This is a genomic window from Bernardetia sp. MNP-M8, assembly GCF_037126285.1.
GTDB lineage: Bacteria > Bacteroidota > Bacteroidia > Cytophagales > Bernardetiaceae > Bernardetia.
Window position 1 is genome coordinate 4,318,603 of sequence record NZ_CP147012.1, and the last position, 57,671, is coordinate 4,376,273.

Sequence of the window (57,671 nt, forward strand, 5' to 3'; positions counted from 1 at the left end):
ATAAATTTTTTAAAAGAAGCTTGTTGTTTTTTGCTAAAATTAACTTGATTTTTTTGTTCTTTATTAATCCAAATTTCTGTTTCAAAATTAATAGCAGGAATATATATCTTTTTTGTTGTTATAAGTCCATACTCATTATTTTCATAAACTATTTTAGCAAAATCAAATTTATTATCCATAAATTATGTTTTTCAAAAAAATATTTAAGCCAAAAATAGAAAGAGACAAACTAGAAGCACTGAAAGAAATTGCTTATAAGTTTGATAATCAGATTTTTACAGAAAGTAATTATGACTTTCTATATAATGAACTAGAAAAATTTAATGTTTTGGCTATAAAATATATAACTCAGAATAGTTACATCTTATCTGGAATGTGTACTCTACATATAATACAGCAAAAACAAGAACTAAACAAAGATGTTTTAGAAAGAGAAGGTAAAAATAACGATTTTTTTTGTCAGTATATTTTTCAAAGTATGATAAAAGTAATTGATTTTATTCTATTGAAACATGAGATCAAAGAGTGAAATAACGTATTTCAAACTTCTTACTTCTAAAATCTAACTTCTAATTTTATTTCTAAGCCTTATAAAAAAGCCATTTAGAAACTTCTCTGTATGTTGGTTTTTTTCCGTACATCAAAATTCCTATTCTATAAATTCTTCCTACAAGCCAAGTTGTTCCTAAGAAAGTCAAGAATAAAATAATCATTGATAAAAATACTTCCCAAAGAGGTGGCTCAAATGGAATTCTGACCATCATAATAATAGGGGAAGTAAGAGGAAACATGGAAGCCCAAAAAGCAACTGTTCCGTCTGGGTCATTGACAACCAAACCTATAATTCCGATAGCTGTAATTAATGGAATAGTAAGAGGAAGCATAAATTGCTGTGTATCTGTTTGATTGTCTACAATCGAACCAACAGCACCATAAAGCGCACCATACACCAAATAACCCATTATGAAATAAAAACCAAAAGCTCCAATGATAAGAGGAAAGTTAAGTGTTTGTACAGTTTCTAAAATATTTTGAACAGCCAAATCAGTTTCTAATTGTCCTGCCATTCCTCCAGATTGTGCAATAATAGCTTGTGCTTCTTCTTGAGTCATATTATTTTCTAAGGAAAAAACCGACGAAACTACAAAAAACAGAACTAAACCGAGCACAATCCAAATTAAAAATTGTGTAAAAGCTACACAAGCCACACCAATTATTTTGCCTAACATAAGTTGAAAAGGCTTTACAGAAGAAATAATTACTTCTACAATTCGGTTTGTTTTTTCCTCCATTACACCACGCATCACTTGCGCTCCGTACAAGAAAATGAAAAAATAAATCATCACAGCACTCAAATAAGCAACAATACTAGCAACTGTCGAATCGGTACGAGTTTCTGTTGAGTAGAGAGGAGTAACTTTTAGTTGTACTTTCGTTTTAGCTTCTTTTATCAAAACAGGATTAAGTCCTAATTGAACTAATTTTTTTTCCTCTAGTTTTTTAGCAATTTCTCTTTCAATCTTTTTTTCTAATTGAATAGGAATGTTTTTATCAGCCAAAAGCAAAACACCATCTGTATTATCAGCCGTTATTCCTTTTGGAATCAGTAGTAAAGCATCAAAGTCTTTAGATTTTTCTTTTAAATTTTCTTTTGCTTCTTGAAGATTATTTTGAATAGGATAAATTAACTTGACATTCTCTATATCTGAAAGACCATCTAATAAATTTCCTTCGTCAACTACCTGAACTATAGTTTGTCCTGTGTCTAAAGATGTTAGCCAAGCAGGAATAACCATCAAAGCAACCACCAAAAAAGGAGCTAAAAGTGACATAACAATAAATGACTTTTTGCGCACTCTAGTCAAATATTCTCTTTCTATAATTATTTTTATCTTATTCATTATGTTTTATAGTTAATGCAAAGAAAGCAGGATATTGAAAATTAAAAAATTCCTTTTTTAGTAGTAAACTAAACAAAATGAAGAAATTTATATCCAATCTGTCTATCAAAGGTAAACTATTGTTGGTAAAAGAACAAAATAAAATTTCTATGAAAACGACTTTACAAACTGATTGTAGAGAAGATAATTTTCACAACTAAAAATATTAAGATTGTCCTTTTATCGGAATACAAATCTCAAAAGTAGTTTGTCCGTTTTCAGAATTTACTTTTATGCTTCCATTGTGTTGTTGGATAATTCGGTGGGTAATATCTAATCCTAGACCTGTTCCTTTTCCAATTTCTTTTGTCGTGAAAAATGGGTCAAATATTTGATTAATTATATCTTTTGGAATTCCTCCACCATTGTCTGTAATTTTTGTTAAAACAAAATCATGGTCATTTTTACTTTCTATTTTTAGTTTCCCTTCTCCATTTTCAGGCAATACATCAAGGGCATTATCTATAATATTTGTCCAAACTTGATTAATTTCACCTGCTTGTGCTTCTATTTTTGGTAAATTATCTTCAAAATTTAATTCTACATTTATATTTTTGACTTTAATTTTATGATTGAGCAAAGTCAAAGTATTTTCTATTCCTTCCACAATCGAAACTTGTGTAGCATCCGAACCTTTGTCCATGTGAGTATACGATTTGATAGACTGCACCAAATGACCAATTCTTTCCGAGGCATCTTTTATTTCTTGAATCGTTTTTTCAGTAATTAAATTATTACAAATCCAATTCAAAATAGGACTCAAATGTGCTTCTGAAACAATTTCCTCTACTCTTTCCAAATCATTTATTTCAAAATCATACTCTACAAAAGTTGGAGCAATATCGAAGGCATCTTTGACATCTCTATCTTCCATGTAATCTAACAATTCATCTTCTAAATTACTTTTTTGGAGGATAGATTTTTTAGTTTTTTGAGAAGTATTCTTATCTCTGTTTTTTAAATTATTTATTTTTTCAAATAAAAAATCATTGATTTGATCAACTTGCTCAGGATTTACTTTTATGGAAATTACATCTTTAAACTGCTCTGGTGTGTTTTGAAGATGTTTTTGTAAAGACTCGGCACTTCGTACAACTGCTGAAGCTGGGTTATTGAGTTCGTGTGCTAATCCTGCTGAAAGCTTTCCAAGCGAAACCATTTTTTCGGTCATTTGCTGATTTTTGGTAAACTCTCTCACTCGGGTTGTCATTCTTCTTACAAGTGCTTCTGTAAGTTCATAATTATTTTGGATAAGCTCTTGAAATTTTGTCTTCTCAAAACATAATAACTTTGTGGGTTCTAAAGCAATTCCATAACCTGTCGATTTTGTCATGCGAGAATACGGAAGCTGTCCTGTAATTTCGTGAGGTTCATAAATAGCAAGTTGTCGCATTTGTCCATTTTGAGCAATATAAAGACGAATTCTGCCACACAAAACGATATGCATGCAAGTTATTTCTTGATTTGGTTGAAACAAAAATTCTCCTTCTTCCAAATCTTGACATACTGATTCCTCTAAAAGCCATTCTAATTGATTTTCTGGAACTTCTTGAAAGTAGGGATTTTGTTTTAGGTATTCTAGGTTGCTCATATACTTGATGTTGTTTTTTTGAAAGTGCTACTAATTTAGTGATTTGTTGGGGATTATTCTGTATAAAAGTATAGTTATTTGGTTGTTGGTATCGCTTCGGTAAAACACCCAAAACAACATTGAATTTGAAGTTTTGGCTTTTCATGTCGATGAAAAAATAGAATTTTAATACTAAAAATGCAATGGAACACGGATTTTAATAGATTAAACGATAAAAAACAGATTTCTGAAAATAGCAATAGCACTTATTTATTACCACCAAAAAACAAAAGGCAAGATACATAAAATAGTATTTTGCCTTTCATTCATGAGTTACCATTCAACATTTATAAGTTCTTAGTGCGTATAATCTCTCATCAAGATAGCTTCTAATTTTTTCATTCCTTTTGTTGCAACTTCTTCTATAAAATGAAGATTTGGTAGCGAACGAACAGAAGGAATTTTTGGGTCAATGATATATTTAGGAGTTTGACGAGGAGCATAATCAAGAAGACCAGCAGCAGGATAAACCAAAAGAGAAGTTCCGACCACTACAAAAATATCTGCACCCATGGCTTCCATCATAGCTTGTTCCATCATCGGAACAGGTTCGCCAAACCATACAATATACGGACGCATTTGTGAGCCTTTCGGACATCTTTCGCCCATATTTAATTCCCAATTATCCATTTTAACAATATAGGATTCATCAACCGAACTTCTAGCTTTCATGAGTTCTCCATGAAGATGCAAAACGTGGGTTGAACCTGCTCGTTCATGCAAATCATCTACATTTTGAGTAATGATGGTTACATCAAAGTTTCGTTCTAATTGAGCCAAGATTTTGTGTGCTTCATTAGGTTGTGCATCTAAAAGACCTCTTCTACGCTCATTATAAAAATTTAATACTTTCTGTGGGTCTGCGTCCCAACCTTCTGGAGAAGCTACTTCTTCTACTCGGTGTCCTTCCCAAAGCCCATCAGAAGCTCTAAAGGTTGCAATTCCACTTTCTGCACTTACGCCAGCACCTGTCAAGACTACAATTTTTTTACGCATAGGTATCGATGAATAGGATTTATAAGATATATAAGATTTTAGATTGCGAAACTTCCGAAACATTTATTAAGTCAATTTATAACCTAAATTTGATGATAGTTAAATAACTTAATTTCAAATTTTGATTGAATTTCAAATGAATATAATATGTATTTTTTTATTGCATCATTTTAATAATACAAAATGCAAAGTTCTCAAAATAATTTGAAATAGTGGTATATAATTTTGAATAATTTAGTTTTATACTATAAATAATAATAGAATCAGAATAGAGATGCAATGAGTTTGAATTTCTTCTATTTTTTAAAGTTCTTTGTTCTATAACCGTATTTTAGCTATTCATGTTTTCAAATTTTAAATCTAATTATGCCTACTCCAGAACAAATTATACATTATTTTTATCGTCTATTTCGCAGTGCAGGTGTAGAAGTAGAGACGGCAAAATTCTTAAATGCGTTCATTTGCATCATTATTTTACTCATTGTAGTTTATATTTTAGATCGTATTGTTAAGCAGCTTTTTGTAAATCTGATTACAAAAATCTCTACCCGAACTAGAAATCAATTTGATAATTTTTTGGTGAAAAATAATGCTGCTGGACTTACAGCACATCTTTTTATACTTTTATTTATCGTCTATGCACTGCCTTTTGTGCTTTGGGATTTTCCTCAAACATACATTTATATAGAAAAAGCTGTCGATATATTTGGAGCGTTTGTAGTGGTTTTGTTAGTTCAGAGCGTTTTGAGAACTTTTAGTGATTATCTCAAAACGATGCCTACTTTTAGAGATAAGCCAATTCATAGTTATGTGCAAGTTTTTATGATTTTTGCTTGGTTGGCTGCTATTGTTTATATTTTTACAATTCTGACAAACAAATCTCCTTGGACATTTTTTTCTGCGTTGGGTGCGCTTTCTGCTGTAATTTTACTCATTTTTAGAGATACAATTTTGGGTTTTGTGGCAAGTATTCAAGTTACGGTTAATGATATGGTCAGAATTGGAGATTGGATAACAATGGAAAAATATGGTGCTGATGGCGATGTGATAGAAATTAGTTTAGCCACTGTAAAAGTTCAGAATTTTGATAATACTATTACAACTATTCCTACTTATTATCTGATTTCAGATTCATTCAGAAACTGGCGAGGAATGCAAAAAGCAGGTGGAAGAAGAATAAAACGTTCTATCCTTTTGAAAGTATCTAGTATTCATTATTTGAGTGAAGAAGATATAAAAGAACTCAAAAATATTGATTTGATAAAAGGCTATTTGGAAACCATGGATAGCGAAGTAAACAATTACAACAAAGAACACAACAGTAACAAAACACTTCTTTTAAATGGAAAAAACATGACAAATTTGGGTGTTTTCAGAATTTATATTGAAGAATATCTCAAACAAAATCCTCATATTAATAATGATATGCTGATGATGAGCAGACAACTAGAAGCTACTCCACAAGGTGTTCCTTTAGAAATTTATGCCTTTAGTAAGAGTAAAGAATGGTTAGAATATGAAAAAGTAGTGTCTGATATTTTTGACCATTTGTTTGCTGCTGTTCCTTATTTTAATTTACATCTTTTTGAAGCTCCTTCGAATGTTTTGGCGATTACTAGAGAGAAGAGGTAGGGATTAATTATGAATTATATTTACTTCTTCTAAGTCCAGCCTAAACGTTATTAATTTAAGCATTTTTTCAACCGTCAACGAGGCTAAAGCCGTCGTTGAGGTAAATAATTTAGTTCTCGTTGACGGCAAAGTCTCAACGACGGTTAAACAAAGAAGCAAGACTAAAACCTCCAATTCCTGCACACAAATCTGCAAATATGAAATTATTTTTTTTTGTTTTCATGGCGTGAAGATAGGAAATTAAAGAATTAAATAAACATCTATTTTTTTTGATTGAATTTACTAATATATTTATTATTTTGCATACTTATATTTATAAATTTAATTATTGAATAATAATGAATAACTACGACTTCTCAACTCTTAATGATAAAGAATTTGAAACTCTTGTAAAAGATTTGTTGAATGCCAAATTTGGGTTTGAATTACAAGATTTCAAAAAGGGAAGAGATAAAGGAATAGATTTGAGATATTCAACCTCTGAAAATGATAATTCATTAGTAGTACAAGTCAAGCATTATGTAAACTCAAAATATGCGAATCTAAAATACGGTATGATAAATACTGAACTTCCAAAAGTGAAGAAACTCAAACCAAGTAGATACATAGTGGTAACATCTTTAGAGTTATCCCCTCAAGAAAAAGATGAACTAAAAAAGGAGCTAAAACCATTTATTTTGAGTTCACAAGATATAATTGCAAGAAATGAACTCAATAGTTATTTATCTGAAAATAAAGAAATTGAAAAGAAATATTTCAAGTTGTGGTTTTCAAGTATAAACGTGTTTAATTCTATTCTAAATAATGCTGTTGAAGGTAGAACAAGATTTTTGCTAGAAAAAATAAAAAGAAAACTTCCATTTTATGTTCCTACTAAAAAAACAGATGACGCAAACAGAATATTGGAAAAGGAAAAGCTGTTACTTATAACAGGTCAGCCAGGAATTGGTAAAACTACCTTAGCAGAAATTTTGTTACTTGACAAAGCTGAAAAAGGATATAAAATATATCAAATTGAAAACGTAAGAGATGCAGAAGACGTTTTTTCTCCAAACCCTGAGCAGAAACAGCTATTTTATTTTGATGATTTTTTAGGAGCAAATTATTTAGAGATAGTAAATGCTGACAAAACAGAAACACAACTAACTAATTTTATTGATAGAGTTAGACATTCAGAAAATAAGTATTTAATACTGACAACCCGTACAGTAATTCTCAACTATGCAAATGAAAAGTATGAAAAAATAAGTCGTGCATCTTTAAAAAGAGATAAGTTTGAAATAGAATTAACAGATTACAATGATTACCAAAAAGCTCTTATTTTATACAATCATTTATATTTTAATCAAATTAGTAATGATTTGTACGAAATTATTATTCAAGAAAGATTTTATTGGAATATTATAAAACATAAAAATTATACTCCTCGCCTTATAGAATTTTTAGTAGAGAAAAGAGAAATAGAAAACTTAACACCTGTTGAATATAAAGAGATAATAATAAATAATTTAGAATACCCTAAAAAGATTTGGAAAAAATCATTCGAAAATCAAATATCTGATTTAGATAGATGTTTATTGTTTACCTTATTTAGTTTTGAAGTAGAACCAAAAGTAGAAGTATTGAGAGAAGCTTATAAAAGTAGATTAAATTTTGAGATGAAAGAATACAACCTATCTATAAGTTCTAATACTTTTGAGAAATCAATTAAAATTCTACAAAATGGGTTTATTTTGTCAAAGATTTATAGTAGAGATTCTAATTCACAACACTTTGGTTTTATTAATCCATCATTAACAGATTTTCTAATTTCATATATTGAAGAATCTTATTCAACAAAAAAAAATATAATTTCTAGTGTCCTTTACATAGAACAGTTGGCGAAATTTAACCCCAATAAGAAAATATTTATACTTGATGAAGAATTTCAGAGAATAATTTTCAATAAAATAAGAAATAATGAACTTCAAAGTATAAATAAGGATAAAGAATATCTTACTGACGACTCAAATGTTATACAATGTATAAGAATATTAATAAATTATTGTGATTCTATCGATACTGATGAAGTGCTGTTAGAGTATGTACAAAAAATTGACTTGAATTCTCACTTCTTATTTGTATATAAAGATATTATGATAATGTTAGAATATGCCAATAAAAAGTGTTTTTCTTTTTTTAAAGAAAATTTTATTCTCATAATAGAAAAAGTTCTAAAATTAATTGATGATCAGAGTGATGCTGAAGTTCTTGTTGATTTATTTTATAAATATAATGACTATGATGACTACATTTTAGATGAATCTAAACAGGAAAAAATATCTAACATGATAGAAGTAATTTTTGAAAGTGAAAAGGAAAGAACTAAAAATAAGTTAGAAGAAAGTATTTTAGATATATCAGAGATAGAAGAAGCTAATACAAAACTACAGGAATTTTTAGATGAATTACATGAATTTTTACTTCCTGATGTAGAACTTAATTTTAGCGTTGATGAATTTTACACAGAAGATTGGATGGACATAGTGGAAGAGAATAATAATTATAATGACGATTATGAAGATGACGTGTTATTCAATATTGGCAATGACATAAATCCATCTTATGATATAGATGACTTATTTGATTAATAAAAACGAACTAAAACCCCACAAAAAACTGTTTGTATAGAAATCAAAAAAACAACTAACAACTAAAACAAACAGAAATGCAAAAATCAAGACGTATAAGTATTGCAAAAGATACCGTTGAGGTAATCAAAAATGGTTTTTATATCAATCAGAAAAATGAAAAAGTAGATATTTCAGAAATTCAAGAATACGCACAGAGAAATTCAGAGCTTTTTGAAGCAAACGATAATTTTATGTTAGAAGCTCATTATGAGCCTTTAAAAAGTGTAAAAAAAAAGTATTATACTCAAAACGAATCGGTTATGGTCGTCATTGATAATCTGTTGAAGGCGAATAATGAACCTGTTTTTTGTCTAAATTTTGCTTCTGCCAAAAATATTGGAGGTGGTTTTCTGACAGGTGCACAAGCACAAGAGGAATCTATCGCACGAGTAACGGGACTTAGTGCATGTTGCTTTGAGTTTTTTGAAGAATATTATCAGTTTCATCGCAGTCGAAAAAGTATGCTTTATACTGATACGATGATTTATTCGCCTAACGTTCCGATTTTTAAAAATGATGAAGGAGAATATTTAGACAAACCACAAAAAGTAAGTATTCTGACTTCGGCTGCCGTAAACGCAGGAGTGGTAAAATGCCAAGAAAGAGATAAAATAGAGCAAATTATTCCTGTTATGTATCAGCGAACCGAAAAAGTATTGGCTATCGCTCATCGTAACGGCTACAAAAATTTAGTTTTGGGTGCGTGGGGCTGTGGTGTTTTTCAAAACGAACCTGCTGATATTGCCAAGATTTTTCACGACCTTTTGACTACAAAATTTGAAAACTGCTTCGAAGAAGTTGTCTTTGCCATCAAAACCAATCAAGAAAAAATTATTAATCCTTTTTTGAAGTATTTTCCTGAATATTAAAGTGCTTTATGAAACAATGTCAAAATAAAAAAAGCAAAATCTAAAAATAGAATTTGCTTTTTGATAAATACTTTCTTACCCAAAGTAAATTTTTACTACTACTATCAAAAAACTAGATTTTTACATTAAATTTCCCTTCTGTAATTGTTCTTGTTTCAGAGCCATTACTTCCAGTAAATTCAAATGTTCCTTTTGCTCTTCCATCTGCTACTTCTGTGATATTGACTTGTCCACTTCCCAAAATAAAGTTTGCTGTAAAAATTTTATCAGCTGTAGTTCCTTCTGACCAAACAGCAGTACTTGCTGGCGAATTAAAAGTATATGTCCCTGTTCCTTGATAATCTGCAATAACAATATTAATCTGACGAACTGAAGAAGAAGAGTTTGCTGTTCCTGCAAAAGTAAAAACACCACCCGAAATGGTTGCTTGTACAGCTAAAGTAGCTTCAAAAGCTTGTCCATCTACTTTTGCAGACATACTTCCTCCTGCTAATTCTGTTCCTTCGTTTGGATTTTCATCCTCGTCATCATCTTTACAGCCTACAAAAGCTATTGAACAAACTAAAAGAAGAATGAATAATTTGCTAAAATTAAATGCTGAAAATATTTTTTTTGTGGTTTTCATAAATTTGGTGTTTTAAGATTTTGTAAAAATTATCTTTTTTGTATAAAACTATAAAACAAATTTACAAGTCTTTTGAAACAAAGTCCATACGTAGTTTTGGGTATTTTTAAAGGTTATTACGGTTATTTTTGTATAACAGTCTTCTAGACTGTTGAATTTGATAAAATACTGTTTTTGATGTTCAGACTGGAAGTCCTTTAGGTTTGTAGTTATTATGTAAAGTTGCAAAATCAATGTTTTTTTCTTTTTTTGTAATAAAGAAAAAACGTGGCAGAAAAATAGGCGAATTATTGGAAGTCTAGGAGATAAAGGCAGAATTGTTGATGTTCTACCAGCAGCTGATATAAGAATGACACCAGCTACAACAGGTATTTTAATTACTTCCGTACAACATAATTTTTACAGAAATGTAGAAAAAGTAAGCGATGAAGAAGGCAACGAATATCCTACTGTTGAATTAGCTATCCAATATCTAACTGAAAATTTAGGACTTTCCAAAACAGAAGAAACAAGAGAATTTTCAGACGAATTCTCTTAAAAAAACAACTATTAAAAACCACTTACTTAAAAAATATTATGGGACAAATCACAACCCTATCAAACGATTCTTTACTAGATAATGTCAAAAAAGGCGTTACAGCAGCTAAATTAAAAGCTATTCATACGCTTATTGATACTGAAATTACAAATAAAACAACTGAAATTTTACGACCTGTTTCAGTTGTTGGAACTTCTACAAGTTCTATTTTGAATGTTGCTAATCCTTATCCTTCAAATACGCTTTCAAAAATAGCTATCTACAAACAAATTTATGTCAATGGAGTGGACACAGAAATAGGCTATGAGGAAAAAATACCTACAAAAATTACTAAAAATGTAGCCTTAACAAACGATAGCTACAAAATTGAAGGACTTGATGATGGAAAATATCATGTTGTATTCAATCCAGCAGCTACATTTATTCCTTATACAGTTTAATTAACCAATAAAGAATAATTAAAAAAAATACTTACTTAAAAATAATTGGAACAATGGGGGCAATAAAAATAATATCCGACCAAGTCATACTTGATAATGACAAAGAACTTATCACACCAGCAGTAGATAAGACAAGTAAATGATGTGATTGATGCACAAGTAGAAGCTGCAAATACTTCTATCACTACAATCAACGAAAGTATTAATACTTTAAATAGTGGAGTTATTCCGAATGGTGTAACAACAGGACAGTTACTAGCAAAGGCATCAAATACGGATAAAGATACAGCTTGGGTAGACCCTCCTACTGGAGGTGGAGGAGTTAGTGGCGATTTTCTACCCATAATTGGAGGAGTAATGACTGGAGATATTGACATGAGTGGTAGTTATATTTCAGGAGTAAATGGAATCTCAACGAATGATGAAACACCAGATGCCGTAGCTATTAATTTACAACAACGTCTTTTTCATTGCTTTAATGGCGTTCCTTTTGGTTATCACAGTGATTACTCTGCAAATTATACAGCAAGAAGTATTGTTGATAAAGCCTATGTAGATTCAAAAACTAAAACAGTATTTGCAGATATAGTAGCTGGAGTAATTGAAGTAGATTGTCCGTTTGCTGATTCACAAGGCATTTCTTCTAACATTGCTCATCTTGATATTTATCTCATGAATTTAGCAGGAAACCAAATTCTTTCACTTTCACATTTGAGTAAGTTTGCTTCTTTTACTCGTTCGGTAGGTCTTAATCCAATTTATACTATTACACTAGAAAATGACCAACCTCAAACTGGCACATGTCAAATTGTATTTACAGCAGCACCTTTCCTAATCATAGATGATTCTGGAGGGAATCAACCTCCACAGGGAGCAGGTTAATTTTAATTCAAATTCAAATCTTTGTGCTTTAGTATTTTATTCACTTATTTATTTCAATCAAAAAAATGACAACAACAACAACCACAACCACAACTATTACTACTGTAGTAGAAGAGTGTTGCAACGAGCAAAACAAAACAGTAATAGGCGAATGTGTAAATAATGTAATTTACTTACCATGCCCTTTCACAGATGAAAATGGAGTATGTGATACTCTTTCTATTATCTCTGTGTATAAACAAAATTATACAGCTCAAAGTCCGAACGCCATGGTCTCCATGACAGAGCAAAAAATCTGTGCAATTGAGCGTGGTGTTGGATTGAATCTTGGTTATCGCATTGAGCTAGAAAATGTAGAAGATGGAAAGTACCAAGTCGTATTTGCTTCAGCTAAATATGTACCTCATGACCCTCCTGCTGGATTTGGAGGGGCGCAACCTGTTGGTGATATAGGTTAGAACGATTAGAACTAAAAAAAGGTAATTATACAAAAAGCTATGTTTGAAAAAATGTAGCTTTTTTTATTGTGTATGTTAAGGGCATACACAAATTAAAAGTTTACTTATTACTTAACTATTTATTTCTGAATACTCTATTAAATTCGTCTTGTACCCCCCAAGTATGAATCATTTTAGCATAAACCTTCTCTGTTGTTTTGATACTACTATGACCTAAAACTTTTGAAACTACATCTAAACGAACACCACTATTTAAGAAAAAAGCTCCAGCTGTATGCTTTCCAAAATGCGAGCGTATGTATTTATCAATATTTGCCCTATACATACAAATACGTATATTTTGATTATATTTATTGTTTACGGTTGGATTAGTTTCATACCCTAGCTTATCAAGTAACTGTATAGCTTGTGGCAATAAAGGTATATAATGAGTTTCTCCTGTCTTACCTCGTTTTTGTAAAATCCATTCCCAGTTATTTTCGACAGTGTGATTTTCTTTTACATCAAAATCTTTAAGTTCTCAATAACTCAAAGAAGTATAACATTGAACTAAAAATAAATCTCTAGCTAATTCTAAATGCTGTTCTCTTTCTGAAAAGGTAAGTTTTGCAAGCCGTTCTAATTCTTCACTTGTCAGATATACATAGTCCCTTTTCTCGTGCTTAATATTTAGTTTATATTTAGCAACGGCATCCTTTTCTATCATGTCCATACTATAACCAAGTTTTACGGCTGCCTTTATTCTAGCTAAAGATTTTTCTAAATATTCGGTGGATTTTATTTTTTTACTCTCCAACATAAATGTTTTTAGCTGTTCTAACTGTTTATAGTTAAAATTTCTAGCTTCCATAAAAGGAGTTTTGATAGATTCAAGATAAGGAATAAGCCAGTTTTCTTTGAAGTCATTATAAATAGATATTGTTCCTTCTGAAACGCTTGATTTTTTCTTTTCTACAAAAAAATCATATAAATCTACCATTGAAATTTGAGGACTTTGTTTTTCTAAATAAAAGTCTGCTATTTCTTGAATATTTGATATTGTACTTCTGTATCTATTGAAAATATCTGTTAGGTCAGCTCTCAAGCTATCCAACGCATCATTAACAGGTTTAGCATTTTGTCCAGTTGCATATTTGCGCTTCCAAAACTTTTCATTGACACGTATTCCAGAAGATGCTTTTTTAGAACGCTGTCCTTGATAGGAAACATACCAGTAAATTACTGCTAATCCGTTCTTAGCCTTTTGGTCTTTTCGGAGAGAAAAAACAACATTCATAAAGCGATTTTTTTAAACATACTATTTTTGTTTTAATGGTAAATAAATGAGGCGCAAAAGTACAGTAACCTATTTTATTTAACAGTAACCCAAATAGTATATATCATACATAGATATATAAAAAATAAAAAAGGCTAGTAGAATAATCTACTAGCCTTCTTTGTCGCTTTCAACAGACATATTTAAAGACTGAAAAAACATTTAGTGATTCCTTCAGGACTCGAACCTGAAACCTACTCCTTAGAAGGGAGTTGCTCTATCCAGTTGAGCTAAGGAACCAATCTATAAAACAAAAAAATTGCTAGATTAAAAATAAATTTATACTAGATAAATTAGTTTTACGACTAACAATTTTTTATATTTTGGTCGGGATAGCAGGATTCGAACCTGCGACCTCCACTTCCCAAAAGTGGCGCGATGACCGGACTACGCTACATCCCGATTGATAATTAATAAAAATAATATTTATAGTTTATTAATTATTGTAGAGAGGAAGGGATTCGAACCCCCGGTACCCTTACGAGTACAACACCTTAGCAAGGTGCCGCTTTCGACCACTCAGCCACCTCTCTATATTTTATTCTTGCTTTTGTTTTCGTATCTGAGTGCAAAACTACAACTAAATTAGTTTAGTTCCAAATCAAATTAAAAATTTATTTAGAATAATTTAATTCATTATTAATATTGCTAGTTCAGTTAAAAACAATTGGTATTTTTATACCATTTTTCCCTTTTGGTGATGCAAAGTAAGTAACTATTTTTGACATACACAAACAAAAATTATTTTATTTCTAATAAAAAAACTTTATTTGTAATCAAAGATATTAAAAAATGGTTCTAAATTATTCGTTATCAATTTGTTAGAGATTACAATATGTTTTAATTTTTTTTCTGATTTGCTCAAATATTTTTCTAAAATCAGGCAAAGTTTAATTTAGGTTTCAAAAATAAATTTCAGTTGATTATACCTTATCATAAAATGGTTATGTATATTTGCACCTAAATAGCAATTCAAAATTAGTTTTGCATTGCATGTTTAAATTGGTCTATTCAAATGCAGGTTTAATTAAATCAATAATTCAAAGTCTCATAAAATATATATTTTATTTAATGAGAAGCTAGAATAAAATAGATACATTTTTTAAAATATATTCAAACTATTTTAATATTATAAAAAGCTTGTTTGGGATATATAATTTAAGCCTTTTTCTTTAAAAATACTCTTATGCAAAATATAAAAGACAATTCAGTAGATAATTTTTATGAATCTCCTGCTCCTCATGGTGGAACTTTTGAAGTTCCTATAAATTATGACGCTCAAAATGATGTTTATGATACATTAACTACTCCTGCTATACAAAAAGAATATTACGAAAAAGAGGGGTATCTGATTATTCGTAACCTGATTCCTGAATCACTTTGTGATGCAGCTAAAGAAGCATTTGATAAGGAAGTAAAATCATATCAAGGTTATATTTATAGACAGGCTTCTGCCAATCCAGAAAAACATAAATTGACGGATTATCAGTATATGATTAATTCTATTCTCAATATTCAATCTTTAGATAAAAATAAGTTTCCAGTTTTCAGAGAAAAAGGAATGGAAATATTGACCTGTAAAGAATTCAAATCAGCTTTAAACAATTTAATGTCTGATGATCCAAAATTAGTTCAGAGTATGTATTTTGAAGGAAACCCAGCTACTTGGGCGCATCAAGATAGTTATTACTTAGACTCTTCAGAATTGGGTCGAATGGTGGGAACTTGGATAGCTATTGAAGATATTGCACCAGGAGCAGGGCGTTTTTATGTTTATCCAAAAAGTCATTTGATTGATATGGAAAAAAATGGTGGTGATTTTGATATTGCTTTCAATCATGATAAATACAAAAAATTAGTTGTGGATATTATTCATCAATTCAAATTAGAATGTAGCGCACCTGTTTTGAGAAAAGGGGATGTTCTTTTTTGGCATGGAAAAACAATTCATGGAAGCCTTGCTACTACTCAACCCGAACATTCTCGTTCTTCTTTTACAGGACATTATATTCCTACTTCTACCGATTTTTTACAATACCAATCTCGCATCAAAAAATTGAATCTTAAAAAAGTAAACGGAATTGATGTAAACTTTCCAAAAGACCAAAATGAGAGCCTTAACCGTTTGATTTTGAATGTAGAAACTACATTTCCTACTGCTTTTCAGATGGCTAAAAAATTAGCTATCAAATTAGTTACTAAATAATTCTTTTTACATAAAAATATATTAATGTCTAAGTTTTTATAAGTGTTTTGGTTTTATCAAAACATAGTAAAATACTTAGACTTTTTGCTATTCTTAACTATTCACACATGTACATTTTAGGTCTTAATGCTTATCACGGAGATTCTTCTGCTTGTATTCTTAAAGATGGAAAATTAATCGCTGCTACTGAAGAAGAACGTATCAGACGCATTAAACACTGGGCTGGGTTTCCAACAGAGGCAATTAAATTTTGTCTGAAAGAAGCTGGTATTTCTATTGAAGATGTAGATTATATTACAATTTCTCGTAATCCTTCATCCAATTTATATAAAAAAATTATCTTTGCTGCCAGCAAAATGATTAGTTATGATGCTATAAAAAGTCGTCTTCAAAACTCAAAAAAAATAGGAGGAGTAAAACAAGAATTAGCAAAAGCATTTCAAATAAACGAAAAAAGCATAAAAGCAGAAGTCAAAAATATTGAACATCATCGCTCTCATTTGGCAAGTGCCTTTTTTCCATCAGATTTTGATGAAGCTGCTTTACTTTCTATTGATGCCTTTGGAGATTTTACTTCTACTATGACAGGAACAGGTAAAGGCAACCAAATTACTGTTCTTGACCAAGTCAATTATCCACATTCGATAGGTGAATTTTATACCACACTTACTCGTTATTTAGGTTTTCCAAAATATGGAGACGAATATAAAGTAATGGGACTTGCTCCTTATGGTGAGCCTGTTTATTTAGAACAGTTTAGAGATATAATAAAATTCAAATCCAACGGACTTTTTGAACTCAATTTAGATTATTTCAGACACGATAAAGATGGTGTTACGATGTCTTGGGAAGGTGGCGAACCTCATGTAGATACACCTATATCACCACTTTTAGAAGAAAAGTTTGGTAAAATGCGTACTAAAGATGAACCTCTTACACAGCATCATATCAATTTGGCTACTTCTATTCAACGCATTACAGAAGAAACAATTTTTCATATTCTAAATCATTTGCACAAAAAAACAGGTTTGGATAATTTGTGTGTAGCTGGTGGAGTAGCTCAAAACTCAGTAGCCAATGGAAAAATTTTGCAAAATACGCCTTTCAAAAAAGTGTATGTTCCAAGTGCAGGACATGACGCAGGAACAGCTTTGGGTTCGGCATTGTATTTTTATAATCATGAACTAAAGAAACCTAGAATAGAACCAATTTGGGATGCTTATACAGGAAGTAATTATTCGGATACAGAAATAGAGACAATTCTAAAACACGAAAAATCAACGAAAGAAATAGCAAAAGACATTCAGTATTCAGTTTTGAATGATGAGGAATTATATAAAACAGTTACAGATGCTATTCTTGACGCTGGTGTAATTGGTTGGTTTCAAGGAAGTGCAGAATTTGGACCTAGAGCGTTGGGCAATCGTTCAATTTTGGTCGACCCAAGAAGAACAGATGCAAAAGAATTATTGAACGAAAAAATAAAACGCAGAGAAAGTTTCCGTCCTTTTGCTCCTTCTATTTTAGAAGAATATGTAGAAGAATATTTTGAAGGTGCTGACAAAGTTCCATTTATGGAAAAGGTCTATCCTATCAAAAAAGAAAAACATGAGGTGATTCCTGCTGTTACTCATGTTGATGGAACAGGACGTTTACAAACTGTTAGTGCAAGCACAAATCCACGTTATCATAGACTCATTGATACTTTTAGAGAACAAACAGGTGTTCCAGTTCTTCTAAATACTTCTTTTAATGAAAATGAACCTATTGTAAATACGCCACAAGAAGCATTAGATTGTTTTTTACGTACCAAAATGGATATTCTTGTATTGGGAAATATTGTTGTGAGGAGAAAATAAATCATTCTAATACTTTACAAAATCCTTTATTAGCTATTTTTAATAGTTGATAAAGGATTTTTGTATTATAATTATTAATAAAACTTTCTTAAAACTCCTCAACTTTGAAAACTAACTTTGATTACTTTGTGTTAGCATGTTTTTTTATGTATTGATACTCTTTTTACAAAAGTTTTATACCTGTCTCCTATCACGTTTTGAAAAATAAATCCTTTATACTCTTTTTGCTGGCTGCTGCCAATTTCACTCACATCATGGACATCATGATAATTATGCCATTGAGTGATCGTCTCATGAAACTTTTTGAAATTGTTCCTCAAGAATATGCCCTTTTGGTTTCTGCTTACTCTTCTTGTGCTTTTATTGCTGGGCTTTTAGGAGCTGTTTATTTAGATAAGTTTGATAGAAGAGCAGCTTTTTTGTTTGTATACGCTTGTTTTGGAATGGCTACTTTTGCGTGTTCGTTTGTTCCTAATTTTTATTTTTTCTTGATTTTTAGAGGAATAGCAGGTTTTTTTGGTGGTGTAATTGGTGCATTGGTTTTAGCTATAGCTAGTGATTTGTTTGTAGCTGAAGAAAGAGGAAAAGCTGTAGGAATAATTATGATGGCTTTTTCGGTAGCCTCTGTTATTGGAGTTCCGACAGGTTTGTATTTAGCTATAACATTTGATTGGCATGCGCCTTTTCAGCTTTTAGGTATTTTGAGTTTTATTATTTGGATTATTTCTTTCAAATACATTCCTTCTTTACGTTCTCATATAGATGCTAAAAACAAAGCTGATTTGGGAAATGGACACAAAGAAACAAGAAAAGAAGCTCTATTAGAAATCTTAAATTCTAGAAATGCTCGTTTGGCTTTGCTTCTAACTTTTACGCTTGTGCTTGGGCAGTTTATGTTGATTCCTTTCATTACTCCCTATATGATTCGTAATATTGGTTTTTCAGAAGAACAAATCACACTTATTTATTTTATTGGAGGAGGTTTTACTATTTTTACAGCTCCTTTAGTTGGGCGTTATGTTGATCGTTTTGGCCCTAGAAAAATGTTTAATATTATCCTTCCTATTTCTTTCATTGCTGTTATTTTGCTTACTCATTTGACTGATATTCCTGTTTGGGTTGCTCTCTGTGTAACAACTTTCTTTTTTGTTTTTGGAAGTGGACGTATGGTACCTGCTCAAACGCAGCTTACTATGGCAATTCCGTCCAAACGAAGAGCCAGTTTTATGAGTTTAAATTCTTCTGTTCAACAGCTTGGTTCTGCTTTAGCGTCTATTATCGGTGGTTATATTGTTATTGAATCGGCTAGTGAGACAAAAGAATTAATTCACTACAATTGGGTCGGAATTATAGCAGTTTGTATTGGCTCAATTACTTTGATTATTTTTCCTTTGATAAAATCAGTTAAGGATTAATAAGTCAAAATTTTCTTCTTAGCCAATTATTCAAAGGTTCAGAAAAATAATTGAAGATTATTCTACCCAAAAAATAAGAAAGTAAAATTAAGAGCAACGAGTAAGGAATTAAATAATTGCTACTTAATTCAAGATATTTATAAATCTGAACACCAAAAATTACGACAAACATGTGTGTCAGATAAATTTCATAACTATAAACACCCATACTTTTGAGCCATCTAAAAGCTAAGTAATCTTTTTCTTTTCCCATTTTATGATGATTATGAAGCCAAAGTAAAAGAAAAGAAACTCCTACTGAAAGAATTGTGATATTTAGTCCTAAATCTACTAAACCTAAGTCGTAAACAATCTTTTTATAGTAAATAATAAATAGTATTAGAGATAAACCTACCAAACAAAAAATACGTAAAAGCCACTTCTGAAAGGTGATTTGGTCAGCTATAACAGCCATGAAACAGCCAAAAGTGATAGCATCGAAATAAGCAAAATAGCCTTTAGAAGCTAACTCGTTTCCTTCATAGAAATATATTCTAGCATACGGCGAAAGACACATAAAGAAAATCAAAAGAAAGAAAAGTTGCCATTTATTTCTTATAAAAAAACAAATAATAGGAAAGAGTAGGTAAAATACTTCTTCAATAGAAATAGACCATAATACGTCCCAACTCGCAGGAAGATAACCTACCTGTATTTCAAGCCAGTTGATATGAAATGTAAGTGCAGCAAATACACAACGAGCTAGAGAAGCTTTGTTAGGATTTATTACAAAACCATCTATTTGAAAAATATGAAAACAGGAAAGAATGAAGATCAATGTAAAAAGCAGAGGAATTATACGGGCAAAGCGAAAAAAATAAAATTTTTTCACATCAATTTGTGAGACTGCTCCCCATTTTGCTATTACCGATTTTGTGATCAAATATCCTGATAGAGTAAAGAAAATAACTACTCCATACATTCCATTCCAAAAAATAAGAGAAAATAGCTTTTTAGGCAAAATTTCTTTTAGAAAAGTGGTAGAATAACCAAAACGAATATTGAGATGCAAGAGAATAACAAACAAAATAGAAAATCCTCTCAAAATATCTATTCCAATATTTCTATTCTTTATAGTAATGGGATTTTTCAAATTTTATTTTTAATAATTATTAAGCATAAAAATATAATTGAGTAAAAATTTATTGAGTATTGACCTATAAAACTAAATTTAAAACTCCTCACTCAGAAACTTTACAACAGCTTTGCTTGTCTGAACAGGAGCTTCTTCCATTGGCAAATGCCCAACACGCTCGTAAATTAGCATTCTATTTTGTGGAATCAGCTCATGAAAACGGTGTGCATTACGAACAGGAATCCAACGGTCTTCACGTCCCCACATTATCAAAACAGGCATTGCCAAATTTTTGAGGTTCTTTGTATTTTCTTTGTGTTTATTATTTACAAGTAACAAAAATGCTTCTGGATTTCCATCTCTAGTAAAAAGTTCGTAGTAACGCTCTATCATTTGAGGCGTAATTTTGGACTGATTATAATATACCTCTCTTACAAACTGCTCCAAAACATTATGTTGAATAACATACTTTATTACACGTCCAAAAAATGGTGTACGAGCCATTTTGAAAGGTAAGGGAATACTTTGAGCATCCATAAAGCCTGCTGCATCTAAAAGGATTAGTTTCTGCACTTTTTTAGGATAATGAAGCGCATACTCCCAAGCGACCCAACCACCTAAAGAACTACCACCTAAGTAAAATTTCTTTATTCCTAATATCTCTAAGAAACTATTTAGATAATGTAAATGTCTTTTCATTGAATAATCATCATCAGGAACACTTCCTGTAAGGGCAAACCCAGGTAAATCCAAACGAATAATCTGATATTTTTTAGAAAGCCGTTTTGTCCATTCTTCAAAAGTATGTAGAGAAGAAAAAGCGCCATGTAGCAAAACAAGAGGTTCGCCTTTGCCCTCAATTCGATAATGAATAAGCGCACCATCAACACTCAAAAAACGTGAATGTTGGTTTGTATATTTTTGTAGAAGATTTTGGAATTCGTTCACAAAGAGCAGGTTGAAGTAAAATGAGTTGTTGTACTAAAATGAAAGTTGAATAATTTGTGTGTTTTTGGTTTTCTTATGATTTTTTGAATGTTTATTTCTCAAAAAATCTTTCCGAATAACGCAAATTTATATCAATTTTCATAATATATCTACCTAAAAAAAGTAAGCATAAGCGCATTTAAATTCACTAAAGAGGTATTTATTACATTTTATCATTGTCAAATTGCACTTTTTATTGTGTTTTATTCCTAATAACTGCTTGTTTTTTCTAAGTCTAAACCTTGCCATTGGGGAACAGTTCGGAGGTAACGATAGGAGTTAAGTCTATAATTACGACTAGTAAAAAGGCTAAAAAATTGTCCTACTACAAATAAAACTCCCCCACCATATATCATAGTTTCTCCTTTTTCCACATTCAGCAATGTAGCCACTCCTCCCAAAACGCCAAATACAATTCCTGCACCTGTTCCACTTGCATGTGCTGCTCTTGATAATCCTGCAAAATAGCTATCTTTTTCTACATGAATCATTTTAAAATCTTCTAAAGGTATTTTTGCTACTCCATTTATTGTTATAGAGTTCGAATCAATGGCTGTAATAGTAGCTGTTCGTCTAAAATTTTCATCTTTGAGTTTGAATTTTAGCTCCTCCCCTATATAAAAGCGAATACGCTTTTTTCTTCCTGGCTTGTTGAGAGTAAGATAATAATCCTTAGAATTTAGACTGACTTGAGAAAAAACTTCGTTTCCCAAAAAAAAGAAAGTAATACAGAGTGATAAAAATAATAATTTGAATTTCATGGCAATTTGTTAGATAAAAGTAGTAGAAAAAAAAAGATTTAAAAAACCATGTTCCTCTATAATTTTGAGTAGTATGGTTTATCAAATCTAAAAGAATAAAATCTATTCTTCTTCATCTTGTTTTTTATGCTTTTCTTTCAAAGAGCCTGTTTTTGCATCTTGATTTCTTATTTTTTTATCATAGAGCGTTTTATCTAAAAACTTATTTATTTGCTCAGCATCATAAGAAGTTATAATTTCGCCAAACTCATTGACATGAACATTCAACCCTTCTAATTCTGGGTTTACTTTCATTTTTTTGTCTTTTTTCTTGCTCATAATTTTATTGTGTTTGATAGAGATTTATGTAAAATGGTTGTTTTTTTTGCTGTACGAAAAAAAGCAGAACTAATGTTGCAATTTTATTTCATAATAAATCACAAAGACCATCTATAAAATAGAATAACTACATAAAAGTCAAATACGTTTCAAAAAGAGAAATAAATTTGATTATTATATTAAACGTTATCACGGTTAAATTAGTAATGTTCATTTTTCCATAGCGCAGGGTTTGCAAACCCTGCGCTATGGAAAAATAAGACTGGTTTGTTTTTCTATAACTTGCTAATTATTAGACCTGTAAACAACCGTGATAACGTTTATTTAACAACCCGAACTATACATTACCTTTTCATTTGATTTTGGTTTCTGTTCTCCTTTATATAAAATTGGATTCAAAAACTTTGGAAGACTTGGTTTTTCATCTGTTTCTAAAATCTTTTGCCATTCTTCATCATTTAATCTTGTATTTGGGTCTTTCACAAACTCATGATAACCAAAAGTTGCTCCACGAGTAAGGTATAAATAACCATCTATTTCTACAATCACAAAAATATCATTTACTTTTCCTACTCCTACATGCAAAATTCCAGCTTTTTGAGTATCCACATTATTGGTATAAATATCTGCCACAACAGCAATTGATTTGTCAGTTCCTGTTACATTTTCCCAACTATCTAAGTAGGAAAGTTGATTATCAATAATAGAAAGGGTAAACATTTCGACTGCTCCCCCTATATATTCTAACTCTCTGTATTCTTGCTCTGTCACTTTTTGTCTTGCCAATTGCTTTTCAGAAATCTTACCTAGAAATTCTATTTGCTCACGCATTTGAGTGGTTTTACCTTCAAAAGGCTTAAATAAATTGTGTTTTTGCAAAAGTTTTTTGTTCAAATCGACAAGCTCCAAAAGTCGCTTCCAAAAGACGGTATTTGGTTCTACATAAGCAACTGTATAAGGGTTTGGAGGTCCATCACCACCACATTCTGCTGCCATAGGTTGTTCGGCATACAGAATTGCATCGTGTTTGAGTTCTGCCCACGAAGCAAGGCTTGTATTGAGTGTTTTCAAATCCCACATTTCACTTTTCAAATGAGCAGGTGTACGTTTATCATACTCAAAACTTCCTAAAAGTGTATAAATCCATTTATTATAAACAGCTTCGTCCCATTCATTATAATCTTTGAGTTTGGCTTGTAAGCCTTCTAGTCTTGGCATATATTCTTTCCAGTTATTTTTTTCGTCATATACTTCCACCAAATTTTTCTGTGCTGCCTGATTTCCAAAAGCTGCAAAAACATCTAACCCTTTTGGAAAAGGACGTTTTGAAGGCTGTCCTTCTTTTATATCTACCAACCTTTGCAAGATTTCATTATCTACTAAATAGCGTTGAGGCATCAGATTGATTTTGTCAGGACAAGTTTTTTCTATTTCAGGTTTTATTTTATTTAAGTTTTTTGCTAATGTTGCTAATTTAGTTCTAAGAGTCTCTAAAGGAGCTTTTTGTGTAAGTGTTTGAGGCGATTGAATACCAATTTCGCCCAAAAGATTGACAATATTGAGAGCTGAAAGATTATCAGGTTCACCAATCAAAAAAGTAGTGGGTTCTAAAATTCCTTTATAAAGTTGAATCAATGATTTTCCTTGTGCTGATTTTTCAGTATTCAAAAAGTGAGCATTGAGAGCCATTCTACGCAAATGTTCATCTTTATCCAAACACTGGGGAACAGTCTGAATCCAAATCATAGCACGAAAATAATTTTGCAATGTTTTTTTGCGTGTATAATGTCCACGAGGTTTGAAAAGACTATATGCAAATTTTGTATCTTGATAATCTAAAAACTCTGATGTCTCATCACTTTCTGCTAGTACGTTTTCAATTTCTTGTTTGTAAAATTCTTTATGTGCTTCAATGACAGGCTTATTTTTTTGGTTTAATAAATGAAGTGCAATAGCGAAATAAGTAGAGTTCCACTCGGCTGCTTTTTTGAGTTCTGGGTCTGTTTCTGATTGTGCTAAATTATAGTTTGCCTTATACAATCCCTCACAAAGATTAGTGAGCATAGGAGCAAAATTTTCTTCTTCTAAGGTTCTCAAAACATACATAAAATACATATGAAAGAGCTGTAAATACATATCATTTGTTACAAAATGTGGGGTTTGACGATAATCATTTTCTTCATATACATGAAAAAACTGAATATTATCATTTGGAACAATTGCAAAACCATTTTGAGCTATTTTATTCAAAAACTGCTCATCTACATTTTCATATTGCCAAAGATTGATAACATTGTTAATATTAGGAACTGTTTTTCCATTTACTTCAATATAATTTTCTTGCTTTTTAGCTTCTTCCAAAACCTTTATTTTTTCTGCAAAAATACTTTCTTCAGCACTTAGTTCAAGGGGCATTACTTTATCATCATATTCTTCGGCTTCCCAACGTTTCATCATCAAGGAATCATACCACCCTTGTGCGCTAAAAAAACCACGTAAATCAGCATTCATAAATAAATAACCTTTCCTTGCTACAAGTGCATTTCTAAGCAAGCGAAGTTCTTCTAACGATTTGGTAGTCAAATCTTGGTTAAGGTCAATATTGTAATAATCACCCTTTAGAAGGTCTTTTTGATAAGAAATCGCATTATTATCTTTATATTGAGTACTATCTCTTTCTAGCTCAGGATTAGTTGATACAGAGGTAGTATCAGGAGTATTGTTTTCTTTGATGGGTTTGGTATCGCCACACGAAGAAAAAACAACCACACAAAGACTAAAGACAAAAATTTGCAGGAAAATTATATTTTTTTTCATTAGATAAATAATTTGGTCAAAATTGTTTGTAGTGAAATTGTTTAAATTAAAACGAAAAAATAGTAAAACCTTAAACAACTTCAACGATTTTATTCCAAAAGTTAGATAAAATAATTTAGAAAATGAATTTTTGAGTAGTTTTTTAACTTGAGCAAATTTACTTTTCTAGTAGATTTGAAGTCTTCAACTTTGCTTTTTTTGTAAATTACAAAATAGTTAGTTTGTCCTTACAAATTTTAAAAATCCTCCTTGTAGGTTGCATAAATGAGTTTTTGCTAATTTCATGGAATATTCTATTTCCTACAAATCTACCTACTTTTTGTCTCTTTGTCTTAAGGTATTATTTCATCTTTCGACATGGTTAGTTTGTCCAGCATCTTTCCCAACACTATGGTATTTTCCAGTTTTGATTATATTTTTATAGGCTTTCCAAAAGTCGAAACATGTAGTAAATTGTTTATAATTTTCTGAGGAAGCATTTCGTTCGTTTTTGAGAACAGTGAAACCTGTCTAGTCCTGAAATAGTGTTACAGGTTTTTAGATAAATTAAATATAGATCAGGCAGTCTTAAGATTGTCTGATTTTTCTCTTTTCAACGCATTGATTTGTAAAGAAAAAGACAAAATTTTGTCAATTCTACTAATTTTTGAATTTTATGCAACTACTCTCAATAGCCTTCAAATGACTTGAAAAGAAAAAATAGGTGTAACCACAAAGCTATATTTGTGAACCATCAAAAATATGTTTTTCTCTAAGGACTTGAGGTTTATTAGAGAGCATTTGGACGGTATCTCACTTGAATATTAAGCATAAAAAAACGCCTATTCTCAAAAAAAGAATAGGCGTTTTTTTATGCTTTTTACAGAGAAATTAATTACAAGTGTTATTGCAGTCTATATCTGAACATCTCTTCCAGTAGATAGAATTGCTGATTGGTACTTCATTACAATTTAATGAGCCAAAATTACTACTAAGTTTCTTTGCTGGATACTTTGTACAGAAACAATTCAAACACCATTTACTATCTCCTCCTGTACCAGTATAGTAAGTAGCTTCTATCTTTTCATTGTTACCATTATCTTCTGATGCAGAATTAATCCAAAGAATATTAGCTTCTTTAAACTGACTTGTTACCAACAAAGCTAATTCTAAATTAGGTTCATTTCTGTTGCCAACAGATTCAATTTCCTTGTCTGTTAAACTACCATCAGCTCGTAATTTATACAATTTTTTAATATAATTTTGAACTGTAAGATTGTCTAGCCCTCCAGCTTCAACTAGAGATTCAATTGTATAATTGTTGGGACTAACTTCATTGTTTTCTTGACATGAAGTAAAACATAAGGCGATTGCAAATACAAAAAATAACAGATTTAATTTTAACATAGTTGTAAAAGGATTGATTGGAAAATTGTGAAATCACATTAATTAGTTTATCATAAACTTAATTAATTGTACAATTATAATAAATAATTGTATAAATCACAACTATGTTTAAAAAAACTAAGATTTTTAATATAAAATTAATGCAATAGGTTATGCACACTATTTATTCAATAGATTGTTTGAAATTTATATTATGGCTTTAAAGTCAATGAAATAGCCTTTTTATAATGCAAAAATGCCTACCCTCAGAAAAAGAATAGGCGTTGTTTTATATTTCTTAATTAAAATTGTTTAAAAACTCATCAACTTTTGTCATTAAATTACGTAAATCTTCGTTATTTTCATTTATTTCTGTTCTTATGTCTTCTAAACTACTATTTTCATTTCCGTGAAAAATAGAATTTCTTTTTTGACGCAAAGTATTCCTATATTTATTATCTAAACCGTCCCAACTAATACGACTTCGTATAGATAGAAAGTTGCTAATCTCATTAACAGCATCAATAACATCTTTATAATTTTTGTGAGTACAACTTTCTATTGTAATTTTCTGCTTTTCAAGAAGTATAAAATAATAAGGAAGGCGTAATATTTCTAAGTTTTCTTCATCAAGAAGGTGTTTCCATCTTAATCTGTCATCACGTTCATCGTCATTATTGTAAAAGCTAATTATCTTTTCTTTTACAATATTTTGAAGACTATTATTTAAATCTATTCGTATTGTTTCCCAATCACTTCCCAAATTCCAAGTATTATCATTAGGATTCAATAATTTTTCTGTCAATATTAAAACTTCAATTACATTGACAATACAAATATTAATTAGATTTAATAGCTTTTTTTGTGTTGATGAATCTGTTTTACCTCCATGATAATAATTATTTCTAACAGCATATATAACTTTCAAAGCTCCCTCCATTAATTCTTTTAATCGTTTTTGTTTATATTTCCCCCCATAATTAAGGATTAATGAAAAAACTTTGAAATCCTCGTCAGTAATTGTATAATTAATTCTACTATGAGTAGTACTTTTATATGAGATGTTTTGTGTCTTTATGACTGATATAGGAGATGAAGATGTTGCTGTTGTGTTTGCATAAAAATTGTTTTCAAGCATTAAAGAGAAGTTATAATTTAATGATAGATATATTCTATAACAGCTTTCTTCTATACTACTATCACTACTAATTTGTTGCCAATTGCTTTCTAAATATGTTGGCAAATAATCTGTGATTAATCCAGAATCGGCTCTTTTAATAGGTGGATTACTAAGATTACTCTTTTTGAGAAGATTATTCAACAAAAAATAAAGTTGAACAAAACGATGATATTGCTCATTACTCTGATTAGGTACTGAACTAATTTCTTCATTTGTTTTTGCTATCCAATCAGATATTAATGTCATTTTAATGTAATTTATAGTTTGAATTATTTTTTATGATAGAAGTATATTTTCCAATTAATTGAAGTAGATTGTTTACTTCTCATAAGTATCAACAAAATCATCAATTTTGTTTATAATTCTCTCTGCTAGTATCTTGCGTTGTGATAATCCTATAATTCCGATTACTGCATTAAGTATATCATCTCTTTGAGAGGTTTTGCCCATAAATAGATAATCTTTGATTAATTAAAGTTTCTAATTTTTCTGGGTCAAGATTCTCTTCTTGAGCTAACAAATCAAATGTTTTCCCAGCTCTCCTTGGCAAGATACAAAAAATAGCTCTCGAAAACTATGGTAAAACCAAGCCTATCCTTTAGAAAAATTGTTAAAATTTATTCCGTTTCTATCATATAGCGTTTTGTTTTTTACACAGGCAAAAATGCGTTGTATAATTTTATTTCGTAAGGCATTAATAACACTCATTTTATTCTTGCCTTCTGCTACTTTTCTTAGGTAATACTCTCTCATCTCCCCCTCTACTTTCATAGCAGATAAAGCGCACATGTGCAAGGCTGTTTTGAGGGTTTTATTAGCCATTTTTGATACTCTTGCCCTGCCTTTAAATTTCCCAGAAGAGTTTTCAAAAGGCACAACACCACAATAAGAAGCGAGTTGTTTGGCAGTATCAAATTTGGTAAAACCATCAGTAGCTACCAGTAACTGAATCGCTGTTACTTTTCCAACACCTACTACAGAAGTGGTGAGCCGATAGAGTTCTTTCAATTCAGCATCCTCTTGAATAATTTGATGCATCTGCTTTTCTATTTCTTCTATGCGAAGGCTAAAGTGTTCCAACGTTGTTTTAGAGCTTTCCTCTAGAAGCTGCTGAATAGACGCTTTGCTAAATTGGCTCTGCTCACCAACGTAAGTTTCTAGCTCCTGTCTGTGAGTAACTAGCTTTTTTCGTAGTGTCTGCAAGGTTTTTAGGGTTTCTAGTTCTTGAGTAGGAGGAATATATAAGTTCGCTTTGTCTTGAAAACGAAAGGCATAAGCTCCGATATTTTCAGCATCAGCTTTGTCATTTTTAAGCTTTTTGACACCCATAGAACGTTTAATTTGAATGGCATTTTCTACCCAAATGGCACAATTAAATTCCATCAAAGCAATGACAAGCCAGTTGATATACATTCCTGTATGTTCCATACAAAACAAACTTTTCTCTAGCTCATAAAGGTCTTGAAAAGAAAAAAGATAGGTCTGTATTGCGTTCAAATTGTTCTCAATGCGTTTATGATTTACTACTTCTCCTTCTTGAAGAATAGCAATATCTAAATGTTCTTTGCTCACATCAATGCCTATAAAATTTTGGTAAGTTTGCATAAATAAGTTAATTTAGAGTTACCTAATTTAAAAAGTGATTCATCGTATTCAATCAGACTTAAAACCTTATCTAATGAGTTTATTTTTAGGTCAATAAAAATACTCCGAAAACTATTTGAGTTTGAGATTGAATAAAGGTAGGAAGAGGCTGTTTCGAGAGATAGATTTTTATAGTCTGGCTCGGCTATAGGTTCTCTTCCTACTAGATGAATTCTTAAATACAAGATAAGAAATTACATCTATTTTATCTACTACAAACCTAAAGGCTTGGCTTTGCCCAGCCGTGTATTTGTGTTTTTATCGGACTACTATTTTCAGAAAAAGCGAAGAAAAGTGTTACTCTTATCTTTATTTTCAGTTTGCGACTAACTAACAATAGACATACACTAACAATGTACGAACTTCCTTACTTATAAGCTACACTATGGAATCAAAAAATATTTCTAAGGCTTTTTACAAATTGTGAAAAAGTGTAACCAAAAAAAAACCCTGTTTAGATTATCTAAACAGGGTTTTGAGCGTATTAAAAAATACTGAAATTGTGAACCCGACAGGAGTCAAACCTGTAACCTCTACAGCCGTAATGTAGTGCTCTATTCAATTGAGCTACGAGTCCATTTTTTTTAACTAATTCGTTTACTTAAAAACGAATGCAATTACAATTTGTTATATTTTTTTTATCAATCTGTAACTATTTACAAAACTACTCAAAATAATAAATAGTTCCAAAATAATTTTATGTAGTTGTTGATGTTTCCACCAACAACTAAACATAAACTTGTGAACCCGACAGGAGTCAAACCTGTAACCTCTACAGCCGTAATGTAGTGCTCTATTCAATTGAGCTACGAGTCCAGTACAAATTAATAACATTCTTTTGTTGTTATTGCGAGTGCAAAGGTAAGAATGTTTTTCTAAAATACAAACTAATTTTAGAGATTTATTTGATAAAATAGTGCAAAAAAAGAATATACAAGTTTGAAAAAGAAGTTTGTTATTCTATAACACTTTTATAATCAAATGTTTAAGTCGTTTTGCTTTATAAAATTGACTTTGTTTTTTTTTCTAAAACTTTCAACTCTAGCTATTTTTTACTTCATAAACTAAACCAAATTTTCTGAGTATTTTTAAAACTAAGAGCAAAATTATCAATATATAAAGTCAAGCAACAACTTTTAGATGAGTATTTAGTAAAAAAGCTAAATAACTCAACTGTACAGGAATATACATACTGAAAATACAAACTCATGAAACAACAATCACAGAACGTGTTGTAATTACAAAATGATTTTCATAACATAAAAACGACTTTTTTATTGCAGAAAAATGGATTTGTTAAAAATTATTAATTAAAATAAAAAAACATCTCCAATATAACAGAGTATATGTTCTTGCAAGTAGACAGTATTTTTAATAATTTTTCCAAAAATCACATACTTTTATTACCCACCAAGTTTTTGAAGCCACATTTACAACAAACGAGTTGAGTAGTAATCATTAGGAGAGTTTAGAAAAACGTGAAAATAAAAAATAAAACAAGAATAATAAATCACTCATTCAAATTATACACCCAAAATGAATATCTTTTTAGTGAAAAAAGTGTAGATGATTTATTTTTTCCAATACATATCAGTTTCAGATTTTATTGGAATAACTCCATTAGAAACATTTGCTATTTATGATGTTATGAAAAATCCTGAAAATGAAAATGATTTTGTTCGTTTTGTAAGGCATTTAGAATAATATTTTTCTGTCTTAGCTATGGAGACGAAAAAATATTGATTTATCTTTGAATAAGAAGCAAAAAATGGCTATCCATCAAAAAAATGAATAGCCTTTTTTGTATTAAAATTTGATTGCTACTTATATAGACTCTTTTTTACTCTTTAACGATACGTTTACTGATAGTTTTTTCATTATTCGAAATTTGCAATAAATAGATTCCATTCGAATAATTATTCATATCAATCATTCCTTCCAAAAATGCACCTTCTTTTTCTTGTTGTATTTCCCAAACAATTCTACCCAAAGCATCTATAAGTTGAAGTTTATAACTTTCTTGAGTAGCTGTTTTTAGACTGTACGATACTGTTTCAGAAGCAGGATTTGGATAAACAACTAATTGATTTTGCTCAGAAAAAGCAGTTATTGATGGTTTTTTGAATAGCAAAACAAAACGTTTTACATCATTTCCTTTTTCAGCTAAAAATTCATATTCTTTTTCTTCTTTTAGATTGTGCAACGTTTCGGTTAAAGAATCATACAAATATAACTCACTCAAAGAATGAAAATACTTAATTTCTCTAATACCAATGATGTGTTTTCCTGCTTCTACTACATTTATGGCTAAAGGAATTTGTAGAGTTTCATCAAACGCATCTAGTCCATTGATGGCAAAAACTTTATTTTCAGTATTATAAGAATATAAAGTAGCAAAATTACTATTTTGCTTATAGATTTTGAGCGCATCGTATTTGGAATCAAAATTTTGAGTTGCTCCTTCTATAAAATAAATAGCTGTTTCATCTGTTTTATTATCTTTAGTAATGCCTAATTTGATTAATCCTTCTTTTAAGCCTTGTGTTTGAGAAGTTTTGAAGAAACGAGTATCTTGATAAGTAGTCGGACGGTCTTCATTTTTCAATTCCAATGTTCCTGTGGGTGCAGTAGCTTGTACAAAAAATCCTTGTGCTGCTGCAATATCTTTTGTTCCTCCATTTATACCTACACCTGTTCCAGCTACATAATAGGCAAAAGTACCATTGTACTGACTGGTAGGAATGTCCAAATAAATTGTATTTGCAAGATTATTATTTCCTGTATTGTCAGCTATTACTTTTTCCCAATCTAAAGGAGAAGGATAAGGATTTCCTACTAAATTATAACCTTGTTGAGGCAAACTTCCACCACTATTTGTAAGATTAATAGTATAAATACCATTATTAAGATTTCCATTAAATTTTAGAGTTTGCTCAGTAGCAATATTAGCTTGATAGCCTTTTCCAACTTCTAACAAATCAGTAGCAGTAGAGGTAGGAACACGATAATTAGAGATAAACTCATCATAAAACGCACTCGTTGATGCACCTGCATTGGTTTCATCATAGATAAAAAAAGTAGGATATGGACGAGTATAAGCAGGTTCGGCAGCCGTATTATAGTTTATATTCAAAATCAAATCCATATAAGGAGCAAATTGATTAATAGCTGCATTAGAGAAAGGAGAAGAAAATAAATGATAGGCTTTTCCATCAAAACCAATTCCCCCAGAAGCAGGAATGGTAGAAGGAGTAGGCAAGTATCTTTCCATAATCACATTTCCTTGAATAGTATTATCATCAGCATCATTTATAACCATGGCTGTTCCTGTGACTGTTGAGCGAAGCGCAAATTCTGTACTTCCATCAATTATCATTTCACTAGTAGCTTCTAAATGAACAAGTTCTAAAACAGACATTTTTCCTGTAATAGTAAGTCTATTTCCATTATTTACTTTGATTTGGTCAATTTCTATTTGATTGTAAGAAGTTGCATCAGAAGTAAGAAACAAGGTTTTATCAATTACTACATCTTCATCATAGCGACGATTAGTAAGAATTTTGAGTACATCGTTGGGATTTGCAGCATCAACAGCAGCTTGAATAGAACTAAAAACAGTAGTTTGATTTACATTCAATACATCATCAGAACAAGATATAGGCGCAGTAAAAAGTCCATTTTCTGTTAAATTACAACTTGCTACTGTTGAAAAAGAAGCAGTTACATCAACTACATTTCCATTAGCATCTAAATTGGTAAGGGTAACGGTTTGAGGACTTGAAGTAATCGGAAAATTTTGTCCATTGACTACCAAAAACCCTGTTGAAGGCGCATCGGTATAAGTAACGATTATTTCTTGAGTATATTTATTAGTTGTAATATCACAAGTGGTTTGAGTGGCTGTTGTAATAGCAGAAATAATGCAAGAAGTAGGGACAGTTGTGGTACAATCGATTCCTGTTCCATTGTCCCAACCTACTGCTGAGGCACAAACAGCTGTTTGAAGGTTTGGAGTGAAAATGATGGTATAATCGTGAGGTGAACCTCCTGTTCCGATTTGTGTCATACGAGTTCGGTCTATTTTTAATGGACTAAACCACGAATCTGCCCGAACAACTAAATTATTATCTCCATTCAAATACATGTCGTTTACTACTAAAGTATTGGCATTTCCACTACTCAAAACAGATTTTATATATGTTCCATTATTCAAAATACCTTCTCCTGTTGTTGTATTTATTTTAAAAATAATGGATACTTTTGCCCCTCCTCCTTGTCCATAGCTTGTTAGCCAGCCTGCTGTGGTAAAGCGAGTATAATTAAGTCCAGGTTGTGTTCCTGTCGCTGAAAAAACAGCATATAAATCTGTTCCTGACCAAAAAAGTCCATAGCCTTTTCCGTCGTCATTAGTTGTTTCATAATCTTCTCTACACCAATCCAAAATACCACTTGTATATTTAAGCAAGATAGGGTTTTGATTATTTGCACTTACTTGACGATAACCAATATAATAAGAAGAACCTCCAAAAGTAAGTGTAGCACCTCCAGCAGCAATAGCTTGTGCTTCTGTCATACCACAATTTAGAAGTACACCATTCTCAATATCAGCAGGAAGAGGAGGATCTTCAAACTCTACTGCCCCAATATCACATTGTCCTACTCGTGCAACTCCTCGCTGGTCAGTAGAAGTACATCCTGCACCTGTATCAATAGCTGGACTTGTAGGTTGTAACATCATAGTAGGAGAAATTCCTCCATTATCAGCAATGGCTTCCAATAAAGGGTTTGCAATCGTAACAGAATTAGATACATTATAATCATTGGCATTATTAGTAAACTTATTAGGAAACTGAATATTATTTCCCAAATCATTCATAGCATTAGAAGAATGTTGTTGGATATTCCACGTATTTCCTCCGTTTGCAGCAGTATTCTGATAAAAAATATTATTCTTGATTTTTGTATAAGTAGGTGCTAATAAAGCTCCCCCTACCCAGCCTGCGTGATTATTAGCAAACGTACAGTTGGTAATTCTCAAATCTCTAGCTGCACTCATTTGATAAAAAGCAACTGCTCCACCATTAGCAGAAGTTCCTCCAGTTAGAGTAGTTAGCAATGCCTTATTATTATAAAAAGTACAATTTATGATTTCTGTATCTACAAAATCAGCACGAATAGCTCCTCCAGTAGCAGCAGCACGGTTATTAGAAAAAGTGCAATTTTTGACTGTAAAACCTCTGTTGAGAGAATTATTCATGTGTTCTAATGCACCACCTCCACCACCAGTATCTGCACCCATACTATTGGGAAGTCTTCTAGCTTCATTATTATTAAAATAACAATCTTCTACTGTTACTTTATCTGTCTCATCAGCATACAAATGCAAAGCTCCTCCATCGGATTGAGCTATATTATCTTCAAAAATACATCTTCTTATTTCTATATCTCCATTGTCTATATTAGCTGCATTACTTGCTCTATCTGTATAAATACAGCCTCCAAATCCTCTCAAAAATGGATTTGGATTTCCATTATCATAAAAAGCATCTTCGGTAGTATTTCCTCTAAAAATGCAATCTTCCACTGTAAGAGAAGAATTCAAGCCATTAATGGCAGCTCCATTTATGCCTTTATTATTTGTAAAAGTACAATTTCTTATTATGTGTGCTTTAGGACCCCACAACATAACCGTCGAACCTCTTTCATTATTAAGCGCAACAGAAGTATTTTGGTCAAAAGTACAGTTGAGTATCGTAGAAGTTCCTTCAAAATGATTAAAGATTGCACTTCCACCTTGGTCTGCACGATTAGTAGAAAAATGACAATCTTCAACTCTCAAAATACCTTGATGTGTAGTTCGAATTGCCCCTCCATATTCTACTGTTCGCCCATTTATGAAGCGTAAATTTTTTATAGTTAGTGAAGTAGGATTAATAGAGGTAGAGTTTAATCTTAAAATACGAACGCTATTATTTCCACTTAAAGTAAGGTTTGGAGCATTTGAACCATCAATAATTAGATTTTTTCCTATCGGAATTTCTAAAGTAGAAGCAAGTGTTATGGTCTGACCTGCTAAGGCAGCATCAAAAGTGATGGTTTCGCCAGAATTAGCACACGAAATAGCCTCTCTTAGAGAACCTGTCCCCAAATCGGCATTTGTACTTACTACAGTAGAACACAAAACACGAGTAGCTTGTGTAGTAGTAGAAATAAAAAAGACGAACAACATAAATAAAATTGAAATATAGTTTTTCATAGAGATGTAGGGAAGGTTTGAAAAATTAGATGAGCTAATAAACATTAATGAAGTTAATTATATTTTTTATTAAATTCAAATTTAGATTCTTTAAATTATCTATTATTTTTTATTTTAAAAAAAACTCTATTATAGCCTTATTTATGAATTTTAAGACGTATAATTCTTAACTAACCCTTGAATAAAATACGTATAATAAATGGATAATTTAAAATAAAAACAATGAATAATTATATTTTAATCAAAGAAAGAATAATGGTCTTCTTCCTTTTTATTGTGTAGTTAGCCATGAGGATACTTCACTACGACTACAAAACACTCCTTTGACTTATTTATTTAGGGATTTGTTAAAAAAATTAGGCAGAGAGGAAAATCTAAAAAACTTAGGGTAACTCAAGTTTGAAAGTAAAATAGAGCTAAGGAACAATTACGAATTAAGATTTTAAATTATCAATAATTTAGAGTTTGTAAAAAGAGTGCTTTAATTAATTTTTATTCCTAATCAAGAAAAAAACGGCTATCCATAAAAAAATGAATAGCCGTTTTGTATTAAAGTTGAATTTAACTGATAACTGTTTACTGCTGACTGATAACTGAAATACCTTTTTTCCAGTCTTTAAATTCAGAAGTATAATAGAGATAAGCCGAAGAGGCTGCTCCTTCATATTCTCCTGCCAAATCTGCCTTCAAATCAAGATGAATAACTTTTTTCTCGTTTGGAGTCATCTGACGGTAATAAAAAATGACACTATGCTCACGAATTTCATAAAAATCAACTTTGTTTTTTTCTATGAGTTCTTTGAGTTGCCAAGGCTGTGCAGAAAGTCCCCCTGGTAAGCCTACAATCGCTATTGTCATCGGCAAGCCTTCTTTAGTTGTGTTTTCTAAAGTGGTTGTAAGCCTAACTGTTTCGCCTATTTTTACTTTACTTTTAGCCAATGACGTTTCTAATTTTACACTGCATTTATCACTACTTTTTGGTAAATCTGTAAACCATTCTGCCGAAAATGTATAAGGCAAAGGTTCTTTTACACCTACATAATTAATACGAACAGTGTTTTTGCCAGCCTTCAAATGCTTTCCTAAATTATTTACTTCAATAGCATTTTGCTCTCCTGCTTCGTAGTGTGCTGTACTGATTTTTGAGCCATTTACATAGATTTCAATATCGCCACTTTCAGGAGTTCTTTGTGCATATTTTGCATACGTGGTCAAAGATTTGAGAGCCAAAACGGTACTTTGTGTATTTCCAAAACCACCATAAGGCGAACGAGAACCTACTAAATATTTTACACCATTTTGTAAAATAGGCATTCGTTTTTTCTCTGATTTCATAATTGCAAGTAAAGCTAAAGAAGTCGTTTCGGCTGTCAGTCCTTGACCTGTTGAGCGAGTGATGGAATGTTTTGTTCCTTCCCATTGTCCTTCTTCTTTTTGAAGTAAAATAAGAGTTTCCAAAAGTTTTTCAGAACGATTATCATTCAAATTCTGTAACGTATTTACTACAAGTCCAATCAAATAAGGATCTTCAGATTCAATTGCATTTTGATATGCTGCTTCTGCCTCTGCTTTAATATCCTTAAAGCCAGCTTCTGAAAGGGAATAGGTAATGTAGGCATTTGTGATGTCATCATCTGCACCACCAAAAGCATCTAAAGCTCTTGAATTGCGCTTAAATCCACCTTTTCCATCTTTACGTTCCATCAGCCAGTTGGTCGTTCTGGTTAGCATTTGCTCATCAACTAAATTTCCTGTAACGGCTGCCATGTCTTTAAATTCCATCAAGCCATAAGCTGTTAGAGCTTCATGAGCAGGATTTGCGCCAAACCATTCGTAACCTTTGTCTTTCGATTCGAAAGAAATTAGGCGTTTGTAACCTCTTTCTGTCAAATCTTTTGCTTTATCTAAGGCTGTTTGTTGTTCTGTAGTTAGATTTTTTTGAACAGAAAGATAATCCATTACCAAAAGATTTGGATAAGTAGAAGATGAAGTTTGCTCAAAACAACCATACGGCTCTCTCAAAATAGATTCAATTCCTGCCAAAAGATCATCCAAAACAGAAGGAAAAGCTGTAAAAGTTGCTTTACTTGTTCCCATTACAGGACTTGCAATTTCAAACGAATAGGTTTTATCAACACTTTCTCCAGATAAAGCAATGGCAGCAGGAAATCCTTTTGAAAAGACTTCGACTTCTTGCTCAAAACGGTCTTGAACTCCATTTTGTCCGACAAACTGAACAATAAATTTACCTTTCCCAGCTTCGTTTTCAATCAAGAAATCCATATTGACAATCTTTGTTTCATTGGGTTGTAAAGTGATTCTACTTTTCCAAGCACTTTCTTTTACAGGAATCCAAGAAGAAGGATAATCTGCCAAAACGCTACCACTCAATTCTTTTTCAGTATTGTTTTGTAACATTAAAGGAATAGAAATTTTATCTCCCATTGACATAAATAAAGGCAATTTTGTATCTAAACTAAAAGGTAATTGTGTATAAAAAACACTTTCAGTTCTTCCAATTCCTCCGTCTGTTGCAATTCCTTCACAGATAGCACGGAAAGCCGTAATTTCATCAGAAGCATAAAATTCTACTTGTGATTTTCCTTTTGCATCAACTTTTATATTTCCACTCCAAAAAATGGTGCTTCTAAAATCAGTTCTTGATTTAGATTTAGTTTCGCCTTCTTTCTCATTATTTTTGGTGGAATAATCTACTTTAGGAAAAACTCTAGCACGATGATAAGTTATGACTGGAAGGTTTGGTTTTTCTTCTTTTGCAATTTTTTTATTCATTTTACCAAAATCCTCTCGTCTTCTGTCCATTATGATGACTTCATTTAATTCCTCTTCTACCTCTGCTACTTCCTCTTTATCAGCTATTTCCACAACAGGAGCATTATCAAGAATTGCAATTTCGTCTTCTAAAATATCTCCTTTCATTTCATTTTTTGGCATTTCTGCCATTACAACTCCATCATCGAATTCTACATCTTTTTCTCCACCACCTGCACGCATTTCTTGCATTGCCATCATAGGCATATTTACCCCTAGAGCTTGTCTACGAGTCCTCATTTTTTTTGCATCAAATAATTGAATTGAGTAGGTTTGAGAATATGCTGGAACATATTGAGTCTGAGATATGGTTTTAGAGCTATTAGATACCTTTAAAGTAATTGGTTCATAGAGTTTATAATTCTTGAATTCAAAATAGCCTTTTTTGTCTGTTTTGGTAGAAATGGTTGTACCTTCTATTTCTACTTTTATGTCTTGAACAAATTTTCCACTATCATTTTTTACATATCCTGCAATAATACTTTTTTCTGCATTGTATTTCAAAGTGATAGACGATTTTTGAATCTGTTCCCAAGTAAATTTTCTCCAACCGTGAGTAAGCATCAATAAATCTCTAGCTTGTGCAGCTTTCTCTTCCTCCTTATCAAAGTAAAAACGAGGTTCTTTGACTTCTCCTTTCAAATCAGCTTCTAATAAAAGATGTGAAAGAATATGACTAGATTTGTCATCAGCGAAAGAAAGCAATTTATCATCGACAACAGAAAGGGAAATATTTGCTGGCATCGGAATTCCTCTGTGGTCTGTAACTTTAATATCTAAGGTAACTTTTTCACGAGGTTGGTAATTATCTTTGTCTGATTTTACTTCAATATTAAGCTGTTTTTCTGTATTCAAGAAAACCAAACGCTCTGCTCGTTCTATTTTTTTAGAATCAAAAAGTGTAAAATTAGCTACACCAATAGGCATTTCATCTGTCGGAATGTTGATAGTATTCTCTCCTTTTTTGACAGAAACTTTCTTTGAAAAAATAATCTCTCCACGCAGTGTTCCAACTAAAAATACTTCTTCCATTACAGGAGAGTAGATAGAAAACTTCAAATTTGAAGTATCATACGTCTTTTCTTTATCAGATTTCGAAATAGGAAAGTTTAATTTTAATCCATACCCGATTTCTACTGTTTCGGGTAATTTGTAACTCGTTTCTACTCCTTTTGGACTTGTAATTTGGGCTGTGTAAACTTCTCCTTTTTTAGCTTCAAGCTCAAAATTTCCCATTCCTTTATGAAATGATGAAAAATTACCCACTTCTTTTCCTTTAGAATCTATAATAATTCCTTGAACATCAGCAGGTTTTCCAAATTCGTCTTTACACCAAAAAGCTATATTTGAAGAAGTGTTTGCCAAAATATCTCCTCCTTCTGGAAAAAATTGCAAATCAAAAACGGTATTTGCTAAAGGAATAGAACGAGAAATAGATTCTGTTTGTCCGTTGTGAGAAAGTAATACATTCAAAAGTCCGTCGGCTGTATCTAGTTTTTTAGGAAGTTCGAAGGAAATAACTGTTTTTCCTGCTGCATCTGTTTTAGCTTTTGATTTTGAAATAACTTGACCTTTCAAACTCACTACAAAATCGACTTCTTTGTCTGCAAGAGCTTCATTTGTCAGGCTTTGCAAATCTAAATTTGCCTCTACTTTGTCGCCAGCACCATAGGCATCTTTTTCAAAATCTAGTTTCATTTTTAAGCGAGGCAAAACTACTTTCTGAACAGTTATTTCCTTTTCAAAAATGAGTGGATTGCCGTTTTGATCTTTTTTATCACTTTCTTCTATTACAAAATTTTCTTGCCATTTTGTGTAGGCTTTTATTTTATATAATCCTCCTGCTGCATCTTCTGTCAGGTCAAATTCGCCTGATGCTGTACCATCTTCCAAAATTAATTGAATCTTTTTTGCTACGTTTCCTTTTGGGTCAATAAATTCGACGTGCAAAATATCGCTCCTTTTTGAAGGTTTTAAAGTTGCTTCGTCTTGGACGTAGGCTTGAAACCAAATTGTTTCTGACGGTTTGTAAAATGGTTTGTCTAAATGTAAATAAACTCTTTCAGAGCTATATTTTTCTTGAAAAGTGTTATTTATTTCTGTTAGTTTTTTGAGCCATTCGTCACCAGTTTTTGAACGAAAACCCCAAAGAGTAACTGCGCCTGCTGTTAGAGCTGCGCCTGCAAGTAAGTGCCACATACGAAAAAATTTGAGTTGCATAATTGATGTACTAATAATAGGTAAATTAGGAAATTTTTATGAATAATTTGTCACTATTGTCTTATTTTATTGATAAGATGCAAAACAAATAGAAATTCCATAATTTTTAGGAAAATAATTTTGACCTTTTTTTTATTGAAAAATTGTAGTAGGAAAAAGAGAGTTATTAACTCTTTTTATTTTTTTATCAAAATTAACCTTTCATTTTATGTTTCGTTCTCCTTTACAACCAATTGGATACCTGTTTTCTCTTCAAAAAATTATTTGTGTGTCTTGCTTTGCTTTTTTATTTAACCTCTTATTTTTATCTACTACATTTGGAAATATTTATACTGTAACAAACCTCAACAATACAGGATCAGGTTCTCTGAGAGGATGTTTAGTGATAGCCAACTTTGTTCAGGGTATAGATACAATAAAGTTTGATGTAGAAGGTACAATTTATCTTCAATCTGAATTACTAATTACAGAAGGTGTTTTTATAGATGGTACTTCTTCCCCAACCTACAATTATGCTTTAACACCTCGTGTAACTCTGAATTGGTATGCAGGGAGTATAATAAAAGCCCAAAATTTATCTAATCTTACTATAAAAGGATTAAAAATAATGAGTAATTATCCCTCCTTTCCTAAAGATGGTATAGAGCTTTACAATTGTAAAGCAGTAGTAATAGAAAAAAATAATATTTCAAATAAAAGAAATGCCATTGTGGGAAATAATATTACTGATATTAAAATTATAAATAATGATTTAAGAAGTTCTGGATTATATTTTAGTAGTGGTTTGTCAGCAGCTATTTATCTTAATAATCTTACAGCTAACAATTTAATAGGAGGAGTGTATATTTCAGGAAATAAATTTGGGTATCTAAATCCAACCAATACTTCTCCAAAAATAGCTCGTTTATTATATTTGGAAAAAGCTAAAAATATTACTATTTCTACTTCAGGAGGAAATATTAATATTACAAACGGAATGAATGTTGAAAATCCTATTTACTTGAAAGACATTGAAAACCTACAAGTTAGTTATCTTAATCTAAGTGCTAATACTGTTCCCTCAACCATTGAAGACTCTCGTTCATGTGGAATAAATATTATAGATAGTAAAAATATTATTTTAAATTATCTAACAATTCGTAACAGAAATAATGGCATCATAGCCCAAAACTGTACAGATATTAGTATTCAATACAATGATTTAAGAGATAGTGGTTTTGATTTAGGAAATCTTGCTATTGATGGAGCTGCAATAAATTTGAATACTATACACAGTAAAAATATCATAGGAGGCTTGTATATTAATGGAAATAGATATGGAAATTATCTTCACGATGTTCAAAATATATTTCGTATCACAAAAGCTAATAACATAAAAATTGATACTAGAAGAAGTTATTATAATAACAATACTAACATTATTATTGATAGAGGTGGTTTGGGAGCTACTAGTCCTTTTATTTTAAGGGAAATCAATAATTTATCTATTAGTAATATAGATGTTACTGCTGATCAGAATAGTATTTTTGAAGGTATTGCTTTTGATATTGCTGATTCTGAAAATATTAGTATTGTAAGGACTAGTGCAAGAAAAAGATTAGCTTCAGTACAAGCTATTAATGTTAGAGATATACAAATCCTAAACAATGATTTTAGAGATGCAGGAGTAGGCTTTTTTATAGGAGGAGCAGCTATTATATTAAAAAATATTAGTTCTAATACTTTGAGAGGTGGTGTTTTTATGAGCGAAAACGATTTTGGAAGTTATCAGCTTTCACCTCCTACAACTATTTTATGGATAAGAAATGCAGAATATATTTCTATATCTAGTCAAAAAGTAGATAATCCTAATATTATTATGAATAATAGTGGATTGGATACAGAACACCCTTTGATGTTTGATAATATAGCCAATCTGTTCATAAAAAAAATAGACTTAAGCACCTCACAAGTGGGTGGAGTAAGTATAAGTATAAACAATTCTCAAAACATAGAAATAAATAAAATAAAAGCTAGAGGTAGAAATATTTCTGTGAATGCTAGTCATATTACTGATATTTCCATTGTATCAAATGATTTTGTAGATAGTGGTTTTATGAGTAATGATAATGGTGTTTTTCCTGCTATTAAGTTGTATAATGTAGAACAAAAGAGATTAGACGGAGGACTTTTTATCGCTGATAATAAATTTGGAAAAAATAACCTTAATCCACAACGTATTCTAGAAATAACAAATGCTGAAAAAGTAATTATTTCTGATCCAATAAATTCTTCTGGAGCTAATGTAATTTTAAATGAAAGTGGGCTAAATCTTGATTATCCTATTGGTTTACATTCTATTAATGAGTTTTTGGAAGTAAGATATCTTAACTTTTTTGCTGATAACCATCAAAATTCCATGGCTTTACAAATCCATAAAGTGGATAAATCGTTTTTGCACCAAATGAATTTTATAAACTGGGAAAATGCAATAGAGCTTAAAGAAACTAATAACGCTGAAGTTTATTGTAATAACTTTATGAAAAATAATATAGGTGTTAAACTAATCAATGCAGAAGCATTTTTGAAAGAGAATAATTTTGAAAGTAATAATTATGCAATTGATGCAAGTCAAGGAGTTGCTTTTGCCGAACATAATTATTGGGGAGCATCTGATGGATCTATTACTTATGGAGGTTCTGGAGATGCTTTTTTAGGAAATGTAAAAGAAACAGAGTTCTTACAACAACCTAGCAAATGCCAAAAAGGTGAGGTAAAAAATACACCTTACTCCACTACTACTCAACAAAAAAACAAAATGGCAGTACGTAGTCTTGAGAAAGTTGAAATAAAAGCCTTTCCTAATCCTACTTCCTCTAAGTTTACATTACAGATTGATAATATGGGATATCAAGAGAAAGTACAAATTCGAATTATAGATGTTTTGGGAAGAGAATTACATCAAGAAGAACATTATAATCAAAGAAATAATTTATCTATTAGTATAGATTTGAAAAAACAAAAAACAGGAGTATATTTTATAGAAATATTTACTACTACCAAACGAATAATCAAAGTAGTTAAAGAATAAATTTAGAACTATCTATTTATCAAACATTTCCTATATCAAAACTTGATATAGGAAGTGTTTGATAAATCAATGTAAAAAACATCTTAGGGACAAGCTACAATACGTTGTGCCATTCTGAAAAGTCCTACATCCAAACCAAGATTTGATTTTTGAGCAGCTTCAATATTGAGTTCGAAACGGTAGGGTTTCTTATCTACTGTTACAAAATTAATGATTCCACATTGTTCTATAAAGCCTTTTAAATTATCTCCGATAGTAAGTGTTGGATATCTTCTGAAATAATCTAAAATATCAGTTAGTTTGCTTTGCTCAGATTGACTGATATAAATCACTTGACAGCCCCACAAATCAGAAGCATTTTTCTTTCTGCGAACACGCAAACCACGTCCATTTATTTTGTAGTGCATAAGAAAAGATTCTAATTCGTCACCAAAAGGGTCATCACCTAAGATTCCGATTTGTATCATTTCTTTTGGACTCTTAAAAGCCTCAGGGGGAAATTTTGTGTGTTCAATAAAATGAACAATCAAAGCAATTTTTACTTTTGTCGCTGAGTATTGTGCTTTAGAAGGCAAAGTAATAAAGCTAAATAAAAGACTCAGTAGAAAGATAAATATAGTTTTTGATAGAAATTTAGTAATCAAATTTGTTTTATGTAGTTTCTGAGAAAGTAATTTTATAAACATCGAATAAACTTAAAAGAGTAGAAATAAACTTAAATAGGCAAAAAATGGACTACTTTTTACACAAAGCATACGACAACAAAAAATGAAGATGGATAGCAAAATTATGCAATTATTTTTAATCTTAGTGCAATCGCTGTGTAATTTAAACTATAAACGCTTCTGCTACAAATAAAATATACAATGACTTAAAAAATTGTGCAATTTTTAATTTTTTTTTAAGTCATCAAGGTTATAATTTTCATATTTAAATTATTCTTTAAATGAGAAAAATTCTACTATTTCACAATTTTATAGATGGAGTTTTCTAAAAATTAACTATTAATATTTCTTACAAAGCAAAAAAGTCATCAACAAAACAAATTTGCTGATGACTTTTTTTATTCTTTTTAAAAATGCTAAAAATTACTTTTTCAAAACTACTTTTTTATAGAAAATTCCTTTTTGAGAAATGATTTTCACAAAATAAATTCCGTTACTCAAGTTATTCAAATCAAGAGTGATTTTATCAGAATTGATGATTTTTGTTGTTTGTAGTTCCATTCCCAAAGCATTTACTAAAGTTACTTCACTTGCATTCAAAATTGTATTCAATTCTATATTCAATAAAGAAGTAGTCGGATTTGGATATATTTTGATGTAATTAGCCTTGATAAAATCATCATTAGATAGAATCCTATCTATTGTAAATGGCTCAGAAGTAATAGATGTATCTCCACTAGAAATAACGACTGTATAAACTCCAATTCTATTTTGTAGAGTTTCTAAGTTTAATGTTGGGTTTGTTTGCCCAGTTATCAAAACGCCATCTCTGTACCATTGATAAGTAACTTTTCCAGTCGGAACAGATAATATATTTTCATTTTCATCAAAGTTAATATCAAACTTATAATTTTTATTTGTAGACTGTACAACCACAGTATCTTGTTTTGCCTCTCCACAAATTGCTACTCTCCAAATGAGCTTAGTAGGAAAAGGTAAAAGCCCTGTCACTTTACTATTATTTTTAGAAGGATTTTCTAACTCTCCAAAACCTGAAACTAACATCCAAATTCCACTTATTCCCATGTTTTGTGCAGCAAGAGTTACTGTAGAATTTGATGTTTCTATATCTGCTCCTGCATTAGCAACGATTTCAGAGTTAGAGTCTGAACAGTTGAAGACAGGTAAGTTCAAGTTAGAATTTGTAAGTGGAAGAACAGCAACTTTATTAGAAATTGTATTTGTAATAATTGGCGAGTTAAAATCAAAATAAATTGCAGCACGGTTTTTTATGACCGTTCCGATACGGTTATTTGCCTTTTGTTTGATTTTGAACTTAATAAATCCGTGAGAAGCTGGTTCGTTCGAATTACTATCTGGAAGGTTAATATTATCAAACTCAAAACGCAAGACACGAGTATCAGCATCGCCATCAATTATAAAGTTATAATTGTGCGAAACCATTCCCAAACGAATTGTTTCTATGTCTAAAAAATCAGAAAGCGTATCCAAAACTACAATATTTACAGCTTCAATTGTTCCTGTGTTTTGAAAACGAATGGTATAATCTAATTCAGTAGTTTTTTCAATTAAGTTTTGATTTGTCAAGCCAAACGGAACAACTTGTTTGTCATTAGGATCATAACTATCCAAAATTTCAGAACACGAAGTTTCCGAACGCACTCCACCATCATTTTGAGGAAGTGCAACTCCAGATTCTTGAACAGGAGCAACACTTACAGTAGGATTAGGGTTTTCAGCTTTTGTCTTGTAAGGAATAGCAACTTGACAGCCTTCCACAAAAGCAGAAATAGGGTCGTGATTTTGAGGAAATAATTCCATTCTCATCGTCATTCCATTGGTAAATACCTCAATTTCTACCTCTCCGTTAGCAGGAAGTAATGTGTTTGCTTCTTTGAAAACTTGTGAGTTGGCATACAAACGATACGGAATAGAATCAGTAGCTGTATTTGTTAGATTTTTGATGGTATAACGAGCAATTCCACCACCAACACAACGTCCAGAAATTTCATATTTGTTTTCATTATCTGTCCAGCTTTGACAACTGTTAGCAGGAGAAATAGTAGCTTTTACGCATTGAGTAAGACCTCTTATTGCTTCAATTCCACAAATAACAGAATCTTGAAAAACAATTTTTTCAGAATTTCTAGCAGCCAAACTACCAATATCGAAGAAATAGCTATTTCCTTCTTTCCTAGTCCAAGTAGGAGAACTAGAAACAGGAAAAATATAATCTGGGTATTCTACTTTTACTTCTACATTTTGTGCAGTTGCAAAACCTTTGTTTTGATATTCTACTGTTGTACTGCTCATAAAACATCTTCTTCGACGTGCATTTGTAATATCAACAGTAAGGTAAGAACATGGTAGAACTTTAAATCCAAAGTTTAAGTCTTCTGGGTTTAATACTCTTCCGTTTTCTATTTCTATCTCTTTTACAGAATCACATTTATTGGTGCTAAAGATTCTATAATATTCTGAGTCAAGAGGTTTTGCTTCTAATACTAAAGCTGTACTGTCTTGTAGTGTCAGCCTATATAATCCATTATTATTTGATACAGTATATTTTCCTTGATTGGATTTAATGAGTATCTTAGGAAAGACAGTTTCGTTACCATCATAATAACAGTTGGCAGCATTTTCAATAAATGTATTTCCTTTTATTTTTGCATAAGGAGCTTTATCTCCAAAAGTTAGCAGCGTACTGGCATCAGAGTTGGAATTTCGTCTTGGAATAAATACGCCATTGATAGTTGTATCTTTTTGCATATTAACTATTGCATATATTTTCCCTTTATTTCCTATAGTTATTTCTCCTTGTCCAACAGCATAACGTTCGAAACCGTTTGAATTTTTAAAATAAAAGAATGGAGTAATTACGCCATTTTCTATTTTTGCTAGATAACGATCAGCATACGTATAAAAATAGTCATACTGTTTGTTGATTACCATTCTTCTAGTAGAATAATTAGCTACTGTATTTCTCAAATCTACTTCAGACTCTAAAAAATTTACCTCTTTATCTAGTTTTAATAAAACAGTTTCTCCTATGACACTAGTATTATTTAGTTCTGAAGACACATCTACCTCTCCGTACATATAGATATTATCTTCTTGATCCAAGTCTACAGTAGTGTGCGTATATACTTTAGTATATAAATGTCCATTGACTCCACCAAAACTTCTATTGCCTGAATATGCTTTCAATATGTCAGGCGTATCTTTAGCAAATAATCTTTGTCCTCGCTTATCAAACTTGACAATAATAATATTAGGATCATATTCTGTAGTCGAAAAATCACTTGTTACTCTAGTGCTTATTACCTCTTTATCAGCGAACTCAAAACTACCACTAGCAGCTAAAGCATAAAGTACATTTCCTTTACTATCTACCCTTACATTGTTTGTGTTGACAGCTTTATGACCACCTCTGCCACTTAATATTCCTTCATCTGGCATCATCGTTCTGTACCATATCAGATTACCAGCTGTACTAAACTTTAGAAACAACATTCCTGTAAGATAATAAATGTTGTTTCCGTTAATAGGTAAATTTATTGTTGTACTTCCTATCTTTATAGGTGGACTAGTGTGCGATACGACGGATATGGCAGTATAAAAATTTCCTTCTTCATCTACTTTAATCATATTATTAGGTGAAGAAGATACCTTTACAACATCAGTTGCTTTAAAATCATATCCTCTTTGCCATATAATTTCTCCTTCAATATTATATTTTATAAATAAATTATCTACACTTTCATAAACTGTTCCCTCAATAGTAAGGGGTTTACCTATTCCAGCAACCCAATTCAAATAAATTTCATTCTGTTTAGAAACATCTATATCTACATATCTTTCTTTATAGTTACTAGGATTTAGTGTGTCAGTAACTACTGTTTTTATCCAAAGTAGATTGTTATCTTTACTAATTCTTGCCACAAAAAAACCACCTGCTCCTAACTCTTCTTCATAAATAAAGGTGCTACCATATATTTTTCCTGCTTGGTCATTTGGAACAATGTAAGTGCCTGTTATTACTTTGCTATCGTCAGACAAAGGTATTGCTTTAACAATATTCAACTTGCTATTTTGTACTATCTCACCACTTTCACTCCCAATATACATTTCCATTGCACTTTCTAATTCTTGTGCAGATGTTCTTTCTGTAATTGAAAAGAAAGCAAGGATAATTATACATATTACTGTAAAATTCTGTTTCATATAAAATTGTAAATAAGTGAATGAAATAAAATACAAAGGTAAGGTTTGCTATTGGTAAAAGAAAATTATTACAAAACAAAAAAGTCATCAACAAAACAGATTTGCTGATGACTTTTGTGTGTCTAATAAACGCTATAATTTATTTTTTCAAAACTACTTTTTTATAAAATATTCCTTTTTGAGAAACAATTTTTACAAAATAAATTCCATTACTCAAGTTATTCAACTCAAGAGTTACTTTATCAGAATTGATGATTTTTGTTGTTTGTAGTTCCATTCCTAAGGCATTTACTAAAATTACTTCACTAGCATTCAAAACCGTATTCAATTCTACATTCAATAAAGAAGTAGTCGGATTTGGATATATTTTGATGTAATTAGCCTTGATAAAATCATCATTAGATAGAATTTTATCTATTGTAAATGGCTCAGAAGTAATAGATGTATCTCCACTAGAAATCACAACAGTATAAACTCCAATTCTATTTTCTAATGTTGATAAGTCTAATTTTGCGCCTGTTTGTCCAGTTATCAAAACGCCATCTCTGTACCATTGATAAGTAACTTTTCCAGTCGGAACAGATAATGTAGCTTCAGTTTCATTAAAATCAATAGTAAATTTGTAGTCTGTGTTTGTAGATTGTACAATAACTGTATCTTGTTTTGCTTCTCCACAAACGGCTACTCTCCAAACTAGTTTTGTAGGAAAAGGTAAAACTCCAGTAACTTTACTATTATTTTTAGAAGCATCTTCTAACTCTCCAAAACCTGAAAGTAAAGACCAATTTCCAAATACTTGTGTCGCTTTTGCTGCTAAAGTGGCTGTAGAATTTGAAGTTTCTATATCTGTTCCTGCATTGGCGATAAGCTCAAAATTAGCATCTGAACAATTGAAAACAGGTAAATTCAAATTATCATTTCTGAGTGGTAAAATAGCAACTTTATTAGAAATTGTATTTGTAATAATTGGCGAATTAAAATCAAAATAAATAGCTGCTCTGTTTTTTATAACTGTTCCGATAGAGTTATTCGCTTTTTGTTTGATTTTGAATTTGATAAATCCGTGAGAAGCTGGCTCGTTTGAATTACTATCTGGAAGATTAATGTTATCAAACTCAAAACGCAAGACACGAGTATCAGCATCGCCATCAATCAATAATTTATAATCATGAGAAACCATTCCCAAACGAATTGTTTCTATATCTAAAAACTCTGAAAGCGTATCTAAAACTACGATATTTACAGCTTCAATGGTACCTGTATTTTGAAAGCGAATAGTGTAATCTAATTCTGTAGTTTTTTCTATTAGATTTTCATTTGTCAAGCCAAAAGGCACAACTTGTTTGTCATTAGGGTCATAACTATCCAAAATTTCTGAACACGAAGTTTCCGAACGCTCTCCACCATCATTTTGAGGAAGTGCCACTCCAGATTGTTGTACAGGAGCAACACTAACAACAGGATTAGGGTTTTCAGCTTTGGTCTTGTAAGGAATAGCAACTTGACAGCCTTCTACAAAAGCAGAAATAGGGTCGTGATTTTGTGGAAATAATTCCATTCTCATTGTCATTCCATTGGTAAATACTTCAATTTCCACTTCTCCATTAGCAGAAAGTAATGTATTTGCTTCTCTGAAAACTTGTGAGTTGGCATACAAACGATACGGAATAGAATCAGTAGCTGTATTTGTTAAGTTTTTGATTGTGTAACGAGCAATTCCACCACCGACACAACGTCCAGTAATCTCATATTTATTTTCATTATCCGTCCAATCTTCACAAGAGTTAGCAGGAGAAATAGTAGCTTTTACGCATTGAGTAAGTCCACGTATTTCTTCAATTCCACAAATGACAGAATCTTGAAAAACGATTTTTTCAGAATTTCCAGCAGCCAAACTACCAATATCGAAGAAATAGCTATTTCCTTCTTTTCTACTCCAAGAAGGTGAGCTAGAAACAGGGAAGATATAATCAGGATATTCTACTTTTACCTCTACATTTTGAGCAGTAACAAAACCTTTGTTTTGATATTCTACTGTCGTACTGCTCATAAAACATCTACGACGAGGTTCGTTTATGATGTTAATAGAAAGGTAGGAACAAGGAAGAGTCTGATAACCAAAATGAAGTGAAGTAGGGTCTTGAATTTGTCCTCCATTAATAACTACTTGCTTTACTGTATCACAATTTGGAATAATATATTGAGCTAAATAATTATTAGCAAGAGAACTTCTTAGTGTATAATTTCCTTCTGAAAATGGCATTAAAAAATCTCCATTAAGATTAGACATTGCATAATAACCATCATTTCGTTTTATCAAAATACTTGAAATGGCTTGATCAGTTGGATTTAATTGACAATTTGTATTTAAATCTGCAAACACTTTGCCTTCTCCCCTAAAAGTAGGAAAAACAAAACTATCGTCTTTTATTTTACCGATATATTGTAATAAACCTTCTGTGTTTTGAATAAAGGGTACATTAGGCAAGGTAGTCGTTCCGATAGTGCTATTAGGAACATAAACGCCACTTACATAAATATTTCCTCTATTGTCTACAGCTAAACCTCTTTTATTGTCATTATAAACATCGCCATTTAGTTTGGGAACACCTAAGTTTACTCCCCAGTCTACACCTACAGATTGATTGATTTTTACTAAAAAATGGCTTTCACTTTCGTCAGTCAAAATATGAGAGGTATTACCAAACGTTACATTTGTTCCTCTTCCATCAACTCCCTTTATTGTAAAAGCAACATATATATTTTCAGAATTATCAACTACCATTCCTTGATAATTTGAAAGGTATGTTGCTACTCCATTGTTTGTTGGAAAATCTTGTTGCCAAATTATATTTTGGTTATTATCTGTTTTTACTACATAACAAGTTCTTTCACTTGTTTGCATCTCATTGCTTGATACTCCAAAAATAAAAATATGCTCTCCTACTCTATCAAGTAACAAACGCAAATAAAGCTCTCCAATTTCAGTTTGTACATTATTATGGTATAACAAATTTCCATTTGTATCATACTTTATCAAAAAAGCAGGAAAAATTTTATTTCTCAAATTATTGGTTTCTGAGCTTCCATTGAATACTAAAGTTTCTCCAGTAGCGTGTATTGATATAATAGGATTTCCATTAGAATCTATTATTAAGTCGTCAAAATTCACGTAGCCTAATTCTGATACTATTTGTCTGTTCCAAATATATTGTCCACTACTACTAAATTTTAAAGTTAAAACTTCTGAGCCTTGTCCTCCACCATATATAGGGTCATTAGCAGGGGGATAAGTGTTTTTAGGAATAGTAAATGTAGTTCCATCTATATTAAACTGATAAGGCGTTCCGTCTTTATCTTGTGCTAAAACAGTAAGAGCTAAGAATACGTTATTTTGGTCATCAACAGAGATTTTTGTTCCTTGTCTAACAAAATTCAAGCTTTCACTATGCAGCAATAATGCTTTATGCCAAATTTCATCTCCAGTAGGAGATAGTTTCAATATAAAATTATCGATTTGATTGTATTGATTGTTTGACCATGTAACTCTATCTAAAGTTCTGTTGTAGCCTGAACTAAAAACTACATGAATATTTCCAGAATTGTCAATTTCTATATTTGAAAAATCTAAATCATTGTATGAATTAGCTGTTGGGTTAGTAGCAAAATCTGTAAACCATTCACCATTTTTTATCCAAATTACTTCATCAGTAGGAGATATTTTGGCTACAAAAAACTTGTTATTTTGACTTTGCGTAAACGGAACATTATTTCCTTCTACACTTAAAGCATTTCCAATTCCAAAACCAGAGATAATTTTATTATTATCTGCATCTATTTTGATACTTGTTATATCACAATAATGCAATTCTAAAATATCTGTCCAAACCTGTGCAAAGGCTGCATTACTCAAAAGATTGCAACTAAATAAAAGCACTAAAAAACAGGTAAAAATCCGTTTCATTATCAATTTAATTTTAAGTGAAAATAGCTTTTTAAAATAAAATACAAAGGTAAGGTTTGCTATTGATAAAAGAAAATTATTACAAAACAAAAAAATCATCAACAAAACAGATTTGCTGATGACTTTTTTTATTCTTTTTAAGAAATGCTAAAAATTACTTTTTCAAAACTACTTTTTTATAGAATATTCCTTTTTGAGAAACAATTTTTACAAAATAAATTCCATTACTCAAGTTATTCAAATCAAGAGTGATTTTATTAGAATTTGTAATGAGAGTTTTTTGTAGTTCCATTCCCAAAGCGTTTACTAAAATTACTTCACTAGCATTCAAAACCGTATTCAATTCTACATTTAATAAAGAAGTAGTCGGATTTGGATATATTTTGATGTAATTAGCCTTGATAAAATCATCATTAGATAGAATTTTATCTATTGTAAATGGCTCAGAAGTAATAGATGTATCTCCACTAGAAATAACGACTGTATAAACTCCAATTCTATTTTCTAATGTTGATAAGTCTAATTTTGCGCCTGTTTGTCCAGTTATCAAAACGCCATCTCTGTACCATTGATAAGTAACTTTTCCAGTCGGAACAGATAATGTAGCTTCAGTTTCATTAAAATCAATAGTAAATTTGTAGTCTGTGTTTGTAGATTGTACAATAACTGTATCTTGTTTTGCTTCTCCACAAACAGCAACTCTCCAAACTAGTTTTGTAGGGAAAGGTAAAAGTCCAGTAACTTTACTATTATTTTTAGAAGCATTTTCTAGCTCTCCAAAACCTGAAAGTAAAGACCAACTTCCAAATACTTGTGTCGCTTGTGCTGCTAAAGTAGCCGTAGAATTTGTAGTTTCTATATCGTTTCCTGCGTTGGCGACAAGCTCAAAATTAGCATCTGAACAGTTGAAAACAGGCAGATTCAAGTTAGAATTTGTTAGAGGAAGAACAGCAACTTTATTAGAAATTGTATTTGTAATAATTGGCGAATTAAAATCAAAATAAATAGCTGCTCTGTTTTTTATAACTGTTCCGATAGAGTTATTCGCTTTTTGTTTGATTTTGAATTTGATAAATCCGTGAGAAGCTGGCTCGTTTGAATTACTATCTGGAAGATTAATGTTATCAAACTCAAAACGCAAGACACGAGTATCAGCATCGCCATCAATCAATAATTTATAATCATGAGAAACCATTCCCAAACGAATTGTTTCTATATCTAAAAACTCTGAAAGCGTATCTAAAACTACGATATTTACAGCTTCAATGGTACCTGTATTTTGAAAGCGAATAGTGTAATCTAATTCTGTAGTTTTTTCTATTAGATTTTCATTTGTCAAGCCAAAAGGCACAACTTGTTTGTCATTAGGGTCATAACTATCCAAAATTTCTGAACACGAAGTTTCCGAACGCTCTCCACCATCATTTTGAGGAAGTGCCACTCCAGATTGTTGTACAGGAGCAACACTAACAACAGGATTAGGGTTTTCAGCTTTGGTCTTGTAAGGAATAGCAACTTGACAGCCTTCTACAAAAGCAGAAATAGGGTCGTGATTTTGAGGAAATAATTCCATTCTCATCGTCATTCCATTGGTAAATACTTCAATTTCTACTTCTCCATTTGCAGGTAATAATGTATTTCTTTCAGCAAAAACTTTTGAGTTAGCATATAGACGATATGGAATAGAGTCAGTAGATGTATTTGTTAGGTTTTTGATGGTATAGCGAGCGACTCCACCACCTACACAACGTCCAGAAATTTCGTATTTATTTTCGTTATCTGTCCAATCTTCACACATATTGGCAGGAGAAATGGTAGCTTTTACGCATTGCGTAAGTCCACGTATTGCTTCAATTCCACAAATAACTGAATCTTGAAAAATGATTTTTTCAGCATTTCCAGCAGCTAAACTACCAACATTAAAGAAATAGCTATTTCCTTCTTTCCTAGTCCAAGCAGGCGAACTAGAAACAGGGAATATATAATCAGGGTATTCTACTTTTACTTCTACATTTTGAGCTGTTGCAAAGCCTTGATTTTGGTACTCTACTGTTGTACTACTCATAAAACATCTTCTGCGACGTTCATTTGTTAAATCAATAGTAAGATAAGAACAAGGTTTTACTTTATAGCCGAAGTTAATAGAGTTTGGGTCTTGAAGTTGTAAATCCTTTATTACGACTTGTTTGATAGTATCACAGTTATTTTGGCTAGGAATATACTTGTAGAAATCACTGTTTAGTATTTTACTTTCTAGAACAACTGAGTCATTTTCGTTTGGTATAAAATAGCTTCCTTTTTTATCTGAAATAGTATAATATTGACCATTTTTTAAAATCAATGTATGAGGTAGACTCATATCACTGCTATTTGGCTCACAGTCAAAATTTCTATCGCTAAATGTTTTTCCTTCAAACCAATGTGGGGAATCTACAAAATCTGTATCACGTATCTTCATTACATAATTAAGCCCACAATTATAGCAAGGTACAAATGGAAGCTGTCCTGCTAATTCTTTGTTTTTTATATATAGACCACTCACATATATATACCCTGTGTCATCTACTGTTAAGCCTGGTCTTTTTGAATGTGACATAACATTTGAATAATTTTCACGTAATCCTAAATTAATGCCCCAGTTTAGCCCCTCAGATTTAGTATGTTTTAATAGAAATATTTGTCCCATAGGTAGCCCAGATTTTGTTTCAAGTGGGTATACCGTATTTCCAAATTTTACATTTTCCGAATAGGGCAAAAAACGAGCTATGATATATTTATTTTCAGCTCTATCTACAACAAAATCCTTTACCTCGAAATATTGATCTACACCACTTCCATTTCGCACATAATCATCTTGATGAACCACGTTACGATAGTTTTCTAGTTCTAAGACTGAAAGGAAAGGAAAGCTTCTTCCCGCAGCAAATAGCTTATTTTTCAAGTAAAATAATTTTAATTGTCCGAAACCTCCATTAGCACCTTCAATTACCCCATAATCTAATACTTCTCCATTAGGATTATAAGTAACTAGACAGCTACCAGCAGAATTTGGGTTATTGAAGTCATCGAATGTATCAAAGTTTTTAAAGGAAATTGTACCACTACCACCATAAGAACTAGTATATAGCGAGATATCATCGTCAGCACTAATTACTATATCTTCTAATATTGTTCCATGGGCTACATCTACTATTCCTCTGCTCCATACATATTTCCCATTTAGATCAAACTTAACCGTAACAACACCTGTATTAGTGTTTGATAATTGCCATTCTTGTATGGTAAAATCTTTATCATCTATTGTAACCCAAAACTGCCCACTAGTAACACCAGGTTTTCTTCCCATTATTGTCTCACACAAAAATGTATTACCTTGACTATCTACTACTATCTTAGCAGTTTCCCTTGAAGGTTTATTGAGGTAAAGAGCTCTGTGCCAAACTTCATTACCTTGTGGATCTAGTTTAAGCAAAAAATTGTCAATATCATCATATGTATTACCTTTCCACTTTAATTCTCTAATTAGGCGATGCTCATTTTGAGAAGACACTACAGGAACCCCTCCAACGCTATATAAAATTGATATATTATTAAAGTTATCAATTTCAACACTGACTTGATCACCCTCATAGGAGCTTTTGTCTGAAAACCAAACTCCGTGTCTAAACCAAATCAGTTGGTCATATTTATCCATTTTTGCTACAAAAAACTTCAAACCTGAATAGTTTGTAATTTTCATATCTATTTCTATAGAGTCACCAATGAAAAACGTAGAACCAGAAGTATAACCTGCAACTATTTTATTTCCCTGTTTATCAATTTTGATAGCCCTGATACTAGATGGTGCCCAAATAGATATGTCTTCAATTTGTTGTGCCAATATTTTTGACGATAGTAAGGAAGAAAAAAGAAATACCAAAAAAACCGTAAAAATCTGTTTCATATAAAATCGTAAATAAGTGAATAAAATAAAATACAAAGGTAAGGTTTGCTAGTAATAAATAGAAATTATTTTTTTAATTATAGATAATTATTTCAGAATGCAGCATTGAGTTATAAAATAACGTAAAGGAAATAAATTTAAAAGTCATAAAACGATATTGAATTAATTATGAAATCTACCTTACTTTATTTGCTTTTTATGGTTGTTATTTTTAGTTCATGCCAACCTAATTATTATGTTCCCAACATGCATACTGTTCCTTTACTTACTCAAAAAGGAGAAGGGTTTTTGTCAGTAGCATCAAGTAATCCTACTTTTGACTCTACAAGTCAAATAAGTGTTCAGACTTCTTATCTAATCACTAATCATTTTGCTGCTCAAACAAATAACGCATTTCATAATCTTATAACGGGTTCAACTAATATAATTAATTCGAATAATACTAATAAAATAGGAACAAAAGGACAAATGCACGAACTAGGTTTTGGCTATTTGTTTTCAGATTCTATAAAAAATCGTTTTCTAAAAAAAAATATTAAAAGGACTAGACATATAGGAATTTGGGGAATAGCAGCAATAGGAAATATAGAAACCTATATTCAAAATCAAGGAAAACTAAATGCTAATATGTTTTTAGTGGGTATAAATCCTACTTTTAGTAAATCAATGAAGTATATTTCTGCCTCTATGTCTTTCAAAACATTTTATTTGAGATACACTAAAGTAGAAGGAGATTTGCTTTTTGGAGGTAAAGAGGAAGTGGAATATTTATCAAATCGCAAACATAATTTTATAATAGAACCAGCCATGACA

General features: G+C 31.1%; 36 protein-coding genes and 5 tRNA genes (2 of these 41 only partly in view). 14 read left to right on the plus strand and 27 right to left on the minus strand.

What is annotated here, in order from left to right:
* A protein-coding gene (locus V9L04_RS17530) for a hypothetical protein (RefSeq protein WP_338791222.1) crosses the window boundary here: on the minus strand, positions 1-179 show its 5' end (the start). It extends 337 nt beyond the left edge of the window; the window shows 179 of its 516 coding nt (coding positions 1-179); the start codon lies at positions 177-179; its stop codon lies beyond the left edge, outside the window.
* 5 nt (positions 180-184) lie between these two features.
* Here V9L04_RS17530 and V9L04_RS17535 point away from each other — a divergent pair, with 5 nt between their 5' ends.
* Positions 185-529 (plus strand): hypothetical protein, encoded by a 345-nt coding sequence (locus V9L04_RS17535; RefSeq protein WP_338791223.1) that lies wholly within the window; start codon positions 185-187, stop codon positions 527-529.
* Between the two features lie 52 nt (positions 530-581).
* Here V9L04_RS17535 and V9L04_RS17540 read toward each other — a convergent pair whose 3' ends face one another.
* The 3 genes from V9L04_RS17540 to V9L04_RS17550 all read right to left on the minus strand — a co-directional run bounded on the left by V9L04_RS17540 (position 582) and on the right by V9L04_RS17550 (position 4,566).
* Positions 582-1,901, minus strand: a complete 1,320-nt coding sequence (locus V9L04_RS17540; RefSeq protein WP_338791224.1) for an ABC transporter permease — start codon at positions 1,899-1,901, stop codon at positions 582-584.
* Between the two features lie 205 nt (positions 1,902-2,106).
* Positions 2,107-3,531 carry an ATP-binding protein gene (locus V9L04_RS17545; protein ID WP_338791225.1) on the minus strand — a complete coding sequence of 475 codons (1,425 nt, stop codon included), beginning with the start codon at positions 3,529-3,531 and terminating at the stop codon, positions 2,107-2,109.
* 336 nt (positions 3,532-3,867) lie between these two features.
* Positions 3,868-4,566, minus strand: a complete 699-nt coding sequence (locus tag V9L04_RS17550; RefSeq protein WP_338791226.1) for an NAD-dependent deacylase — start codon at positions 4,564-4,566, stop codon at positions 3,868-3,870.
* A 366-nt stretch (positions 4,567-4,932) separates the two neighbouring features.
* On the opposite strand from V9L04_RS17550, the gene V9L04_RS17555 reads away from it, so the two are divergent.
* From V9L04_RS17555 to V9L04_RS17565, 3 genes are all read left to right on the plus strand, one after another.
* Positions 4,933-6,198: a mechanosensitive ion channel domain-containing protein gene (locus V9L04_RS17555; protein WP_338791227.1), complete on the plus strand. Its 1,266-nt coding sequence runs from the start codon at positions 4,933-4,935 to the stop codon at positions 6,196-6,198.
* Positions 6,199-6,536: 338 nt separating this feature from the next.
* On the plus strand, positions 6,537-8,828 hold the full coding sequence (locus V9L04_RS17560) for a restriction endonuclease (protein WP_338791228.1): 2,292 nt from the start codon (positions 6,537-6,539) through the stop codon (positions 8,826-8,828).
* Between the two features lie 77 nt (positions 8,829-8,905).
* A complete protein-coding gene (locus V9L04_RS17565; protein WP_338791229.1) occupies positions 8,906-9,739 on the plus strand; it encodes a TIGR02452 family protein in 834 nt (277 codons plus the stop codon).
* A gap of 112 nt (positions 9,740-9,851) precedes the next feature.
* On the opposite strand, the gene V9L04_RS17570 is transcribed toward V9L04_RS17565, so the two are convergent.
* Complete coding sequence (locus V9L04_RS17570) at positions 9,852-10,364, minus strand: DUF6252 family protein (protein WP_338791230.1); 513 nt, start codon at positions 10,362-10,364, stop codon at positions 9,852-9,854.
* A 349-nt stretch (positions 10,365-10,713) separates the two neighbouring features.
* Here V9L04_RS17570 and V9L04_RS17575 point away from each other — a divergent pair, with 349 nt between their 5' ends.
* The 4 genes from V9L04_RS17575 to V9L04_RS17590 all read left to right on the plus strand — a co-directional run bounded on the left by V9L04_RS17575 (position 10,714) and on the right by V9L04_RS17590 (position 12,682).
* Entirely contained in the window at positions 10,714-10,902 is a 189-nt protein-coding gene (locus V9L04_RS17575; protein ID WP_338791231.1) for a hypothetical protein, read from the plus strand.
* A 38-nt stretch (positions 10,903-10,940) separates the two neighbouring features.
* Complete coding sequence (locus tag V9L04_RS17580; protein WP_338791232.1) at positions 10,941-11,342, plus strand: hypothetical protein; 402 nt, start codon at positions 10,941-10,943, stop codon at positions 11,340-11,342.
* Between the two features lie 144 nt (positions 11,343-11,486).
* Positions 11,487-12,224, plus strand: a complete 738-nt coding sequence (locus V9L04_RS17585; RefSeq protein ID WP_338791233.1) for a hypothetical protein — start codon at positions 11,487-11,489, stop codon at positions 12,222-12,224.
* A 65-nt stretch (positions 12,225-12,289) separates the two neighbouring features.
* On the plus strand, positions 12,290-12,682 hold the full coding sequence (locus V9L04_RS17590) for a hypothetical protein (RefSeq protein WP_338791234.1): 393 nt from the start codon (positions 12,290-12,292) through the stop codon (positions 12,680-12,682).
* Between the two features lie 115 nt (positions 12,683-12,797).
* On the opposite strand, the gene V9L04_RS17595 is transcribed toward V9L04_RS17590, so the two are convergent.
* From V9L04_RS17595 to V9L04_RS17615, 5 genes are all read right to left on the minus strand, one after another.
* Positions 12,798-13,097 carry a tyrosine-type recombinase/integrase gene (locus V9L04_RS17595; RefSeq protein ID WP_338791235.1) on the minus strand — a complete coding sequence of 100 codons (300 nt, stop codon included), beginning with the start codon at positions 13,095-13,097 and terminating at the stop codon, positions 12,798-12,800.
* Positions 13,098-13,202: 105 nt separating this feature from the next.
* Positions 13,203-13,958: a phage integrase SAM-like domain-containing protein gene (locus tag V9L04_RS17600; RefSeq protein ID WP_338791236.1), complete on the minus strand. Its 756-nt coding sequence runs from the start codon at positions 13,956-13,958 to the stop codon at positions 13,203-13,205.
* Between the two features lie 205 nt (positions 13,959-14,163).
* A tRNA-Arg gene (locus V9L04_RS17605) sits at positions 14,164-14,237 on the minus strand.
* An 84-nt stretch (positions 14,238-14,321) separates the two neighbouring features.
* A tRNA-Pro gene (locus V9L04_RS17610) sits at positions 14,322-14,399 on the minus strand.
* Between the two features lie 44 nt (positions 14,400-14,443).
* Positions 14,444-14,530 (minus strand) — tRNA-Ser (locus V9L04_RS17615).
* A gap of 653 nt (positions 14,531-15,183) precedes the next feature.
* Here V9L04_RS17615 and V9L04_RS17620 point away from each other — a divergent pair.
* The 3 genes from V9L04_RS17620 (at position 15,184) to V9L04_RS17630 (ending at position 19,477) form a co-directional block, all read left to right on the plus strand.
* Complete coding sequence (locus V9L04_RS17620) at positions 15,184-16,203, plus strand: phytanoyl-CoA dioxygenase family protein (protein WP_338791237.1); 1,020 nt, start codon at positions 15,184-15,186, stop codon at positions 16,201-16,203.
* Positions 16,204-16,310: 107 nt separating this feature from the next.
* Positions 16,311-18,062 carry a carbamoyltransferase gene (locus V9L04_RS17625; protein WP_338791238.1) on the plus strand — a complete coding sequence of 584 codons (1,752 nt, stop codon included), beginning with the start codon at positions 16,311-16,313 and terminating at the stop codon, positions 18,060-18,062.
* 197 nt (positions 18,063-18,259) lie between these two features.
* Positions 18,260-19,477 (plus strand): MFS transporter, encoded by a 1,218-nt coding sequence (locus tag V9L04_RS17630; RefSeq protein ID WP_338791239.1) that lies wholly within the window; start codon positions 18,260-18,262, stop codon positions 19,475-19,477.
* A gap of 4 nt (positions 19,478-19,481) precedes the next feature.
* Here V9L04_RS17630 and V9L04_RS17635 read toward each other — a convergent pair whose 3' ends face one another.
* The 11 genes from V9L04_RS17635 to V9L04_RS17685 form a co-directional block, all read right to left on the minus strand.
* Positions 19,482-20,609, minus strand: a complete 1,128-nt coding sequence (locus tag V9L04_RS17635) for an acyltransferase (RefSeq protein WP_338791240.1) — start codon at positions 20,607-20,609, stop codon at positions 19,482-19,484.
* Positions 20,610-20,687: 78 nt separating this feature from the next.
* A complete protein-coding gene (locus V9L04_RS17640) occupies positions 20,688-21,539 on the minus strand; it encodes an alpha/beta hydrolase (protein WP_338791241.1) in 852 nt (283 codons plus the stop codon).
* Positions 21,540-21,787: 248 nt separating this feature from the next.
* Positions 21,788-22,339, minus strand: a complete 552-nt coding sequence (locus V9L04_RS17645) for a hypothetical protein (RefSeq protein ID WP_338791242.1) — start codon at positions 22,337-22,339, stop codon at positions 21,788-21,790.
* 102 nt (positions 22,340-22,441) lie between these two features.
* A complete protein-coding gene (locus V9L04_RS17650) occupies positions 22,442-22,657 on the minus strand; it encodes a hypothetical protein (RefSeq protein ID WP_338791243.1) in 216 nt (71 codons plus the stop codon).
* 324 nt (positions 22,658-22,981) lie between these two features.
* On the minus strand, positions 22,982-25,474 hold the full coding sequence (locus V9L04_RS17655; protein ID WP_338791244.1) for a DUF3160 domain-containing protein: 2,493 nt from the start codon (positions 25,472-25,474) through the stop codon (positions 22,982-22,984).
* 870 nt (positions 25,475-26,344) lie between these two features.
* A complete protein-coding gene (locus V9L04_RS17660; protein WP_338791245.1) occupies positions 26,345-26,701 on the minus strand; it encodes a hypothetical protein in 357 nt (118 codons plus the stop codon).
* 436 nt (positions 26,702-27,137) lie between these two features.
* Positions 27,138-28,265: a hypothetical protein gene (locus V9L04_RS17665; protein WP_338791246.1), complete on the minus strand. Its 1,128-nt coding sequence runs from the start codon at positions 28,263-28,265 to the stop codon at positions 27,138-27,140.
* A 72-nt stretch (positions 28,266-28,337) separates the two neighbouring features.
* Positions 28,338-28,469 (minus strand): hypothetical protein, encoded by a 132-nt coding sequence (locus V9L04_RS17670; protein ID WP_338791247.1) that lies wholly within the window; start codon positions 28,467-28,469, stop codon positions 28,338-28,340.
* Positions 28,470-28,610: 141 nt separating this feature from the next.
* Positions 28,611-29,624 (minus strand): IS110 family transposase, encoded by a 1,014-nt coding sequence (locus tag V9L04_RS17675; protein ID WP_338790811.1) that lies wholly within the window; start codon positions 29,622-29,624, stop codon positions 28,611-28,613.
* Between the two features lie 542 nt (positions 29,625-30,166).
* Positions 30,167-30,240: transfer RNA gene (locus V9L04_RS17680), tRNA-Arg, on the minus strand.
* A 165-nt stretch (positions 30,241-30,405) separates the two neighbouring features.
* Positions 30,406-30,479 (minus strand) — tRNA-Arg (locus tag V9L04_RS17685).
* Between the two features lie 750 nt (positions 30,480-31,229).
* Between V9L04_RS17685 and V9L04_RS17690 the strand changes: the two genes are divergently transcribed.
* Positions 31,230-31,367, plus strand: a complete 138-nt coding sequence (locus V9L04_RS17690) for a hypothetical protein (protein ID WP_338791248.1) — start codon at positions 31,230-31,232, stop codon at positions 31,365-31,367.
* A 136-nt stretch (positions 31,368-31,503) separates the two neighbouring features.
* Here V9L04_RS17690 and V9L04_RS17695 read toward each other — a convergent pair whose 3' ends face one another.
* Positions 31,504-35,919, minus strand: a complete 4,416-nt coding sequence (locus tag V9L04_RS17695; RefSeq protein WP_338791249.1) for a choice-of-anchor Q domain-containing protein — start codon at positions 35,917-35,919, stop codon at positions 31,504-31,506.
* Positions 35,920-36,495: 576 nt separating this feature from the next.
* Positions 36,496-40,971 carry an MG2 domain-containing protein gene (locus V9L04_RS17700; RefSeq protein ID WP_338791250.1) on the minus strand — a complete coding sequence of 1,492 codons (4,476 nt, stop codon included), beginning with the start codon at positions 40,969-40,971 and terminating at the stop codon, positions 36,496-36,498.
* Positions 40,972-41,179: 208 nt separating this feature from the next.
* Between V9L04_RS17700 and V9L04_RS17705 the strand changes: the two genes are divergently transcribed.
* A complete protein-coding gene (locus V9L04_RS17705; protein WP_338791251.1) occupies positions 41,180-44,041 on the plus strand; it encodes a T9SS type A sorting domain-containing protein in 2,862 nt (953 codons plus the stop codon).
* Between the two features lie 83 nt (positions 44,042-44,124).
* Here V9L04_RS17705 and V9L04_RS17710 read toward each other — a convergent pair whose 3' ends face one another.
* The 4 genes from V9L04_RS17710 to V9L04_RS17725 form a co-directional block, all read right to left on the minus strand.
* On the minus strand, positions 44,125-44,616 hold the full coding sequence (locus tag V9L04_RS17710; protein ID WP_338791252.1) for a YfiR family protein: 492 nt from the start codon (positions 44,614-44,616) through the stop codon (positions 44,125-44,127).
* Between the two features lie 513 nt (positions 44,617-45,129).
* Complete coding sequence (locus tag V9L04_RS17715) at positions 45,130-48,951, minus strand: T9SS type A sorting domain-containing protein (protein ID WP_338791253.1); 3,822 nt, start codon at positions 48,949-48,951, stop codon at positions 45,130-45,132.
* Between the two features lie 139 nt (positions 48,952-49,090).
* On the minus strand, positions 49,091-52,915 hold the full coding sequence (locus V9L04_RS17720; RefSeq protein ID WP_338791254.1) for a T9SS type A sorting domain-containing protein: 3,825 nt from the start codon (positions 52,913-52,915) through the stop codon (positions 49,091-49,093).
* A 154-nt stretch (positions 52,916-53,069) separates the two neighbouring features.
* A complete protein-coding gene (locus tag V9L04_RS17725) occupies positions 53,070-56,795 on the minus strand; it encodes a T9SS type A sorting domain-containing protein (protein WP_338791255.1) in 3,726 nt (1,241 codons plus the stop codon).
* Between the two features lie 231 nt (positions 56,796-57,026).
* Between V9L04_RS17725 and V9L04_RS17730 the strand changes: the two genes are divergently transcribed.
* Positions 57,027-57,671, plus strand: partial view of a hypothetical protein gene (locus V9L04_RS17730; protein ID WP_338791256.1) — the 5' portion only. 150 nt of this gene lie beyond the right edge of the window; 645 of the gene's 795 nt are visible here — the first part of the coding sequence; its start codon is at positions 57,027-57,029; its stop codon lies beyond the right edge, outside the window.

What these genes read in the sequence shown, in the direction of transcription:
- V9L04_RS17535 (WP_338791223.1), top strand. Translation starts at nt 185, where the DNA reads ATGTTTTTCAAAAAAATATTTAAGCCAAAAATAGAAAGAGACAAACTA.
- V9L04_RS17540 (WP_338791224.1), bottom strand. Translation starts at nt 1,901, where the DNA reads ATGAATAAGATAAAAATAATTATAGAAAGAGAATATTTGACTAGAGTG.
- V9L04_RS17545 (WP_338791225.1), bottom strand. Translation starts at nt 3,531, where the DNA reads ATGAGCAACCTAGAATACCTAAAACAAAATCCCTACTTTCAAGAAGTT.
- V9L04_RS17550 (WP_338791226.1), bottom strand. Translation starts at nt 4,566, where the DNA reads ATGCGTAAAAAAATTGTAGTCTTGACAGGTGCTGGCGTAAGTGCAGAA.
- V9L04_RS17555 (WP_338791227.1), top strand. Translation starts at nt 4,933, where the DNA reads ATGCCTACTCCAGAACAAATTATACATTATTTTTATCGTCTATTTCGC.
- V9L04_RS17560 (WP_338791228.1), top strand. Translation starts at nt 6,537, where the DNA reads ATGAATAACTACGACTTCTCAACTCTTAATGATAAAGAATTTGAAACT.
- V9L04_RS17565 (WP_338791229.1), top strand. Translation starts at nt 8,906, where the DNA reads ATGCAAAAATCAAGACGTATAAGTATTGCAAAAGATACCGTTGAGGTA.
- V9L04_RS17570 (WP_338791230.1), bottom strand. Translation starts at nt 10,364, where the DNA reads ATGAAAACCACAAAAAAAATATTTTCAGCATTTAATTTTAGCAAATTA.
- V9L04_RS17575 (WP_338791231.1), top strand. Translation starts at nt 10,714, where the DNA reads ATGACACCAGCTACAACAGGTATTTTAATTACTTCCGTACAACATAAT.
- V9L04_RS17580 (WP_338791232.1), top strand. Translation starts at nt 10,941, where the DNA reads ATGGGACAAATCACAACCCTATCAAACGATTCTTTACTAGATAATGTC.
- V9L04_RS17590 (WP_338791234.1), top strand. Translation starts at nt 12,290, where the DNA reads ATGACAACAACAACAACCACAACCACAACTATTACTACTGTAGTAGAA.
- V9L04_RS17600 (WP_338791236.1), bottom strand. Translation starts at nt 13,958, where the DNA reads ATGAATGTTGTTTTTTCTCTCCGAAAAGACCAAAAGGCTAAGAACGGA.
- V9L04_RS17620 (WP_338791237.1), top strand. Translation starts at nt 15,184, where the DNA reads ATGCAAAATATAAAAGACAATTCAGTAGATAATTTTTATGAATCTCCT.
- V9L04_RS17625 (WP_338791238.1), top strand. Translation starts at nt 16,311, where the DNA reads ATGTACATTTTAGGTCTTAATGCTTATCACGGAGATTCTTCTGCTTGT.
- V9L04_RS17645 (WP_338791242.1), bottom strand. Translation starts at nt 22,339, where the DNA reads ATGAAATTCAAATTATTATTTTTATCACTCTGTATTACTTTCTTTTTT.
- V9L04_RS17650 (WP_338791243.1), bottom strand. Translation starts at nt 22,657, where the DNA reads ATGAGCAAGAAAAAAGACAAAAAAATGAAAGTAAACCCAGAATTAGAA.
- V9L04_RS17655 (WP_338791244.1), bottom strand. Translation starts at nt 25,474, where the DNA reads ATGAAAAAAAATATAATTTTCCTGCAAATTTTTGTCTTTAGTCTTTGT.
- V9L04_RS17665 (WP_338791246.1), bottom strand. Translation starts at nt 28,265, where the DNA reads ATGACATTAATATCTGATTGGATAGCAAAAACAAATGAAGAAATTAGT.
- V9L04_RS17670 (WP_338791247.1), bottom strand. Translation starts at nt 28,469, where the DNA reads ATGGGCAAAACCTCTCAAAGAGATGATATACTTAATGCAGTAATCGGA.
- V9L04_RS17675 (WP_338790811.1), bottom strand. Translation starts at nt 29,624, where the DNA reads ATGCAAACTTACCAAAATTTTATAGGCATTGATGTGAGCAAAGAACAT.
- V9L04_RS17690 (WP_338791248.1), top strand. Translation starts at nt 31,230, where the DNA reads ATGATTTATTTTTTCCAATACATATCAGTTTCAGATTTTATTGGAATA.
- V9L04_RS17695 (WP_338791249.1), bottom strand. Translation starts at nt 35,919, where the DNA reads ATGAAAAACTATATTTCAATTTTATTTATGTTGTTCGTCTTTTTTATT.
- V9L04_RS17700 (WP_338791250.1), bottom strand. Translation starts at nt 40,971, where the DNA reads ATGCAACTCAAATTTTTTCGTATGTGGCACTTACTTGCAGGCGCAGCT.
- V9L04_RS17705 (WP_338791251.1), top strand. Translation starts at nt 41,180, where the DNA reads ATGTTTCGTTCTCCTTTACAACCAATTGGATACCTGTTTTCTCTTCAA.
- V9L04_RS17715 (WP_338791253.1), bottom strand. Translation starts at nt 48,951, where the DNA reads ATGAAACAGAATTTTACAGTAATATGTATAATTATCCTTGCTTTCTTT.
- V9L04_RS17720 (WP_338791254.1), bottom strand. Translation starts at nt 52,915, where the DNA reads ATGAAACGGATTTTTACCTGTTTTTTAGTGCTTTTATTTAGTTGCAAT.